Genomic DNA, 57,671 nt, shown 5'->3' with positions numbered 1-57,671 from the left:
ATGATCCGTACCGGAAGATCGGCTTCCTCATCTCCCTGGCCATGATCTGCGGCGCGGCGCTGGTGGACCTGGCGCTGCTCGCGGTGCAGGCGGTGGACCGCATCCGGGGCCGCGCGCAGGCCCCGGCGGACACCGAGCCCGCGTGGAAGAAGGTCAACGTGCCCCGGCTCATCGCCTGGGTGGTGGGCTGGGGCGCGGCCGTCGTCGTCGTGGCCACGCAGGTGCTGCACCAGCCCGCGGGCTTCATCATCTTCGGGCTCGCGCTGTCGCTGCTGTTCGTGCTCATCAACGGCATCGCCTACGGCATCAGCGACAACAACCCCATCTCCAGCGCCTTCGTGATGTCGGTGCTGCTGATGTCGCTGTTGGGCTTGAAGGATCCGCTGGTGGGGCTGATGGCGTCCTCCATCCTGCTCATCTCCACGTCGGTGGGCTGCGACATGCAGCAGGACCGCTCCACCGGGTGGCGCCTGGGCACCAACCGCGTGGTGCAGTTCCGCTACCAGGTGCTGGGCATCTTCATGGGCGCGGTGCTGTGCGTGGTGCTGGCGCGCGTGTTCATGGGCGCCTACCCGGTGCTGTCCGTGAACCAGCTGGACCACCCGGACGTGAAGGTGGGCCAGTGGGGCTCCGCGATGACGTACAAGTTCGTGGGCGCCATCCGCGACCTGGGCACGCTGTCCGCGCACAAGGTGACGGCGCTGCTCGTGGGCCTGTCCATCGGCTTCACGCTGGAGGTCATCCGCAAGGTCGTCCGCCGGCATCCGGCGTACCTGCGCTACGTGCAGGGTTCGCGCACGGGGTTCGGCGTGGGCTGGGTGATGGACTCGCTGGTGCTGGCCAGCCCCTACGCGACCGCGTTCGGCGGCTTCATCGCGCTGCCCGCCACCATCTGGTTCGGCCTGGGCGGCATCCTCACGTCCGCCTTCAACACCGTCTCCAAGCGTTACCGGAGGGAGCCCGCGCCCGGGGAGGCGGTGCTGCCAGAGGACATGAGCACCATGTCCCTGGTGGGCGGCGGCCTCATCGCGGGCGAGTCGCTCTTCTACCTCTTCGTGGGCCTCGCCGGCCTGCTGGCCCTGCTGGGCTGAAGCACCGCGCTCCGGAGCACGGCTTGACTTTCCGTGCATCCGGGAGCACTTCTTGTCCCGTGAACCTCGTCATCAACACCACCGCGACCACGACCACCACCGCTTCGGCGGGCGTGGGTTCTGTGCGCGTGTCGGTGGCCTGACGAGCGCACGGTTTCCCGCCCCGCCGAGTTCCGGCCGGGGCGACCGTGCAACCTCACACGCCCCGTGTCCGGCCCCGGCAGCTTCAACCCGACCGACACACGGAGACGACAATGCTCGACGAACACGACCACCGCGCGCTGGGCCAGCGCCTGGACCTCTTCCACCTGCAGGAGGAGGCCCCGGGCATGGTGTTCTGGCACCCGCGCGGACTGATGCTGTACCGGCTGCTGGAGGACCATGTCCGCCAGCGCATGAGCGAAGAGGGCTACCGCGAAGTCCGTACGCCGCAGCTGTGCTCCCAGCCGCTGTGGGAGCAGAGCGGCCACTGGGAGAACTTCCGCGAGAACATGTTCTGCATGCCGGAAGGCGACCGGCACCTGGCCCTCAAGCCGGTGAGCTGCCCTGGCCACATCCAGCTCGTGCAGCGCATGGCGCCCAGCCACCGCGACCTGCCCCTGCGCCTGGGGGAGTTCGGGCTGGTGCACCGCAGCGAGCCCAGCGGCGCGCTGCACGGGCTGTTCCGCCTGCGCCAGTTCACGCAGGACGACGGCCACATCTTCTGCGCGGCGGAGCAGGTGGAGGCGGAAGTGGTCCGCTTCGTGCGCTCGCTCAAGGCGTTCTACGCGGGCTTCGGCTTCGACGACGTGCAGGTGGCCTTCTCCAGCCGTCCGGCGATGCGTGCCGGCAGTGACGCGCTGTGGGACCAGGCGGAGGCGTGGCTCCAGTCCGCGGCGAAGCAGGCGGGCCTCCAGTACGAGGACCAGCCCGGCCAGGGCGCCTTCTACGGGCCCAAGCTGGAGTTCGTGCTGAAGGACCGGCTGGGCCGTGCGTGGCAGTGCGGCACGATCCAGCTGGACCTGGTGCTGCCGGAGCGCTTCGACCTGCACTACGTCGGCGCGTCCGGAGAGCGCCTGCGCCCGGTGATGCTTCACCGCGCGCTGTTCGGCAGCCTGGAGCGCTTCATCGGCATGCTGCTGGAGCACCACGGGGGCGCGCTACCGGCGTGGCTCGCGCCCGAACAGGTGGTGGTGGCCTCCGTGGGCGCGGGGGCCTCCGCGTACGCGGAGGCGCTGGCGGCACGGCTGAGGCTGGCCGGCTGCCGCGCGCGGGCGGACGTTCGGGACGAGTCGCTGTCCAAGAAGGTCCTGGGCTCGCACGAGGACGGAGTGCCGTTCCTCGCGGTGGTGGGTGGCCGCGAGGTGGAGTCGAAGGGCGTGCGCCTGCGCCAGCGCGACGGCTCCCAGCGCGACCTGCCCTGGGATGACGCCGTGGCGTGGCTGTCCGCCGCGTGCCAGCCAGCCGTCGCGGGCTGAAAAAGGGGGCCGGGGTGCGGGCAGCCTTCTCGCATCCCGGCCTCGCGGTGGAGCCCGGCCATGAACCGTCAGGGGGCCGGGAACCAGCGCTCGAGCGCGGGGCGCAGCCCGCCTTCGCGCCCGGCCCACGCGATGCAGCCATCGGGGCGGACCAGCATCGAGCGCGCCCCGGGAGCGTTCACCACTCGAAGCCGTGACGTCCACGCGGCGCCTTGCTCGGATGCCGCGCCGTCGCCATCGACGAGCAGCCCGCGGCCATCGCGCATCAGCGAGTACAGGCGCGTGCCCTCCCCATCGACCGTCAGCTCGGCGTCGGCGATGAAGTGCCCGACGAGCGGATCATCATCACCGAGGTCGTAGCGCGTCGTGACGCCACTGATCATCTCGCCGAAGTGGCGATTGACGTCGGCGTAGGTGGTCAGCAGCTCGGCCACGATCTGACGCATCGCGGTCGTCTGGGGGTCGGGGCGCATGAGCGCGAGCTGGGCACGGGTGTTGTCGAGCACGCGTGCCGCCACCGGGTGGCGCTCGGAAGTGTAAGTAGCGAGAAGGCTGTCAGGAGCGCGCCCCTGCACCGTGGCGGCCAGCTTCCAGCCGAGGTTGACCGCGTCGAGCAGGCCGAGGTTCAGCCCCTGTCCGCCGAAGGGCGAGTGGACGTGGGCGGCATCGCCAGCCAGCAGCACACGCCCCCGCTGGTAGCTCGACGCCTGCCGCGCGTGGTCGCTGAAGCGCGTCGCCGAGTGCAGGGCCGTGATGCGCACGTCCGCCCCGCTGACGCGCCGCAGGCTCTGCTCGACCTCGGTGGCCGTCACGGGGGCCTCGCGATCGGCCGGCGGTCCGTCAAACTCCAACACGGCCACGCGTCCGGGTATCGGGCCATAGGACATCATCCCTCCACCCGTGCGCCGCCAGCCGAGTGGGAGGAGCCGCTCGGGGTGATCGATCTCGACGAGGGCCTGGTGGCCGGTGAGGGTCGGAGCCGTGCCGGGGAAGTCGAAACCGGCCTGCTTGCGCACCGTGCTCCGGCCGCCGTCGCAGCCCACCAGGAACGCCGCCTCGAGCGACCGCGGACCGCCGGGGCCCCGTGCCTCGACCGATACACGCTCGCCGGTGTCCTCGAACGATTCGACGGTATGCCCACGCCACACCTCGACCCCGAGCGCACGCACGTGCTCGCCCAGGATGCGCTCGAGCGCGGCCTGCGGGACCGCGCGCGACCTCCGGCCGGGCTCGCGTTGCAGGGTCTGGTCGATCAGGGACAGCCCGGCGAAGTGGCCACCACCACGACGAGCCCCACCTGCCTGTGGGCTGTCCTGCGTCCCCAATGACCTCGCCATCGCCTTCATCACCTCGAACGCGGCGGTCTCCTCCGCGTTGAGCGCCGGGCCCAGTCCCCGCCGCTCGAGCGCCTCGCTGGCCACCGCCCCGATGCCACCTGCCTTGAGGACTGAATCAGGCTCGCTGCGCCGCTCGAGCACCACCACCCGCACCCCACCGAGTGCCAGCTCGCTCGCCAGCAGCAGGCCCGTGGGCCCCGCCCCTACCACCACCACATCGACTCCGCGCTGTTCCATGCCGGTGAACCTGTCACAATTTTATACCGAGTACAAATTAAGACCCAGCATATGATTCTCACATGCCCGAGACCGACCGCCAGCGCGAAGGACGACAGCGTGCGCCGAGCGCCAAACCCGACGGACTGCGCGAACGCAAGAAGCGAGAGACGCGCCAGCTCATCTCGAACATCGCCACGAAGCTCTTCACCGAGCGCGGCTTCGAGCACGTCACCGTCGACGACGTGGCCGCCGCGGCGAACGTTTCGAAGATGACGGTGTTCAACTACTTCCCCCGCAAGGAGGACCTCTTCTTCGACCGGAGCGACGATGTGCAGCAGCTCTTGCGCGACGCACTGGACAGCCGGGGTCGCCGCTCACCGGTGGCGGCGCTGCGGGCGCTGGCGCACGAGCTGGTCGAGCAACGCCACGGATTCGTGAAGATGACCCCTGGCATCGCGGGCTTCTGGAAGGTCGTGGCCGACAGCCCCGCGCTCCGGGCCCGGACGCGCGAGATATCCGAGGAGTTGGAGCGGGATCTGGGCCGGATGCTCGCCGCCAGCGCCGGCGCCCCGGAAGGCGACCCGATCGCGCGGCTGGTCGCCGCGCTGCTGGTGGGTGCCTGGCGCGTGGCCTTCCGTGATGCCCTGCACCGCCAGCGGTCGGCCCGTGCCGCCATCTCCCCCGAGGTGTTCCTGGAGCTGCTTGACCACGGCTTCACCGCCGCCAGCGCCGCGGCCCGCGGCAGCCCCTACGCGTGAGCGCGCCGGCGGCTCAGGAATAGAGGCTCAGGTGTTCCAGCGGCTCGCCGGGCCGCAGCAGCGTGAGGGGCTCGGAGGAGACATCGTCCAGGCGGAGGAGGCCCACCGCGTGGTGGTCCGCGTCCACGACCACCAGCCGGTTCAGGTGATGCTCCTCCATCAAGCGCTCACCGGCCTCCAGCGGTTCATCCTCCGAGCAGGTGACGAGTGGCGCCGTCATCGCCTCCCGCACGGTGGTGACGTCGGGGTCGTGTCCGTGGACGGTGGAGCACAGGGAGAGCTCCGAGTCGGTGAGCAGGCCCACCAGCTGGCCGTGCTCCATGACGGGCAGCGCCCCCAGGCTGGAGGTGTTCAGCCGCTCGGCGGCGGAGCGCAGGCAGTCATCCGCGTCGATGGTCTTCACGTCCCTGTGCATCAGTTCCGAAATCCGCATCGGCCTGCCTCCTCGTGGCGCGCACCGCGTCCTGGAGAAGTACAACTGGCGCACCGGCCTCCAAGCCCCGCGCCGCAAGGCCCGCCGTGCCGGGAGCAGCAGGGCCGGGGTGTCAGCCCCCTGACTGCCTCCCTGGTATAGGGTGCGACGCAAAGGCCGGCGGTGCATCCAAGGCCGTGCTCCGGGCTCCAGGCCCGAAACGTGGAGGAGGACCCATGGCGGACAAGCTCAATCTTTCCAACGAAGAGTGGCGCAAGCGTCTCACCCCCGAGGAGTTCCAGGTGCTGCGTCAGCACGGCACCGAGTACCCGGGGTCGGGCTGTTTCCTCGGCACCAAGACGCCGGGCACCTACGTGTGCGCGGGCTGCAACAACCCGCTGTTCAAGGCCGGGACGAAGTTCGAGTCCGGCACCGGCTGGCCGTCCTTCACCCAGACGCTGTCGGAGGACTCCGTGACGGAGATCCGCGACGTGTCGCACGGGATGATCCGCACCGAGGTCCGCTGCGCGCGCTGCGATGGCCACCTGGGCCACGTGTTCCCGGACGGCCCACCGCCCACGGGGCTGCGCTACTGCATGAACTCCGTGGCGATGAAGCACGTCCCCGAAGGCAGCCCCATCGAGCTGGTCCGGGCCTGAGCAGGTCGTCAGGAGTCCGCTGCCCCAGCCAGCGCGGAAGCGAGGCTCGGGTGGAGGCTGCCGAGGTCCATCATCAGGTGGTGGTGGGCCCTGCAGGATCCAGAGGCGCGCGGCTCACCGGTTTGGTGGTGGGTGGAGTCGGGTCCTGCGAGTGGTGGAGCGGCCCGCCCTCCGAGCCCCCTGCCCCACAGGGGTGTCCACGGGAGGGTGGAGACTCACGCCGGAGGTCCCCTTCCGGAGACGAAGCGTCCCGACCTGTTCGATGGTCGAACAGGTCGCCCAAGGCAGTGCCCGTCACCGCCCCGCCAGTGCACTCCCCACCGGGCTCACTGGGGTTGAGCCCCAGAGTGGCTTGAGACAGCAGCGCCGCGCTGTCGGGCTCTACGGGGAGGAGCTGCGCATGAGGAACGGGTGCAACCCCGAGTGCCTCGGCGGCTGGAGCGAGGCCGTCTGGGCCACACTCCTCAACGAAGGGCCGTGCTTCCAACGCATCGTCCTGCCCGGTGGCGGACGTGGAGTCGCCGAGGAGGCCCTCCTGGGCGCACGGGGCCTCGAGAGACGCATGCTCCTGGGGAGCGGGTGCGAAGTCGTCCAGCATGCGCGCATCGCATGCCTTCAGCAGCGCCGGCAGTTGGAGCTGGAGCGCCTGCGTGTCGCGCTCGCTCAGGGCATTCATGGCGCAGGTGGCCCACTGGCGCAGCGACTCGCCGCCCATGAAGGACAGCAGCCGGACCGCGTTGCCCCGTAAAGCCCGCTGTAGCGACTGAATGAGGAGCAGGTGCCCTGGACGCTCCGCCACCCGGGCCGCAAGCCGCAGCAACTCGAATTCCAACTGCGCGCAGCGCGCTCCAGGGTGCCATTTCGCCGCGTCCCACAGCCTGAAGCAGGCGTCCTCCAGCAGGCGCAGGTCCACCGAGGAGGCCCTCTCGCAGCAGTCGGCCAGCAACTCCACCAGCACCTGCCGCTTGAGGCAAAAGAAGCCCTCCAAAAGCCGCCGGCACTCCTCGGAGCGCTCGTCATGCAGCGCCAGGCCCAGGTTCTCCAGCGTCAGTGATTCATCCAACGACACCGCGCGCGTCTTGCGCCCTGAGCGCTGCACCACCAGGCCCCGCGCAGCCAGCCGCCGCAGCGCCTCGCGCACCGTGCCCCGGCTCACCCCGTAATTGCGCGCCAGCACCTTTTCCGAGCCCAACTGCCCGCTCCTGGGCAGCCTCCCCCGCCAAATATCCCGCTCGAGCTGCTCCTCCACGTACGCCACGAGCCCTACCCGCACCATCCCCGTCCCCCTTCTCGCCCAAGCCTTCGCCACCAAACCACGGGGGTCTGACATGGGCGCGCAGGCCACCTGACCTCCTCGCTCGCCAAGGCAGTACGGCCCCGGACCCCGGACCGCGCAAACCTGTCCGACTGTCGGACAGGTTTGGAGCCAGTCGCCCCCGGCAGCGCGCCTCTATCCGTGGGCCCGTATTGGCCTCGTCCGCTCAAGCACCGGCGCGGCCCATCCCTGCGCTCCGCGCGGCGCGTGTCCTCGCGGAGCACTTCGGATCGCAGGATTGGGTGACGGACGCCTGCGGCCGGCCAACTGAGTCTCTCGAGGAAGGACGAGCCTCCCCTCCTCTGCGAGGATGGAAGCCATGCGACGACCTCCGGCTGGACTCCGAGTGCTGCTCACCGCGCTCTTGCTGGGTGGTGCTTCCCAGGGGGCTCCGCCCCCGAAGGCCGCACTGCCCACGTCGACCCGGGTGCTGACCTGGCTCTATCAGGACCGGCTGGCCCCACCCTGGGAAGACCTGACGTGGGCTGGTGCGCACGCGATGAGCGCCACCATCCAAGGGGCCACGGGCAGCCACGCCATCTCCGTGACGCTGGGGCCGTGGGAGGCGCTGTACTTCGGCCACCCGGGCTTCGATGTGTCACCGGATGACACGCTGGTGCTGAAGGTGAACGGCGGGAAGGACGGCGCGAACGCGCCGGTACGTGCGCGCGTCGTCATCGGTTCCGAGCAGCCCGTGGGCGTGCCCCTGGGCACCACCTGCGAGGGCGGCGCCATCCCGGCCCGGAAGTGGACGACCTGCCGCGTGCCGCTGGCGAAGCTGCTGCCCGAAGGCCGCACGCGCATCACCGGCCTGTGGCTCCAGGAGGACAGCGGCAAGACGCTCCCACCCCTCTTCTTCGACGACATCGGCATCGAGCAGGGCCCCAGGCCGGTGAGCCTCACGCTGGAGACATCCGCGGTCTTCCTGGCTCCTGGCGCTACGCACACCTTCCGCGCCACCGTGACGAACAGCGCGGACACGGAGGTGACCTGGAGCGTGGAGCCCGGCAACGAGCGGGGCACCGTCAGCCCCACCGGCGTCTACACCGCGCCCCGCAAGCCGGGCACGTACAGGGTGATGGCCCGGAGCAAGGCGGAGCCGACCCGACTTGCCGTGGCCAGCGTGGTGGTGGGCGCATCCCCGGCCGTGAAGGGCACTCCGGGACAGGGCGGCAAGTGGGTGTCGGGCTACTACACGGGCTGGAACGCGGACGACTATCCGCCGGAGAAGGTGGACTTCAGCGCGCTCACGCACATCCTCGTGGGCCGAGTCACGCCGAAAGCGGACGGCACGCTGAGCACGAAGTTCGACAACGACCGGGGGCCGGAGATCGCCCGCACGCTGTCGAAGCGCGCGCACGCCGCGGGCCGCAAGGCGCTCATCATGGTGGGCGGCTCCGGTGAGCACGACGGCTGGGTGGGCGCGGCGTCCGACGTGAACCGCGCGAAGTTCGTCCGCTCGCTGCTCAAGGCGATGGACGACTTCGGCTACGACGGGTTGGACCTGGACTGGGAGCCCGTGGAGAAGGAGGACCGGCCCAAGCTGCTGGCCCTGGTGAAGGCCCTTCGCGAGGCGCGTCCGAAGATGCTCCTCACCTTCCCCCTCCATTGGATCAACACCAACTTCCCCACCGACGCAGACCCCTGGTTCGCGGAGCTGGCGACGCACTTCGACCAGATGAACCTGATGTCCTACGAGATGATTGGCGCGTGGGACGGCTGGAAGTCCTGGCACACGTCCGCGCTCAAGGGCGAGCAGGGGCTGCACCCCACGTCCATCGCGTCCAGCCTGGACCTGTGGGTGAAGGCGGGCATCCCCAAGGCGAAGCTGGGCATCGGCATCCCCTTCTACGGCCTCGCGTGGCGCCACATCACCGGCCCCTACCAACCCTTCACGAACTGGTCCGACTACGTGGGCGGGGACAACTCGTTCACCTACAAGAAGATCCTCCGCTACTCGAAGCAGGGGACGTACCAGTGGGATGAGAAGGCCCAGGCCAGCTACGTGACGTTCGCCAAGGACAAGCGGGTGGAGGATGGCTCGGTGACGTGGATCTCCTACGACAGCCCGCAGGCCATTGCCGCCAAGGGCGCCTTCGTGAAGCAGGAGGGCTACGGCGGCACCATCATCTGGACGCTCAACCAGGGCTGCACCGACGCGGAGACTGGCGCCAACCCGCTGCTGGACGCGGTGAAGGCGGCCTTCCTCCCGTAGCGGCGAGGAGGAAGGCCTTGTCTCCGCGAACGCGCGTCAGCCCAGGGTGACGCGGGCGTTGCGGAACATGCGCATCCAGGGGCCTTCCTCGCCCCACTCCGCCGGGTGCCAGGAGTGCTGCACGGTGCGGTGCACGCGCTCCGGGTGCGGCATGGTGATGGTGAAGCGCCCGTCCTTCGTGGTGAGCCCCGCGATGCCGTGCGGCGAGCCGTTGGGGTTGGCCGGGTACTTCGCCGCCACCTGGCCCCGGTTGTCCACCCAGCGCGTCGTCACCAGCCCGGAGGTGTTGAAGCGCGCGGCGGCCTCCGCGTTGGCGAACTCAGCCCGCCCCTCGCCGTGCGACACGACGATGAGCATCCGGCTGCCCTCCATGCCCTTGTAGAAGAGCGACGGCGACGGGGCGATCTCCACCGTGCCCAGGCGGGCCTCGAACTGCTCGGAGGCGTTGCGCACGAAGCGCGGCCACGCATCCGCGCCGGGGATGAGCTCGCGCAGCTGCGCGAACATCTGGCACCCGTTGCACGCGCCCAGGCCGAAGCTGTCCGGCCGCCCGAAGAACTCGGAGAAGGCGTCGCGCGTGCGCGGGTTGAAGAGGATGGATTTGGCCCAACCGCCGCCCGCGCCCAGCACGTCGCCGTAGCTGAAGCCGCCGCAGGCCATCACGCCGTGGAAGTCCTTCAGCGACACGCGGCCCGACAGCAGGTCGCTCATGTGCACGTCCACCGCGGTGAAGCCCGCGCGGGTGAACGCCGCCGCCATCTCCTGCTGGCTGTTGACGCCCTGCTCGCGCAGCACCGCCACGCGAGGCCGGGCCCCCTTGGCGATGTACGGCGCCGCCACGTCCACCTTCGGGTCGAAGGTGAGCACCGGCGACAGGCCCGGGTCTTGCGCGTCGCACTTCGCGGCGTACTCCTCCTCCGCGCAGGTGGGGTTGTCGCGCAGCTTCTGGATTTCGTAGCTCACGCGCGACCAGGTGCGCTTGAGAGCCACCGTGTCCTCCGCGAGCAACTCCTTGCCCCCGTGCCGCACGCGCACCACCTGCGCGGACGTGGGCCGCCCCAGTTCGTGGACGTGCGCGCCCAGGCCGTGACGGGAGAGGACTTCACGCACGCGCGCCACGTCGGACGCGCGCACCTGCACCACCGCGCCCAGCTCCTCGTTGAAGAGGGCCGCCACGGCGTCGCCGCCCAGCGGGGCCACGTCCACGTCCAGGCCGCAGTGGCCCGCGAAGGCCATCTCCGCGAGCGTGGCCCAGAGGCCGCCGTCGGAGCGGTCGTGGTACGCGAGCAGCATGCCCGCCGCGTGGAGTTCCTGCACCGCGCCGAAGAAGCCCTTCAGCGCCGCCGCGTCGTCCGCGTCCGGGCACTCCGGGCCCACCTGCTGGTGCACCTGCGCCAGCACGGACGCGCCCAGCCGCTGCCGGCCCTTCGCCACGTCCAGGAGCAGCAGGCGCGTGTCCCCCGCCACGTCCACCGGCTGCGGCGTCAGCGTCACGCGCGCGTCCAGCACCGGCGCGAACGCGGTGATGATGAGCGACAGGGGCGCCGTCACCGCCTTCTTCTGGCCGTCCTCCTGCCACTGCGTGCGCATGGACATGGAGTCCTTGCCCACCGGGATGGCGATTCCCAGCGCGGGGCACAGCTCCATGCCCACCGCGTGCACCGCCGCGTAGAGGTTCGCGTCCTCGCCGGGGCTGCCCGCCGCCGCCATCCAGTTCGCGGACAGCTTCACGTCCGACAGCTTCTGGATGCGCGCCGCCGCCAGGTTGGTGAGCGCCTCGCCCACCGCCATGCGCGCGGAGGCCGCCGCGTCCACCAGCGCCACCGGCGTGCGCTCGCCCAGCGCCATGGCCTCGCCCGTGTCGGACATCAGCGAGGACAGCGTCACCGCGCAGTCCGCCACCGGCACCTGCCACGGGCCCACCATCTGGTCGCGCGCGGTGTGGCCGCCCACGGAGCGGTCGCCAATGGTGATGAGGAACGACTTGTCCGCCACCGTCGGGTGCGACAGCACCGCGTGCGCCACGGCCTTCAAGTCACCCGGGATGCTCAGCGGCGCATGCTCCAGGGGGCGCGACACGCCCTCGCGGTGCATGCGCGGCGCCTTGCCGAAGAGGACGTCCATGGGCAGCGCGATGGGCGTGTCCCCCAGCTCGCGGTCCGAGAGCGTGAGCACCTGCTCCGCGGTGGCCTCGCCCAGCACGGAGAAGGGGGCGCGCTCGCGCTCGCACAGCGCGGCGAAGCGGGCCAGGTCCTCCGGCGCCACGCCCAGCACGTAGCGCTCCTGCGCCTCGTTGCACCAGATTTCCACCGGCGACATGCCCGGCTCGTCGTTGGGCACTTCGCGCAGCTCCAGGCGTCCGCCCAGTTCGTTGTCGTGCGCCAGCTCCGGCAGCGCGTTGGACAGGCCTCCCGCACCCACGTCGTGGATGGAGCGCACGGGGTTCTTGTCGCCCAGCATCCAGCACTGGTCGATGACCTCCTGGCAGCGGCGCTCCATCTCCGCGTTGTCACGCTGCACGGAGGCGAAGTCGAGGTCCGCCGCGCTCGCGCCCTGCGCCATGGACGACGCCGCGCCGCCGCCCAGGCCGATGAGCATCGCCGGGCCGCCCAGCACGATGAGCTTGTCGCCCGCGCGCAGCGGGGCCTTCTTCACGTGGTCCGCGCGGATGTTGCCCAGGCCGCCCGCCAGCATGATGGGCTTGTGGTAGCCGCGCACCTCCACGCCCTCCGGCGTGGGCACGTGCTGCTCGAAGCTGCGGAAGTAGCCGGTGAGGTTGGGCCGGCCAAACTCGTTGTTGAACGCCGCGCCGCCCAGCGGCCCGTCCACCATGATGTCCAGCGCGGACACGATGCGGTCCGGCTTGCCGTAGGGCACCTCCCACGGCCGCGCGAAGTCCGGCAGGCGCAGGTGGCTGACGGAGAAGCCCGTGAGCCCCGCCTTGGGCTTCGCGCCGCGCCCGGTGGCGCCCTCGTCGCGGATTTCACCGCCCGCGCCCGTGGCCGCGCCCGGGTACGGCGAGATGGCCGTGGGATGGTTGTGCGTCTCCACCTTCATCATGATGTGGGCCGGCTCGCGCACCGTGCCCCACTCGCGCGCTTCGCCCTGGGGGAAGAAGCGCTCCACCTCGAAGCCCTCGATGACGGCGGCGTTGTCCTTGTACGCGGACAGCACGCCGCCCGGGCTCTGGGCGAAGGTGTTCTTGATGGCCTGGAACAGCGAGCGCTCGCGCGGCTTGCCATCCACCGTCCACGACGCGTTGAAGATTTTATGGCGGCAGTGCTCGCTGTTCGCCTGCGCGAACATCATCAACTCCACGTCGGTGGGGTTGCGCCCGAGCTCCGTGAAGCGCTCCACCAGGTAGTCGATTTCGTCCTCCGCCAGCGCCAGGCCCAGCTCGCCGTTGGCCTTCGCCAGCGCCGCGCGGCCTCCGCCCAGCACGTCCACGCGCGTGAGCGGCCGGGGCGCATCCGTGCGGAAGAGGACCTCCGCGTCCTCCAGCCGGGGCAGCACCGCCTGCGTCATGCGGTCGTGGAGCACCGCCTGCACGCCCTCCGCATCGTTCGCGTCCAGCGGCCGGCCGCCGGGGCCGGTGAGGAAGAACGCGATGCCGCGCTCCATGCGGCGCACCTGCGTGAGGCCGCAGTGGTGCGCGATGTCCGTCGCCTTGGAGGCCCACGGCGACACCGTGCCCGGACGCGGCACCACCAGCAGCAGCGTGCCGGTGCGCTCGCGCTTCGCCGTGTGGGGGCCGTACTCCAAGAGGCGCCCCAGCCGCTCCGCCTCGTCCTGCGTCAGCGGCGCCGACGTGTCCGCGAGGTGCACGAACTCCGAGTAGAGGGTGGCCACCGTCGGCACCCGCTCCCGGCAACGGACGAGCAGCTTGGCGAGCCTGAATTCGGAGAGGGCCGGAGCCCCGCGCAGCGTGAGCATGAAGGTCCTTGCGAACGGGTGACGGGAGGTAACAGCGGGGCCGTCCTTATCACCGCGCCCCGCGTCACAACGGCCGGACTTCGTGGCCGGACGCCCGCACAGCACCCAGGTGGGTGAACCGCCGCCGACGTGTGCCCTCCTCCGTCCTCGGCCTCCCTCCCAACACTCCCAGTCTTCCGAGAATTCACCTGACAGTCAGTGCTCCATGATTTGCTTGCGAGGCTTCACAGACTCGTTTCGTTGCACTTGGGGGCATGTCCATGACGCGCAAGACCCGCTGGCTCCTCGCCGGCCTGACGTTCACGCTGTCCGCCTGTGGCGCGGGAGGTCCCGAAGCCGAGGCGCCTTCGTCTCCGGCCGGGGCCCGGCTGGGCGACCTGCAGGCGGCGCTGGGCGCGCTGCCCGGCGCGGAGGTGCTGGGGGTGCACGCGGATGGCGTCCCCCAGTTCATCCAGGGCTCGCTGGGCACGGCGGGCCGGCCCATCCCGGGCGCCAGCGCCTGGCAGGCGCACGCGCTCCTGGAGCCCACCCTGCTGCGCGTGCTGCCCGCCTTCCGGCTGACGGCGAAGGACGTGGTGCCCCAGCGCATCCAGCGGGACGAGTTGGGCCACACGCACGTGCGCTACGCGCAGACCAAGGGCGGCCTGCCGGTGGTGAACGAGGAGCTGATCATCCACCTGGACGCGCGGGGACAGGTGTACGCGGTGAACGGCACCGCGCGCGACGGCGAGCCCCTGCCGGCCCCCGCCCGCATCAGCCCGGAGGCCGCGCGCGAGGCGGTGCTCGCGTCGGCTCCTGGCGGCACGGTGGAGACACTCCGTGAGGTGTTCGTCCGCCCGGTGCAAGAGGCGGCCCTGGTCCGCGCCTTCGAGGTGGTGGTGTCCGGCCACGACACGGACGGCATGCCGCTGCGCGACCGCGTCTACGTGAGCGCGGCGGATGGACAGGAGGTGCTGCGCACGCCGGAGATCCACGCCGCGCGCAACCGCAAGGTCTGTTCGGTGGGCGGCGCCACCAACGGCTGGTGCCGGCTGGAGGGTCAGCTGCCCACGGGCGACACGGGCATCGACAAGACGTACGACAACCTGGGCCTCTTCTACGACTGCCTCCAGCAGAACTTCGGGCTCGATTCGTACAACGGCGCGGGCGCCCAGCTGTCCGCGCGGGTGCACTACGGCACCAGCTACGCGAACGCGTACTTCGACGGCTCGACGCTGGTGTGCGGCGACGGCACCCTGCCCCAGTTCGGACCGCCATGCGGGGACCCGGACATCGTCGTGCATGAGTACACGCACGCGGTCACGGAGTATTCGTCCAACCTCATCTACAGCGGCGAGTCTGGCGCGCTCAACGAGTCCCTGTCGGATGTCTTCGCCGCCACCTGCACCAGCTGGGCGTCAGGCACCTGGAGCACCGCGGCCGCCACCTGGCAGATTGGTGAAACGGCCTGGACCCCCAGCACGCCCGGGGACGCCCTGCGCTATATGAACGACCCCGCGCTGGACGGTGGCTCGCTCGACTACTACCCGCAATACACGGCCGGCACGGACGTGCACTATGGCTCCGGCATCCCCAACCTGGCCTTCAAGCTGCTGTCCACCGGCGGCCTGCACCCGCGCGGCAAGTCGACGGTGAACGTGCCGGCCATCGGCGTGCAAGCCGCTGCCCGGATCTTCCACTACGCCAACCAGAACCTCTTCACCGCCAACACCACCCTCGCGGCGGCCAAGACGGCGACGCGGGTGGCGGCGCAGAGCCTGGGCTACAGCACCGCCATCCAGGACGCGGTGGACGCGGCGTGGCTGGCGGTGGGCGTGGGCGCCGTGACGCCGCCGCCCACGTGCACCCTGCTGCCCAACAACACCACGGTGTCCCTGCTCTCCGGCGCGGCCGCTTCGCAGCAGTACTTCTGCTTCGACGTGCCCGCGAACACGGCCTCCACGGTGTCCATCTCCAGCGGCACCGGGGACGTGGACCTCTACACGCGCTTCGGCGGAGCGCCCACGACCAGCGTCTACAACTGCCGTCCCTACCTGGGAGGCAACAACGAGACGTGCAACCTGGCGGCGCAAACCACCGCCGGCCGCCAGTGGATCATGCTCAAGGGCTACAGCGCCTACAGCGGCGTGAGCCTGTCCGTGCACTACTGACGCACCCGGCTGCCTGCCCTCCGCCGCGCGTACCCGCGGTGAGGGTGCGCGCCAGGGGGCTGGCCTCCTTCCGGGCCCTGGGCGAAGAATGCGCGCCCGGGGCCGGTTGGGGCTTCCGGTAAGGGCAGAGGGCCATGAGGGACGAGCGCGTCATCTTCAGCAGCAGCGTGGACAGCCTGTACCGCAAGGTGCTGGCCCCCTCCCTGACGCCCGAGCTGGTGGACCGGCTGCGCGCGCGCGGGCTGAACCTGCACGCCCCGCTGCTCGCCGCGTACCCGCTGGCCGTCTGGGTGGACTGCCTGGAGGACACGGCCCGCACGCTCCACCCGGACCGGCCGGTGGAGGACGGCCGGCGCATGCTGGGCCGGCGGATGGTGGAGGGCTACGCGCAGACGCTGGTGGGCGGCGCCGTCCTCACGCTGGCCCGCGTGGTGGGGCCCATGCGCTCGCTCGAACGGATGCAGCACAACTTCCGCAGCGGCAACAACTACACGGAGACGCGGCTCACCGTCCTGGGCCCGTCACAGGCGGACCTGTGGTTCAACGAACCGCAGGCGCTGGAGGGCTTCGTGGAGGGCGTGCTGGAAGAAGGGATGTTGCGCGTGGGAGTCCAGAAGCTCACCCTGCACCGCACCCGCCACTCGCCCGAGTCCGCCACCTACCACCTGGAGTGGGCGGACCGCGCCTCCTGACACCGCCCCCATGTCTTCCATCCTTTCGACGCTGCCCACGCTCTACCAGGACCTCCTCCCGGCCTTCTTCCGGAAGGAGGCGCCCACGGAAGAGAAGGCCACCTGCTCCAACTGCGCCATGAGCCGCGCCTCCGCGCAGGCCACGGTGGACTCGGTGGACGGGGTGGACCACCTGTTCCGGCCGGACACCAAGTGCTGCACGTACCAGCCGCGCCTGCCCAACTACCTCGTCGGCGCGCTGCTGTCGGATGACTCGCCCCAGATGGCGGAGGGGCGCCGGCGCGTCGAAGCGAAGATCGACAGCCGCATCGGCGTGAGCCCGCAGTGGGTGAAGCCGCCAGCGAAGTTCAACCACCTGTACAAGAACGCGCACCACTTCTTCGGCCGGGCGTCGTCGCTGCGCTGCCCGTACTACGCGCTGGAGTCCGGAGGCTGCACCATCTGGGCGTACCGCGAGTCGGTCTGCTCCACGTTCTTCTGCAAGTACGTCGCGGGCCGGGACGGGCAGCGGTTCTGGATGTCGCTCAAGACGTACCTGACGCTGGCGGAGTACCAGCTGTCGCGGCACGCGCTGCTCCAGCTCATGCCGGAGTTCTTCCTGGACGGGCGCGACAAGGCGGAGGTGGCCACCGCCCCGCTGTCCGTGGAGGACCTGGACGACGCGGCGCCCCCGGCGAAGGCGTACGCCGCGCTCTGGAAGGGGTACGCCGGGATGGAGAAGGACTTCTACCGCGCCTGCTACGACGCCGTGCGCGCCGTGTCCCGGGACGGACTGGAGCGGATGCTGGGCCTGGACGGCATCATCGAAGAGAAGGTGCTGGAGAAGCTGCACACCCAGGCCACCGCGCCCACGCTGCCGCGCGTGCTGCGCTTCAACCCGGACGCGACGGTGAAGTGGCTGCAGGACGGCAGCGTCGCGCTGGGCTCCTACAGCGAATACGACGCGGTGGCGCTGCCCGGCGAGGCGTACGCGCTGCTGGTGGAGTTCACCGGCCAGAAGCCCGTGGAGGCCGTCCGCCAGCACCTGCGCGACCACAAGCAGGCGGACCTGGATCCGGACATTCTCCTGGAGCTGCACCGGCACCGCATCCTCATCGAGCCGTGAGCCCCGAGGCTCGGCGCCGCTCGGCGCCGGGCTCGGCGCCGGGCTCGGCGCGCGGCGTCAGGGCTGGCCCGCGAAGGCGCCCACGTCGCGCAGCCAGCGGGCGACCTTCTGGGTGCGCTCCCACGCGGGCTCGGCGGCGACCAGGTGCTCCGCCAGCCACGCGCTGAAGGCCGGGTCGCCCGCGCGCAGCCACGCGGCGGACTCGGCCAGTTCCCCGGCGGCGGCCTCCCACGCGCGGCGCATGGCGCTGGCCACGGCCATCAGCTCCGCGATGCAGCGGGTGAAGACCTCCATGCCCACCGTGACTTCGTTGGCGCTGTCGCCGCAGGACAGGGCCAGCGCGCGCAGGTGGCCCAGGTCCTTGAGCAGCCCCTGCTCCAGCGCCGCGGCGGTGCCCAGCCGGGCCTGGGCGGCGCGCTGCAGCAGCTCCACGTCCTCGCAGAGCTGGCGCCAGGCCGCGTCGTCCCCCGCGGGGAAGCCGCCCCGGCGGCGCAGCCGCACGCTCACGGCCTGCCACAGGTTGCAGAAGACGAGCACCTCCTCCACGCCGCGGCGCACGTGCGGCGGGATGTGGTCCAGGAAGTCCACCACGCACGCGCGGGCCTCGCGGATGAAGGCGTCGCCCCGGGGCGTGGCCTCCACCACGCCGCGCGCCAGCTGGAGCACGCGCCACGCCCACTGCAGGGCGCGCTCGGAGGTGGTGAAGAGCACCTCCACGCCGGTGCCCAGGGCGCCCGCGGCGTAGCTGGTGTCGGCGGTCGTCGGGGACGGAATGGACGGCGGCGCGGCGTCCTCGGCGCGCACGCCGGGCATGCGGGCGGACGGTGCCGCCGCGTCCTCGCTGTCGCTGACGGCCCCGGGCCCGCGCGGCCCCGGCACCGTGTGCTCACGCCCCATGCGCTTCTTCGCCCTCGTTCGCCGGTGGAAGAACCGTCCTTCCGAATATCGCACGGCTCCTGCCGCCTCCAGACCTGGATGCAGGGACGTGCGATGCGTCACAGGGCGCCCATCCCCAAAGTCAGGATGGGCCCCTCGTGATGTCCGGCACTGCGCATCCGATACGCTCAGTGCAGGTTCGGATTGTGCTTCAACCGGCTGAGCCGGTCATGCGTCTGCTTCTGGGCCGGCAGGAGCTGCTGACGCGCGAAGCTGCGCGCCTCGCCGTGAAGCTTGCCCACGTCGCGGTTGTAGTCCGCCAGGCCGTGGTCCTCGCCCTGCTCCAGCGCGTCGATGGCGATCTTCTCACCCAGCAGGTCCGCCCCGCCCTGGACCACCTTGGCGAAGACGCCCCAGACGCCGGAGCTCTCTGACGGGCTGCCGCCCAGTTTTTCGATGCGCTCCTTGAGGGCGTCCACGCGGGCCTCGTGATCATGGAGGCAGGCGTCCACTTCCGTGCGGGCGATGTCGCTCTTGATGTGCTTGCTCGCCTGCCGGTAGGTCTCCACGGCGGACAGCTCACCGCGCAGGAAGGAGTTCAGCGTCTCGATGTCGGTGTTGGCCATGACGTCATCTCCTTGGTTCCGGGATTCCGGTGAATGGAATCGACTGGCGCAAAGGTGGTGTGCCTCATTGCCCCGGCAACGGGCGCTGGCCTCCCCGTCCCCACGGCAGGCATCCAGGAAGGCGCCACCGGAACGCCAGCCATGGCAGACTCGCCCGCGGCATGTGGAACTGGGTTCACCAGCTCGCGGAGTGGGCACGGGCGGAGACGCCGTTCGCCGTCGTGACGGTGACGGAGTGCAAGGGCAGCACGCCCGCGTCCCCTGGCGCGAAGCTGCTGGTGCGCGCGGACGGCTCCTTCCACGGCACCATTGGTGGCGGCCATCTGGAGCAGCTGGTCCTCCAGGACGCACGCGCGTGTCTGGCCAGGGGCGAGGCGCGCACGTTCCGCTATCCGCTGGGCGCGAAGCTGGGCCAGTGCTGTGGAGGGGTCGTGGACGTCTTCGTCGAGCCCGTCAATCACGGGCCCCAGCTGTACCTCTTCGGCGCCGGCCACGTGGGACAGGCCCTGTGCCGCATCCTCGATGGCACCCCCTTCCGCGTGCACCTGGTGGACGAGCGCGCCGAGTGGGTCCAGTCCCCCCAGGTGCCCGCGGGCGTGGTCCGCCACGAGGAGCCCTGGGACGACTTCGCGTCGCGCGCGGTCTGGGATGAAGCGCGCACCTACGTGGCGGTGATGACGCACCGCCACGACGTGGATCAGGACATCATCGCCTTCGCCATCCAGCAGCCGGCCCGCTACATCGGCCTCATCGGCAGCGACACCAAGTGGGCCCGCTTCCGGCAGCGGCTGGAGGCGAAGGGCATGCCCGCCCGGCAGGTGGCCCGCGTCCAGTGCCCCATGGGGCTGCCCATCGGTGGAAAGTCGCCGCAGGAGGTGGCCGTGAGCATCGCGGCCGGGCTGCTCCAGCTCCACCATGGGATGGCCCCGGGGATGGCTCAGGAAGCAGGCGCTCAGCCGCCGCCCGCGCCCCTGCTATCCTCCGGAGAATGAGCACCCCCTTCGATTTCCGGCTCAACGGACAGACCGTCCAGGTCGACGACGCGTCGCCCAACACCCCCCTGCTCGACTACCTGCGCGCGCGCGGGCTGACGGGCACGAAGCAGGGCTGCGCCGAGGGCGACTGCGGCGCGTGCACCGTGGCGATGGTGGACCGGGACGTGAGCGGCCAGAAGACCCTGCGCGCGTTCAACAGCTGCATCGCGCTCTTGCCCATGGTGGCCGGACGCGAGCTCGTCACCGTGGAGGGCGTGGGCAGCCGCGCCGCGCCGCACCCCGTGCAGCAGGCGATGGTGAAGCACTACGGCTCGCAGTGCGGCTTCTGCACGCCGGGCTTCGTCGTGTCCATGGTGGAGGCGTACTGTCGCAAGGACGCGGGCTCGCCGGAGGCCGTGGCGGATCAGCTCTGCGGCAACATCTGCCGCTGTACGGGCTACCGCCCCATCCGCGACGCGATGATGGACGCGCTCGCCACCCGCGACGCGAAGGGTGCCGGCCCGGGACTTCCTGGCGTCTCGCTGGAGGGTCCGCCCTCCCCCACGCCGCCCCTGCGCTACGAGGCGCGCGACGGGCTGTTCCTGCGCCCCACCACCTGGGAGGACCTGCTCGCGCTGCGCGCCCTGCACCCGGAGGCGATGCTCGTGGCGGGCGCCACCGAGCTGGGCGTGGACATCACCAAGAAGTCCCGCCGCTATCCGTTCCTCATCTCCACGGAGGGCGTGGAGTCCCTGCGCGCCATCCGCCGCGAGGAGGACGGCTGGTACGTGGGCGGCGCCGCGTCGCTGGTGGACGTGGAGGACGCGCTGGGCCACGAGGTGCCGGAGCTGGCGAAGATGCTCAACGTCTTCGCCTCGCGGCAGATCCGCCACCGCGCCACGCTCGCGGGCAACCTGGTGACGGCCTCGCCCATCGGGGACACGGCGCCGGTGCTGCTCGCGCTGGACGCAAGGCTGGTGCTCGCGTCCGTGCGCGGCGAGCGGACCCTGGCGCTGTCTGACTTCTTCCTCGCCTACCGCAAGACGGCGCTCCAGCCGGACGAGGTCGTCCGCTGCGTCGTCATCCCCCACGCCCCGGAGAAGGACAGCGGGCTCACGCGCCACTCGGACAGCTTCAAGGTGTCCAAGCGCCGCGAGCTGGACATCAGCATCGTCGCGGCGGGCTTCTGCATCGAGACGGACGCGCTGGGACTCGTGCGCACCGCGCGGCTGGGCTACGGCGGCGTGGCCGCCACTCCGTCGCGCGCGAAGCAGACGGAAGCCCTGCTCCTGGGCCACCCGTGGAACGCGGAGGCCGTGGCCCGCGTGCGCGCCACGTTGGAGCGCGAGTTCACGCCCCTCACCGACCTGCGCGGCAGCGCGGACTACCGGCGTGGGCTGGTGGTGTCGCTCCTGGAGAAGTTCGCGTCCGGCGAGCGCAGCCCCGTGCTGGACGGACGCCCCCGCTTCGCCGTGGGCGCGCCTTCCGACACGGCGGACGCGGGCCGCGAGCTTCGCCATGAGAGCGCGCTGGGCCACGTGACGGGCAGCGCGCAGTACGTGGACGACCTCGCGCAGCGCCGCCCCATGTTGACGGTGTGGCCGGTGCTGTCGCCGCACGCGCACGCGCGCATCCTCCGCCGCGACGCCAGCGCCGCGCTGAAGGTGCCCGGCGTGGTGAAGGTGCTGCTCGCGGAGGACATCCCGGGCATGAACGACACGGGCCCCATCCGCCACGACGAGCCGCTGCTCGCGAAGGACGAGGTCCTCTTCCACGCGCAGGTGGTGGCGCTCGTCGTGGGCGAGACGCCCGAGGCCTGCCGCGAGGGCGCCCGCCAGGTGGCGGTGGACTACGAGCCCCTGCCCGCGGTGCTCACCCTGGACCAGGCCCTCCAGCAGGGCAGCTTCCACACCGAACCGCACGTCATCCGCCGGGGCGACGTGGACAGCGCGCTCGCCTCCAGCCCGAACCGGCTTGCCGGGACGCTGACGATGGGCGGCCAGGAACACTTCTACCTGGAGACGCACGCGGCCTTCGCGGAGGTGGGCGAGGACGGCGACGTCACGGTGACGTCCTCCACCCAGCACCCGTCGGAGGTGCAGGCCATCATCTCGCACGTGCTGCACATGCCCCGCAGCCGCGTGGTGGTGAAGGCGCCGCGCATGGGTGGCGGCTTCGGCGGCAAGGAGACGCAGGGCAACGCGCCCGCCGCGCTGGTGGCGCTGGCGGCGGTGCACACGGGCCGGCCGGTGAAGTGGATGCTGGACCGGGACGTGGACATGGTCGTCACCGGCAAGCGCCACCCGTTCCACGCGGACTGGGAGGTGGGCTTCGACGCCACGGGGCGGCTGCTCGCGCTCAAGGCGGACCTCACGTCCAACGGCGGCTGGTCCCTGGACCTGTCCGAGTCCATCACCGACCGCGCCCTCTTCCACCTGGACAACGGCTACTACGTGCCGTCGGTGCGGTACACGGGCCGCGTGGCGAAGACGCACCTGGTCTCCAACACCGCCTTCCGCGGCTTCGGCGGGCCGCAGGGCATGCTGGTCATGGAGGATATCCTGGCCCGCATCGCGAGCGCCCTGGGCCTGGCGCCGGAGGCCGTGCGCCAGCGCAACCTCTACGACGGCGTGGGCGACACCAACACCACGCACTACGGCCAGGAGCTGGAGGACAACCGGCTGCCGAAGCTGTGGAACGACCTGCTGGAGTCGTCCGACTTCGCGAAGCGCCGCGCGCAGGTGGATGCCTTCAACGCGTCCAGCCCCCGCATCAAGCGCGGGCTCGCCATCACGCCCATGAAGTTCGGCATCTCCTTCACCGCCACCTTCCTCAACCAGGCAGGCGCCCTGGTGCACGTGTACCGCGACGGCTCCGTGCTGCTGTCGCACGGCGGCACGGAGATGGGCCAGGGGCTGCACACCAAGATTCAGGGCGTGGCCATGCGCGAGCTGGGCCTGCCCGCGGACCTGGTACGCGTGGCGCAGACGGCCACGGACAAGGTGCCCAACACGTCCGCGACGGCGGCCTCCAGCGGCTCGGACCTCAACGGCGCGGCGGTGCGCGAGGCATGCATCCAGGTGCGCGAGCGGCTGGCCCCGGTGGCCGCGCGCATGCTGGTGCAGTTGCACGGGCAGGCGGTGTCGCCGGACGCGCTGGTGTTCGAGGACGGGCGCATCGCGGCGGCATCGCGCCCGGACCAGGGGCTGTCCTTCGCGGCCGTGGTGGAGGAGGCCTACCGCGACCGCGTGGGCCTGTCCGTCACGGGCTACTACCGCACGCCGGGCATCGGCTACGACCGGGCGCTGGGCCGGGGCAAGCCGTTCCTCTACTTCGCGTACGGCGCTGCGGTGAGCGAGGTGGAGGTGGACGGCGACACGGGCATGAAGCGCGTGCTGCGCTCGGACCTGCTGGAGGACGTGGGCGACTCGCTCAACCCCGGCGTGGACCGGGGCCAGGTGGAGGGCGGCTTCGTGCAGGGGCTGGGGTGGCTCACCGGCGAGGAGCTGAAGTGGGACGCGAACGGGCGGCTGCTCACGCACTCCGCCAGCACCTACGCGGTGCCCGCGTTCAGCGACGCGCCCATCGACCTGCGCGTGTCATTCCTGGAGCGGGCCGAACAGCCGGGCACCATCCACGGCAGCAAGGCCGTGGGCGAGCCGCCGCTGATGCTGGCCCTGTCCGTGCGGGAGGCGCTGCGCGACGCGGTGGCTGCCTTCGGAGCGCCGGGCGGCGACGTGGAGCTGCCCTCGCCCGCCACGCACGAGGCTCTCTTCCTCTCCATCCAGCAGCGCAAGGCGCGGCGCGCGGGACTTCCGGTTCCGGACGAAGCGCGAGAGGTGGCGTGAGGCGGGAAACGGGTGCGGCAACATGCCACGGCATGTCGGCGCGGCCGGTGCGTTAGACGGGGGGCATCTTCCAAGGATGATTCCCATGCGCACCCTGCTCCGCTCCCGCCTCCTCCTTCCGCTGGCCCTCGTGGGCGCGCTCGGCTGTGGGGACGACGAACCCCAGACGCCCGAGTCGCTGACGGTGAACCTCCCCGTCGTCGCCCGCGTGGGCAGCGAGTCCTTCGCCTGCGGGCAGACGTACACGAACGTCGGGACGACGAAGACGACCTACGAGCCCATGGACTTCCGCGTGTACGTACACGACGTGCGGCTGGTGACGCGTGGGGGCCAGGAGGTGCCCGTCACGCTGACCGAGGACGGCACGTGGCAACACTCGGGCGTGGTGTTGCTGGACTTCGCGAACAAGGACGGCCTGTGCACGCAGGGCACGGAGGGCATGAACGCGTCCATCAAAGGCACGGTGCCCGCGGGTGACTACACGGGCCTGCGCTTCACGCTGGGCGTGCCGGAGAACCTGAACCACGGCGACCCCACGACGCTCGGCGCGCCGATGGGGGACATGGGCCTGCACTGGAGCTGGCAGAGCGGCTTCCTCTTCACGCGCATCGAGGGCCGCACGCAGGGCCTCCCCCAGCACGTCATGCACCTGGGCAGCACGGCCTGCGCGCCGCCGCCCGAGGGCCAGACGCAGGGCACCGCCGGGTGCGCGAACAACAACCGTCCGGAGATGACCCTGGACGGCTTCGACGTCACGAAGAACAAGGTGGTGATGGACCTGGGCGCGCTCTTCGCGGGCTCCAACCTGGACGTGAACACCGCCAACACGGCCGCGGGCTGCATGTCGTCGCCCACGGACGCGGACTGCGGGCCCTTCTTCGAACGCCTGGGGCTGGCCTTTGGCAGCCAGGCCGCGAACCCCGCCGCGCAGTCCTTCATCCGCGCTGAGTAGGAGCACCGCCGCCGTGGCACGACGACAAGGGAAGACGTGGAGGTTCCTGGCGACGGCGGCACTGCTGACCGTGGGCTGCTCGGATCCCGGCACGCCCGGGGAGGAGCCCGCCCCGTACGACTGGAAGCTGCCCGCGGGCTTTCCCAAGCCCCGTGTGCCCGAGGACAACCCGATGTCGGAGGCGAAGGTCCAGTTGGGCCGGAGCCTCTTCTACGACAAGCGCCTGTCGCTGAACGGCACGCAGTCCTGCGGCTCCTGCCACGAGCAGGCCCGGGCCTTCACGGACGGGCGAGTGCACGCGGTGGGCAGCACGGGACAGGCGCACCGCCGCAACGGCCAGGGGCTGGCGAACGTGGCGTACGCGACCAGCCTCACCTGGGCCAACTCCGCGCTCACCACGCTGGAGGCCCAGGCGTTGGTGCCGATCTTCGGCCGCGATCCGGTGGAGCTGGGGTTCGCGGATCAACAGGAGGTGTTGCTGGAGCGGCTGCGGGCGGATGCGGCCCTGGCGGCCCGTTTCGCGGAGGCGTTCCCGAACGAGGCCACGCCGGTGTCGCTGGCCACGCTGACGCGGGCCCTGGCGGCGTTCGAGCGGTCCCTGCTGTCGGGCACGTCCGCGTATGACCGCTATCTGTACGGCAAGGAGGCGACCGCGCTGAGTCCCGCGGCGAAGCGGGGGCTCCAGCTGTTCCTGTCCGAGCGCCTGGAGTGCGACCACTGCCACTCCGGCTTCAACTTCCAGGACGCGACCGTGCACGAGTCGACGCCGGAGCCGGTGCTGCCGTACCACAACACGGGGCTCTACAACGAAGACGGCCAGGGTGCGTATCCCGACGAGGATACAGGCCTGCTCGAAATCACGGGCCGTCCGGAGGACATGGGGCGCTTCCGCGCGCCGTCCCTGCGCAACGTGGCCGTCACCGGGCCGTACATGCACGACGGCAGCGTGACGACGCTCTCCGACGTGCTGGACCACTACGCGGCGGGAGGCCGAGCGAGAGCGGCGAACGGCGGACAGCCCAGTCCCCTGCAGAGCGCCTTCGTGCGCGGCTTCGAGCTGACGCCCGAAGAGAAGGCAGACGTCCTCGCGTTCCTGGAGTCGCTCACGGACACCGCGTTCTTGCACGACCCACGCTTCGCGGATCCCGCCACGGCTCCATGAGGGGTCGCGCCCGCGCCGTCCATGGGCAGACGCCGGGACCGTTCAACACCTCTCATTCACTGACACGGCACACACCTCCGCCTGACATTGATTGCCAATCCATCAATGACCAACCTCTCCGTCTCCTTCACAGGAGAGGTGCCATGCGCCGTCTGTTCTTGGGAGTCGCCGCCGTCGCCGCGATGTCGCTGTCATCCGCCGCCTGGGCCGGAGAGCCCCGGCCCGCCCCCGCACAGGGCATCCAAAGCCTTGGCGCGGGCGATGCGGTCCCGGCCTGCTACGTGGACACGCCCGCCTGGGATTACCTTTCGGCAGGCTCCTGTATGGCCCTGGGCACCGACGGGTGGAGGTACGTCACCTTCGGGGTCCTGGGCATTGATCAATCCGGTGGCCGGTATGTCATCCAGTTCCTGGATGGCACCTGCTCCTCGCCTGGGTATTCCTCCGATGAGGGCTACACATGCCTGCAAACCGTCTACCTCAACCAGATGGTGACCCAGCGGATGCAGGTCTACGACACCTGGACGGGACAGTGGTCGGGCATCCTCACCGCGTACGCCAGTTACGAGTATTTCTTCTAACCTGCGCGGCAGCAGGTGCGCCCATAGCGCGTGGATGCACATTGGGGGATCGTCATCGGCTGTGATCCAGCCATGGCGATTCCTCGTGCTGCGGTGGGCGGTGCTGGCCTGCATGGCCCTGTTCATCGCGGGCTGTGCGTCGTCGCCGTCCCATGGGGGTGCCTGGGCCTACGGGACCCCGGCGGCACGGTCCGCATGGCGCCCTTGGGCTGGAGCCTCGCGGAAAACCCCCACTGAGCCCTCTGAGGACAGGGAATGGGCCTGTGGCGGTCGAGCCCTGCCGCCGGGCTGGCCCGACGACCTGGACCGCAGCGAGCAACGCCTCGCGCCCTTCCTGGCCTGTGCCTCACCAGCGGCCTTCGTGGCCATGCAGCGAGGGGTGGACATGCCCCGGCTGGTGGAATCCCTCGAGGATTGGGATGCCGTCCGGCTGGGAGCGCTGGGCCCGCTGGATGCGAAGTCCTCCGGCATCCTTCAACGCAAGCGCGCCGCATTCCTCGTCACCGCGGTCGAGCAGTACGGCCCTCCCCGCGCCGAGGTGTTCGCCCTCTTCATCCTCCACGCCACCTTCGATGACGAGCTGCGAGAGCTGCTTCAACGCCTGGCTCGCGACAAGCAGCTCGAGGAGACGCTGGGCGGAATGCCGGCGGTGCGCGAGGAGCTGCTGCGCCGGGGCGTGAAGGTCGCGACATATCCAGAGCGGGAGGAGCAGGCCGGTGACGTCCTGCGGGGGCTGGGCCGAGCGGGACGGGACGCACTCTCCAGCACCGACGTGAGCGCGGGCGCCCGCTACGTGGACTTCACCCGGAAGCGGGCACAGTTGCCTCCGCCGTACCAGGAGGCGCTCGACGCGGTGGAGCGGGCCCTGATGGCAGGGCACTACTCACCGGGCAACATGGTGCTGGGGGGCTTCGACCACCTGACGTTCGGCGTCCCGATGGGCTTCTTCCACCTGCTCGCGGGAACAGCGCAGGGCGCGTCGTCCCTGGCGAAGGGCCGGTACGAACAGGCCACGCGAGAGCTGGCCCCCGCCGCGCTCATGGTGGCGCTGTACGCGGGAGGCAAGGGCGTCCGGGCGCTGCGCGAGAGGCAGCCCACCTTCGACCTGGAAGCGCTCAAGGCGGCGGTGGAGCGCCTTGAAGATGAGTTCGGCGTGAACGCCACGCGGGAGCTGCTGCGCCAGCTCCGGGCGAGCCGGGAAGGAGCCCTGCTCGCGGCCGAATGGGGAGAAGCAGGAGCGCTCGCGCTGCACGAGGCGCGGGGCAACGCGGCGAAGGCCCAGGCCCTGCTGGCGGAGGCAAGCCGCGAACGTCCGGGTGCCGCACAGAAAGGCACCGGCAGAAGTGGAGACGCCGCGGCGCTGTCGAAGGACTTCGCGGGAGTGCCACCAGAGGTCCTGGAGGCACGGCTCGCCCAGGTGGAATGGGAGGCCACGGGTCCACGCCTGTCCCGCGATGTGTCCTTCCTGAAGGAACATCCCCCGGAGCGGGACGCGCCGCCGGGAGCCGAGGGGCATCCGCTCTGGGCCGAGTACGTGAATTATCGCGAGGCCCGGCTCGCGGAGCTGGAGCAGGGCACGCCCGCGAAGGGGCCTCTGAAATGGGAAGGTTACCTGGACCTGCGCGGGCAGTTCATCCGGGGCCTGATGTTCGAACGGGCCATGGTTGCCCGGCTCCGGGCGGATGCGGCGCTGCCCCGTGCGCAGCGTCAGTGGCTCCGGGACTTTGATCAGCCTCGGATTGAAACGCACGTGGGCATGACGAAGGCGGACCTGCGCTTCGCGGACGTGCTGGTCATCGAAACGAAGCCGTCGTCCGGACAACCGCCCCGCATGGAAACCATCAGCTTCAAGAGCCGCGATCTGAGTCAGCTCAAGCAGGACGCACTCACAGCCCAAATGAATGCGGACGCGCGCGCGGCTCTTCGGTATTACGGCGAAACCGTGAACGTCCGTCGACCGGGACTCGAAGGAGTGGTGCGAATCCAGAGAGTCCGATTGGTGTACGAGAGCGGCGCCCTGAAGCCCAGGGATGGGAATGTCCTAAAGTCAGTGCTGAGTGCCCTCGAGGAGAGCGTCGAAGGCGTAGAGGTCCAGTTCCAATGAAGAATGACAACCTCCTCCTTACCTTCAGAGGGAGCGCCAATACTGTCGCGGATTACATGCAGGAGTTGACGCCCTTCTTCGAGGCGCTGGAGGCAGGCGCGGATGCTTGGATGCCTGACATCACCGCCAAGGGGAAGCGTCGTCGTCGGTACACGCGCGCGGCGGTCGTGAAGGGACTGGTTGAGTCACGCGAGGAGCGCACCACCTCCATCGGGCTCTATCGGACCACGGAGCCTGAACTGGACATGTCACTCCGGCTCTGGTTTCCGCCTCGACCTGCATCGTTGGACATCTGGCTCAATGTGAAGTCGCTCGACCTTTTCACGAACGAGGCTCGCTGCCGGGCGTTCGTGGAGATGGTCCGCGCCTGGGCCATCCGGTACCCGGTTTTGTCGCACGCCTCGGCCCACAGCATGGCGGATGACGACCTGGCGGGAGCCCCGTATTTCGGAAGAGAAGAACGGATCGAGCAAGAGGACGGGTTCGATCAGATCTACGCGCTGTCTTGGCTCAACATCTTCGGCCCCAAGTTGGTGGAGGAAGTCGGCCGCGAGCGCATGCGCTCCACGCCCGCCCACCGCGTCGAAGAGCTCCCCGACGGCTCCATCCTCCTCGTCACCTGGCCCACCGCCGCGGACTTCGCCAGCGAAGCGGCTCGCGCCGCGCAGGCTCGCGCGTGGGTCCACCTCCGGCCCGACCTGGACTTCGACACCGAGCTGGCCACCCTCCGCGAACGAAGCGCCCTCCTCGCGCCCGTCGAACCCCGCTTCGCACCGGACGTCGCCGCGCTGCTCTCACACCTGGCCGACGACACCTCCCTGAGCAAACGTCAGCAGCGCATCGCCGAACTCAACACCTACGTCCCTCCTGAACCTGAGGAATGGCTCCCGCTGGACGCAGCCCTCCCCCCGGACGTGGCCGACCCGAAAGCCGCCCTCGAACAGTACGCATACCTCGCGGAACGCCTCGTGGCGCTGCTCCACACACCGGTGCCGTCCGTCTTCAAGCGGTCCCCCGAATCACTGACGGACGTCGACCACCACTTCTGGCGGCAGACCTTCCCGGACACCTTCGAGCGGCACAACATCGATGCCGTCGCCGTCCCCGCCGTCGGTGCCTACCTGGGAGAAGTGCTGGTCCGGCACCTGGGCGGACAATGGCTTCCCCGCAAGCAATGGATGGAGGCCCAGGTCCGCGTCGGTGACCGCGTCTGGCTGCCCTTCGCCCGCGCACACCGCTACATGAAGTCCACCCAGTCCCTGCTGGACCACTCCCTCACCCAGCTCTACCGCGTCGCGGAACGTCACCGCTCCCGCTGAAGCCCCCCGCTACTGGGACGGCGGCTTGAGCTCGTCCGGCAAGCGCTCCAGCGGCGGACGCTCCAGCGCCCCCGGCCGCTCCACGACAGAGGACGAGCCCGCGTCCTCCACGATGGTGCCCGCGTCGCTCTGCCCCGAGGGCGTCGGCGTGACGGGCTTGTCCGAACAGCCGGCGAGGACGCCGACGCACAACACGAAGAGCCACTGGCGCATGGTCGCTGTCTCCCGTACCGCGCTAGTACTTCACCCAGATGACCGTGCCCGGGTGGATCTGCGTGAGCGCGGTGACCCCCGGCTCCTTCTCGATGAGCGCCTGCGTGACGGGGTTGAAGCTGTACGCCTGCGAGCCAGACCACACGATGAGCGCGTCCTTGAACACGGTCAGGTCATGCACGTGCTCCCCCACCGTGTACTGGTTCCAGCCCGGCAGCCGCGAGGGCAGCAGGGAGAGCGACGGAGCCGGATTCTCCACGGGCCCCGTGCCCGCGTCCCCGTCATGGCTGTGCTCGCCCCCGTCCGTGCCCGTCCACTCCACCACCGTCTCCACACCGGCCTGCGTGCTGCACGTCTGCGTCGTGGGGAAGAACACCGTGGTGAACGGCTTCGCGGGCAGCTTCATCCGCAGCCCCAGGTGGAAGAAGTGCGTGTCCGCCGCCTTCACGTTGCCCGTGGGCCGGGTCCACGTCACCGCCGTCACGTTGCCGGAGGCGTCCTTCTCCACCTCCGCCGTGCCAAACACGGAGTCCACCGGACGCACGTTCGTCACGCCCTCCGGAATCTGGACCCGCATCTTGGAGGTGTCCTTGCCATCACAGCCGTGGCTCACCGTGAAGTCCGCCTCGAAGGTCGCACCGGCCTGGGGAGGCGTGGCCCCCGCCACCGCCGCGTGCGCGAAGGCGGAGGAGGACAGCAGCGAACCCGCGACAATGCACAGCGGCCCCAGGGGAAGCTTCATCGGATGACTCCAGGAAGAATGGAGCATCCCGGATAGCAGCCTCCCCGGAAGCGGCCGCTGCGGTCATTTGTCGCAGCTCACGGCAGCGCGATGCGCCCCGGAGCGTTCTGGGTGCCCTGCTCGGTGTGGCAGCTGTTGCAGTCCCCGTTGTTCTGCGGCGTGACCATCGTCCGCGACGTGCCATCCGGCCCCACCAGCCGCGCCCGGTACGGCAGCGGGAAGGACGGCTGGAGCGTCGTGGACAGGAAGTTGCCCGCGGAGTTCGGCACCAGCGTGAGCCGCACCTGTCCCTCCGCATCCAGGATCTCCACCTTCACCTTCGACGGCTCCGCCAGCCGGGCATCACATCCATCCGCCTCGTGGAGCGTCGGGAACACGGTGCCCATGAAGAAGTACGCCAGCGAAGGCGCCTGCCGCAGGTGACAGTTCCGGCAGGCGTATCCAGGCGCCATGGAGGCACCGGTGCCGCCGCTCGCCTCGGTCCAGACACTCCCGCTCGCGCACGTCGTCGGCGCGGGCCCCGGATCCACGCCCGCGTCCATGCCTGCGTCCACAGTCACCGCCATCTCCGGCTCCACGGAACAGCCCAGCGCTCCACACAGCAGCAGCGCCGTCCCCATCCACCGCGCGACGTCATGAACAGGCCTCGGCATGCCACCCACGCTCCCGCGCGGCCTCTACCACGCACCTCGCGGCTCCCCCGTGCGGCAAAAGCGCGCAGGGCCGTGTCGGACCTGCCCCGTATCCTCCGGAAACCCTCTCAGGACATATCCAAGGAATCCCATTTTCACTGACAATTCACAGACGCAAGCAATAGGCGTGCGACTTCGCCGTAGTGGGGAGGCCCGCCGAAGCCGGACCCATACACTCCGCGTGTTCCCGTCGCATGATCCGATGTGTCACGTTTACACGGACACCCCGCGCAGTTTCCGGCGAACAGGGGAGGTCCCCGGGTTTCCGACCTTGGGGGTCGTTTGAATGTTCCTCCGTTCGCGCGATGAAGTGACTGGCGGCCCAGACGCTCTCCGAATTCCGTCACCATGAAATTCGCACCCTGCCCCGCTCCTGATTCACGAGCCCCCCGCCGTGACCGAATTCCGGTGTGGCTCCAATGTGGGTGGGGGGGATTGCTCGCGCGCGCGCCAGACGATACATGCGCGAGACATCGCCCCTTCACGGCGGGTGCTGCTTGCGACTGACCCTTTGAAACCCTGTCTTGCCGGGCGACAGCTTCCCCCCGGCCCCTGAACCCGCGTCTCCGTGCTTCCCGTGCACGGAAACACCCCCGCCTCCCAGGAGTCGCGTTCATGCCCACTGGAACCACGCCCGGTTCTTTCCCGGCCCCCGGCTTTGCGTTTTCCACTCTGGTTGAATTGCTGCGTGTCCGCGCGAGCACCCAGGGTGACCGTCGCGGATTTACGTTCCTGCTGGACGGGGAAACGGACGAAGCGCACCTGACGTACGCGGAGCTGGACCAGAAGGCCCGCGCCATCGCGGCGGCGCTCCAGGCGCGCGGCGCCCAGGGCCAGCGGGCGCTGCTGCTGTATCCGCCCGGGCTGGACTACATCGCCGGGTTCTTCGGCTGTCTGTACGCGGGCGTCATCGCGGTGCCCATCTATCCGCCGGACCCCATGCGCCTGGCGCGCACGCTGCCTCGCCTGCTCGCCATCAGCCAGGACGCGCAGGCCACCGTCGCCCTCACCACCGACTTCATCTACGGCATGGGGGAGATGCTCTTCGAGCAGGCGCCGGAGCTGCGGGAGCTGCACTGGATCGCCACGGACACGCTGGACGCGGAGGTCGCCGAAGGCTGGAAGGACCCCGGCGTGGCCACGGACACGCGGGTGTTCCTCCAGTACACGTCCGGCTCCACGTCGTCGCCCAAGGGCGTGGTGCTGACGCACGGCAACCTGCTGCACAACTCGAAGCTGATCCACGAGTGCTTCGGGCACTCCACCCAGAGCCAGGGCGTCATCTGGCTGCCGCCGTACCACGACATGGGCCTCATCGGCGGCATCATCCAGCCGCTCTTCGGCGGCTTCCCGGTGACGCTGTTCTCGCCGGTGGACTTCCTCAAGCGCCCCATGCGCTGGCTGGAGGCCATCTCGCGCTACAAGGCCACCACGAGCGGCGGGCCCAACTTCGCGTTCGACCTGTGCGTGCGCAAGTCCACGCCGGAGGAGCGCGCGAAGCTGGACCTGAGCCAGTGGGACCTGGCCTTCAACGGCGCGGAGCCCATCATGCCGGACACGCTCCGGCGCTTCGCGGAGGCGTTCGGTCCGCAGGGCTTCCGCTCGGAGGCCATCTACCCCTGCTACGGCCTCGCGGAGGGCACGCTCATCGCCTCCGGCGGTGACAAGCGCGAGCTGCCGGTGCAGCGCACCGTGGACGGGGGCGCGCTGAAGGACAACCGCGTGGTGGCGAAGGAGGCGGCGAGCCCCGGCGCCCAGACGCTGGTGGGCTCCGGCCGCAACCTCACGGATCAGCGGCTGGTCATCGCGCATCCGGAGACGGGCGCGCCCCTGCCGCCGGGACAGGTGGGCGAGATCCGCGTCGCGGGGCCCAGCATCGCGCAGGGCTACTGGGGCCGCGACGAGCAGACGCGGACCACGTTCCAGCAGCCGCTCGCCGGGACGGGTGACGCGACGCCGTACCTGCGCACGGGCGACCTGGGCTTCCTCGCGGACGGCGAGCTGTTCGTGACGGGCCGCCTGAAGGACCTGATCATCATCCGCGGGCGCAACCACTATCCGCAGGACATCGAGCGCACGGTGGAGTCCGCCCACCCCGCCATCCGCCCCGGCTGCACGGCGGCGTTCTCCATCGAGCAGGACGACGAGGAGCGCCTCATCGTCGTGACCGAGGTGGACCGCCGCGCGGTGGAGCGCGACGGCGTGGACCTGGACGCGCTGGCGCAGGGCATCCGGCAGGCCGTCGCGGCCGGGCACGACCTGCAGGCCCAGGGCGTGGTGCTGCTGGGGCCGGGCGCCATCCCGAAGACGTCCAGCGGCAAGATCCAACGCTTCGCCACCCGCGCGGAGTACGTCGCGGACACGCTGGAGGCGCTGCACAAGAGCGTCATCGCCGCCGCTCCGGTCCAGGCGCCCGAGGCCGCGAAGGCTCCGGCCGCTTCCCCTGAAGCCGCCGCGCCCGCGCCCGTGGGCCCGGACACCAGCATGCTGCAGAAGATGCTGGCGGTGGTGCAGGACCCCACCGCGCGCCGGGCCATGGTGGCGGTGTTCCTCCAGGAGCAGGCCGCGCAGGTGCTGCGGCTGCCCACCGCGCAGGTGGACACGAACAAGCCCCTGCATGCCTACGGCGTGGACTCGCTGATGGCGGTGGACTTCAAGAGCGCCGTGGACGCGGGGCTGGGCATCGACCTGCCCCTGTCCGACGTGCTCCAGGGCGTGTCGCTGTCGAAGCTGGCGGAGGTCGTGGTGACGCTGATGTCGGCGCCCCCGTCCCAGCAGTCGTCCAGCGCGGTGGCCGCCTCGTCCGCCACGGGTGACGCGCCCCTGTCCGGGGGCCAGCAGGCGCTGTGGTTCATGCACCAGCTCGCGCCGGACAGCGCGGCCTACCACGTGCCCGTCGCCGTTCGCGTGCGCGCGGGGCTGGACGCCCACGCGCTGAAGGGCGCCTTCGAGGCGCTGGTGGCCCGCCACCCCGCCCTGCGCACCACGTTCGTCATGGCGGCCACCGGCCCCGTGCAGCGCGTGCACGCGGAGCTGCCGCTGGACTTCACCACCACGGACGCGAAGGGCTGGAGCGACGAACAGGTCGCGGAAGCCCTGTCCGCCGAGGCCCGCCGCCCGTTCGACCTGGAGAAGGGGCCGCTGTTGCGCGTGCGGCTGGTGTCGCGGTCCGCGGAGGACCACGCGCTGCTCATCGCGATGCACCACATCGTCACCGACTTCTGGTCGCTGGCGGTGATGGCGGAGGAGCTGGACGCGCTCTACCCGGCGCTGCGGTTGGGCAAGCGGCCCTCGCTGGCGCAGCCCGCGCGCACGTACGCGGACTACGCGCGCTGGCAGGCGGAGATGCTCACGGGCGCTCGCGGCCAGGCGCTGGAGAAGTACTGGCGGGAGCAGCTGTCCGGCACGCTGCCGGTGCTGGACCTGCCCACGGACCACCCGCGTCCCCCGGCGCAGACCTTCAACGGCCGCGTCCACACCACCCGGCTGGACGCGAACGTCGCGAGCGCGGTGAAGACGCTGGCGCGCGAACACGGCGCCACGCCGAACATGGTGCTCCAGACGGCGTTCCAGGTGCTCCTGCACCGCTACACCGGCCAGCAGGACTTCACGCTGGGCGTGGTGAGCGCGGGCCGCGGACGCGCGGAGCTGGCGGGCATCACGGGCTACTTCGTCAACCCGCTGGTGGTGCGCACGCGGCCCTCCCCCACCCTGTCCTTCACGGACTACCTGGCCCAGACGCGCCAGACGATGCTGGGCGCGCTGGAGCACCAGGACTACCCCTTCAGCGCGCTGGTGGACCGGCTGCAGCCGGTGCGTGACCAGAGCCGCTCGCCGCTGTTCCAGGTGATGTTCGTCTACCAGCGCGCCTCCAAGCTGGATGAGCGCGGCCTCACGCCCTTCGCCCTGGACATCCCGGGCGCGAAGTCCACCGTGGCGGGCCTGCCCATCGAGTCGCTGCTGCTGTCGCACGGTGGCGCGCAGTTCGACCTCACCCTCACCATGGGCGAGGCGGACGGCGAGCTGGTGGCCTCCTTCGAGTACAACACCGACCTCTTCGAGGCGGGCACCATCGAGCGCATGGCCGGGCACCTGGCCACGCTCCTGTCCGGCATCGCCGCGCAGCCGGGCCGCGCGCTCGCGGGGCTGCCGCTGCTCACGCTGGCCGAACAGCAGCAGCTGCTGGAGACGTGGAAGGGTCCGCGCGTGCCGCTCACGCAGGCGGACATGCTGCCCTCGCTCTTCGCGGCGCAGGTGGCGCGCACGCCGGACAACGTCGCGGTCCTCTTCAAGGACGCGCAGCTCACCTACCGCGAGCTGGACGCGCGCGCGGGACAGCTGGCCGCGTGGCTGCGCGGCGCGGGCGTGAAGCCGGGCGACATCGTGGGCATCTGCCTGGAGCGCTCGGTGGAGACGCTGGTGTCCGTGCTGGCCGTGATGGCCGCGGGCGCGGCGTACGTGCCCATCGACCCGGCCTACCCGTCCGAGCGCGTGGCCTTCATCCTGGGCGACACGCAGGCGCCGGTGGTCATCACCCAGTCCTGGCTCCAGCGCACGCTGCCCACTGGCACGTCCGCGCGCACGCTGTTCGTGGACCAGCCGCTGGACGGCGCGCTGTCCACCGCTCCCGCCGCGACCGTGGCGGCCGGGGACCTGGCGTGCCTCGTCTACACCTCCGGCTCCACCGGCCAGCCCAAGGGCGTGATGCTGGAGCACGGCGGCCTGGCGAACCTGGTGCGCTCGTTCGTGGAGTCCTACGCGCCTGGCGCGACGGACCGGATGCTGCCGCTCACGTCGGTGGCCTCCGCCAGCTTCGTGGGCGAAATCCTCCCGCTGCTGTGCACGGGCGGCGCGCTGGTGCTGCCCACCGAGGATGAGATCCTCGACCAGGAGAAGCTGTACCAGCTCATCACCCGCCACACCGTCACCATCGTGAGCACGGTGCCCGCGGTCATCGCCGGGCTCAACGCGCGCCTGGAGCAGCTGCCGCCGCTCAAGCTGGTGCTGTCCGGCGGCGAGGCGCTGGTGGCCAGCGACGTGGAGAAGCTGCTCGCCACGGTGCCGGTGGTGAACGGCTACGGCCTCACGGAGACGACCGTGTGCTCCACCTACCACCGCATGGCGGTGGAGGACCTGCAGGGCCACGCGTGGGTGCCCATTGGCCGGCCCGTCATCAACACGGACGTGTACGTGCTGGACGCGGAGAAGAACCTCCTGCCCGTGGGCGTCGCCGGTGAGCTGTACGTGGGCGGCCTGGGCGTGGCGCGCGGGTACTGGAAGCGGCCGGAGCTGACCTCCGAGCGCTTCATCGCCGACCCGTTCCATGCCGGTGAGCGCCTGTATCGCACGGGTGACCGCGCGCGCTGGCTGCCGGACGGCGTGCTCACGTTCCTGTCCCGCGCGGATGATCAGGTGAAGATCCGCGGCTTCCGCATCGAGCTGGGTGAGGTGGAGGCCGCCGTGCGCCGCCACCCCGCCGTGAAGGAAGCGTTCCTGATGGCGCGCGAGGACTCGCCCGGGGACAAGCGGCTGGTGGCGTACGTGGTGCTGGGCGAGCCCGCGCCCACGCACTCCGACCTGAACACCTTCCTCGCGGAAGCGCTGCCGCCGTACATGCTGCCGTCCGCGTACGTGCCGCTGTCCACGCTGCCCCTGTCGCCCAACGGCAAGGTGGACGCGAAGGCGCTGCCCGCGCCGGAAGGGGCGCGCCTGGCTTCCGGCGTCGCCTACGCCCAGCCGCAGAGCGCGGTGGAGCGCAGCGTGGCGGCCATCTGGCAGTCGGTGCTCAAGGTGGAGCGCGTCGGCCTCAACGACAACTTCTTCGAGCTGGGTGGCAACTCGCTGCTCATCGCGCAGGCCCACCGGCGGCTGCGTGAAGAGCTGGGCGCGGAGCTCGCACTGGTGGACATGTTCAAGTTCACCACGGTGAGCGCGCTCGCCCAGCACCTGTCGAACAAGGGCGAGGACGCGGGCGCGGCCTCCCAGAAGATCAAGGACGAGGCGGAGCGCCGCCGGGCCGCCCAGGCGCGGCGTCAGCAGACGCGCGGCCGTGGCAAGTAACGAACGACTTTCAGTCACACCCAGGTTTCGAAGGACGGCTCCATGAGCACTGACACCCCCGAAGTGGATGGCATCGCGGTCATCGGTCTGGGCGGACGCCTTCCGGGCGCGAAGACCATCGCCGAGTTCTGGAAGAACCTCACCGGCGGCGTGGAGAGCATCACCTTCTTCACCGACGAGGAGCTCATCGCGGAGGGCGCGGACCCCGCCATGGTGCGCGCGCCCAACTACGTGAAGGCCCGCGGCACGCTGGGCGACACGGATCAGTTCGACGCGGCCTTCTTCGGGATGAACCCCCGCGAGGCCGCGCTGATGGACCCGCAGCACCGCGTCTTCCTGGAGTGCGCGTGGGAGGCGATGGAGGCCGCCGGCTACAGCCCGGAGCGCCAGCCCGGCCGCGTGGGCGTGTTCGGCGGCATGAGCATGAACACGTACCTGCTCTCCAACCTGTACTCGCACCTGGCGCACGTCGCGTCGGTGGAGAGCCTCCAGGCGTCCATCGGCAACGACAAGGACAGCCTCACCACGGAGGTGGCGTACCGGATGGACCTGAAGGGCCCGGCCGTCACGGTCCAGTCCTCGTCCTCCACGTCGCTCACGTGCATCCACTACGCCTGCCAGAGCCTCCTGTCGTTCGAGTGCGACATGGCGCTGGCCGGTGGCGTGTCCATCCACTTCCCGGAGAAGGCGGGCTACCTGTACCACGAGGGTGGCACCACGGCGCCGGACGGCCACTGCCACACCTTCGACGCGGAGGCCGAGGGCTTCGTCGCGGGCCACGGCGCGGCGGTGGTCGCGCTCAAGCGCCTGTCGGACGCGCTCAAGGACGGCGACACCGTCTACGCGGTGGTGCGCGGCTCGGCGGTGAACAACGACGGTTCGCAGAAGGTCAGCTACATGGCCCCGGCCGTCGCGGGCCAGGCGGAGGTCATCGCGCTGGCGCAGGCGGTGGCGGGCGTGGATCCGGACTCCATCGGCTACGTGGAGGCGCACGGCACGGCGACCAAGGTCGGTGATCCGATTGAGGTCGCGGCGCTCACCCAGGCCTTCCGCCAGGGCACGGACAAGAAGAACTTCTGCGCGCTGGGGTCGGTGAAGAGCAACATCGGCCACCTGGACTCGGCGGCGGGCGCGGTGGGCTTCATCAAGGCGGCCCTCACGCTGCACCACAAGGTCATTCCCCCCAGCCTCAACTTCAAGACGCCCAACCCGGCGTGCGACTTCCCCAACAGTCCGTTCTACGTGAACACGGAGCTGCGCGACTTCCCCAAGGGTGCGACGCCGCGCCGCGCGGGCGTCACGTCGCTGGGCATGGGCGGCACCAACGCGCACGCCATCCTGGAAGAGGCGCCGGAGCTGCCCGCCACCGACAAGGCCCGCCTGCCCGCGCAGGTGGTGCTGCTGTCGGCGCGGACGGAGAACTCGCTGGAGGTCGCCACGGACCGGCTGGCCGCGCACCTGCGCGAGAACCCGAACGTGGACCTGGCGGACGTGGCGTACACGCTCCAACTGGGACGCAAGCGCTTCGGCAAGCGTCGCGCGGTGGTGGCGCGCACCACGGCGGAGCTGGCCTCCGCGCTGGCGGAGCGCACGCCGGGCCGCGTGTTCAGCGGCACCGCGGAGAACAGCGGCCGTCCGGTGATGTTCATGTTCTCCGGGCAGGGCTCGCAGTACGTGGATATGGGCCGCGAGCTGTACGAGACGGAGAAGGCCTTCCGCGCCCAGGTGGACACCTGCGCGGAGAAGCTCAAGCCGCACCTGGGCCTGGACCTGCGCACGGTGCTGTACCCGACCGCGGAGTCGCGCGAGCTTTCGTCGGAGCGCCTCAAGCAGACGGGCCTCACCCAGCCCGCGCTGTTTGTCATCGAGTACGCGCTGGCGAAGCTGTGGGAGTCGTGGGGCGTGACGCCGCACGCGATGGTGGGCCACAGCATCGGTGAGTACGTGGCCGCGTGCCTCGCGGGCGTGTTCACCCTGGACGACGCGCTGGCGCTGGTGGCCGCGCGCGGCCGGCTGATGCAGTCGCTGCCCGCGGGCTCCATGCTCGCGGTGTCGCTGCCGGAAGAGCACGTCACTCCCATGCTGCCGGAAGGCCTGTCCGTGGCGGCGGTGAACAGCCCGGCCACGTGCGTGGTCGCCGGCCCCACCCCGCTGGTGGACGCGTTCGTGGAGACGCTGAAGCTCCAGGGGCTGGCCAGCTCGCGGCTGCACACGTCTCACGCGTTCCACTCCGCGATGATGGATCCCATCCTGGACGCCTTCCGCGAGGCGGTGCGCAAGGTGACCCGGAAGGCGCCGACGAAGCCCTACCTGTCCAACGTCACCGGCACCTGGGTGACGCCCGAGCAGGCCACGAGCCCCGACTACTGGGCCAAGCACCTGCGCGGCGCGGTGCGCTTCGCGGACGGCGTGACGGAGCTCCTGAAGGAGTCCGACGCCATCCTGCTGGAGGTCGGCCCGGGCAATACGCTCGTCACCCTGGCGCGGCAGCACCCGGACAAGGGCGCGAAGCACGCGCTGATCAACTCGCTGCGCCACCCGAAGGAGCAGGTCGCGGACCTGGACCACGTGCTGGCCACGCTGGGCCGGCTGTGGCTGGAGGGCGTGGAGGCGGACTGGGACGCGTTCCGGGCCGGTGAGAAGCGCCGCCGCATCGCGCTGCCCACGTCCCCCTTCGAGCGTCAGCGCCACTGGGTGGACCCGCGCAAGGAGACCGCCGCCGACGGCGAGCGCTCCGAGTGGGCCTCCGCGGATCAGAAGCAGCCCGTGGCCCGCTGGTTCTACCTGCCGTCGTGGCAGCGCGCGCTGCCGTCGCCGCAGGGCGCCTGGAGCGAGAAGAAGGCCACCTGGTGGCTGCTGCTCCCGGACGACTCCACCGAAGGCCTGGGCGCGCGGCTCGCGCTCAAGCTGGGCGAGGCCGGCCAGGACGTGGTGCGCATCACCCCGGCCGCCGTCACCGCGAAGCACGACGAGCACCACTGGTCGCTCGCGCTGGGCGGCGAGGCCACGGTGCTGGAGTCCCTCACCGCGCAGGGCCGCGCCCCGGACCACGTGCTGCACCTGGGCACGCTGGGCCTGGGTGACGCGCACGGCGAGGCGGACTTCGAGTCCGCGCTGGGCAAGGGCTTCCTGGGGCTCCTGTCCCTGGCGCAGGCCCTGGGCCGTCAGCCCGGCACGCGTCCCGTGTCGCTGGTCGCGGTGACGAACCGCATGCAGGCGCTGGGCGACGAGGCGCCGAACCCGGAGCTGGCCACGGTGCTGGGCCCGGTGCGCGTCATTCCGCAGGAGTACGGCCACCTGTCCGCGAAGGCCGTGGACGTGCGCCTGCCGCCCTCCGGCAGCTGGCAGGAGACGGCGCTGGTGGAGTCGCTGCTGTCCGAGGCCGCGACGCCGTCCAAGCTGGAGACCGTCATCGCGTACCGGGGCGGGGCCCGCTGGGTCCAGCACTTCGAGCACGTGCCGGCGGACGCACCTCGCGCCGCCCAGCTGCCGCTGCGCGACGGCGGCGTGTACCTGATCATCGGCGGCTTCGGCACGCTGGGCTTCTCCCACGCGAAGTCGCTGGCGAAGCGCACGAAGGCGAAGCTGGTGCTCGCGGGCCGCACGGCGCTGCCGGCACGCGCTCAGTGGGACGCGCACCTGTCGGCCCATGGCGAGGACGACGCCGTCTCCCGCCGCATCCGTCAGGTGCGGGAGCTGGAGGCGCTGGGCGCCCAGGTGCACGTGACTTCCGTGGACGCGGGCAACAAGGTCCAGGTGAAGGCGGCGGTGGACGAGGCGCTGACGCACTTCGGGACGCTGCACGGCGTGGTGTTCGCGGCGGGTGACGTGGGACAGGCGCTCTTCCGCGCCATCCCGGACACCCGGCCCGAGGACGTGCGCGACACCTTCCACGGCCGCGTGCGCGGGCTGTACGCGCTGGAGGAGGCGGTGCGCGGACGCGCGCTGGACTTCTGCGTGCTGTCGTCGTCGCTGGCGGCGGTGCTGGGCGGCCTGGGGCTCGCGTCGTACTCGGCGGCCACGTCCTTCATGGACGCGTTCGCCACCAAGCAGGCGCAAACGTCGCCGGTGCCGTGGATGAGCGTGGGCTGGGACGCGTGGCAGTACGAGTCCCGCGCGGGTGGCGCGCAGAGCCCGTTCGGCGCGCTGGCCATCACGTCCGCGGAGGGCGAGGACGCCTTCGAGCAGCTCTTCCAGCTGGGCGCCGTGTCCCACGTGGCCGTGTCCACGAGCAACCTGCGCGCCCGCGCGCGCAAGTGGGCGCAGCCAGCCGCCGCGCAGGACAAGGCGGAGGCGAAGCAGGAGGCGGGGTCGTCCCTGGGCACCACGCCCCGGCCCACGCTCCAGAACGCCTACGTGCCGCCGCGCGACGCGCTGGAGGAGAGAATCGCCCAGCTGTGGCAGACGACGCTGGGCATCGACCAGGTCGGCGTGCACGACAACTTCTTCGAGCTGGGTGGCAACTCGCTCGTCGGCGTGAAGCTGATTGCCCGCGTGCGCGAGCAGTTCGGCGTCGCGCTGCCGGCCGTCACCCTCTACGAAGGCCCCACCGTGGGGGCGTTGGCCAAGCTGCTCAAGGCCGCCAGTGGCACCGAGGACACGGAAGCCGCGCCCGAGGAGACCCAGGCGCTCAGCCGCGGGGAGCGCCGCCGTGCGCGCCTCGCGAACCGCCGGGGCGACAGCGCCTCCGACGAGGAGTAGCCGTCCCCTCCCCCACCTTTCGCCGCCCGAGCACACCCCATGTCCGCTGAATCGAATATCGACGCGCAGGCCATCGCCATCGTCGGCATGGCCGGACGTTTCCCCGGCGCCCCCGACCTGGCCTCCTTCTGGAAGAACCTGCGCGACGGCGTGGAGTCCATCCAGCCCGTGCCCGACGCGGAGCTGGAGAAGCTGGGCGTGGACCCCGTCCTGCGCAAGGACCCGCGCCACGTGAAGGCCAGCGCCGCGCTCGCCGGCATGGAGCTGTTCGACGCGGGCTTCTTCGGCTTCACGCCCCGCGAGGCGGAGCTGATGGACCCGCAGCACCGCGTCTTCCTGGAGTGCGCGTGGGAGGCGATGGAGAAGGCGGGCCACACGCCGGAGGGCTTCGACGGCTCCATTGGCGTGTTCGCGGGAGCGGCCACCAACACGTACCTGGTGTTCCACCTGGTCCCCAACTTCGACCAGTTGAGCGGCATGGACCAGGTGCAGATCGACGTGAACAACGGCGGCGACTTCCTGGCCACCCGCGTCGCGTACAAGCTCAACCTGCGCGGCCCCAGCTACTCCATCACCAGCGCGTGCTCCACGTCGCTCGTGGCCACGCACGCGGCCTGCCAGAGCCTCTTGAATGAAGAGTGCGACCTGGCGCTCGCGGGCGGCGTGTCCGTGCACGTGAAGCACCCGGAGGGCTACCCCTTCGTGCCCGGCGGCATCGTGTCCCCGGACGGCCACTGCCGCGCGTTCGATGCGAAGGCGGAGGGCACGGTGTTCGGCAGCGGCGTGGGCGTGGTGGTGCTCAAGCGGCTGGCGGACGCCATCGAGGACGGCGACCACATCCACGCCATCATCAAGGGCAGCGCCATCAACAACGACGGCGCGCAAAAGGTGGGCTTCACCGCCCCCAGCGTGGATGGCCAGGCCACCGTCATCACCGAGGCCCTGGGCGCCGCGGGCGTGGCCCCGGAGACCATTGGCTACGTGGAAGCGCACGGCACCGGCACGAAGATGGGGGACCCCATCGAGGTGCGCGCGCTCAACAAGGCGTTCAAGTTCCGCTCGGCGACGGCCAAGGCGAGTCCTCCGAAGATTCCGGTGGGCTCGCTCAAGAGCAACATCGGGCACCTGGCCAACGCGGCCGGCGTGTCCAGCCTCATCAAGGCGGTGCTGACGCTGGAGCACCGGCAGATTCCGCCCAGCCTCCACGTGTCGGAGGTGAACCCGGAGATTCCGTTCGCGGGCGGCCCGTTCTTCGTCAACACGAAGCTCGCGGACTGGGAGGCGAACCCCAAGCACCCGCGCCGCGCGGGAGTGAGCTCCTTCGGCGTGGGCGGCACCAACGCGCACATCGTGCTGGAGGAGGCCCCGGCCCTTCCGGCGTCCGGTGCGTCCCGGCCCGCGCAGCTGCTGGTGCTGTCCGCGAAGAGCGACGCGGCGCTGGACGCGGCGACGAAGAACCTGGCCGCGCACCTGAAGGCGCACCCCGCGCAGGCGCTGGCGGACGTGGCCTTCACGCTCCAGACGGGCCGTCAGGCCATGGCGAAGCGGCGCGCGCTGGTGTGCCGCGACCGCGACGACGCGCTCGCCGCGCTGGACGTGGAGGGCAGCCCCCGCCAGTGGACGCAGACGCCGGACGTGCACGAGCGGCCGGTGGCCTTCCTGTTCCCCGGCCAGGGCTCGCAGTACGTGGGCATGGCGCGCGACCTGTACGCGTCCGAGCCGACCTTCAAGCGGCACCTGGATGCGTGCGCGGACAAGCTGACGCCGCACCTGGGCCTGGACCTGCGCACGGTCCTCTTCCCTGAAGCCGCCAAGGCGGAGGCCGCGACGCAGGCGCTGACGCGCACGGAGCTGACGCAGCCCGCGCTCTTCGCCGTGGAGTACGCGCTGGCGAAGCTGTGGATGGCCTGGGGCGTGAAGCCCTCCGCGATGCTGGGTCACAGCATTGGCGAGTACGTGGCCGCGTGCCTCGCGGGCGTGTTCAGCCTGGACGACGCGCTGGCGCTGGTGGCCGCGCGCGGCAAGCTGATGCAGTCCCTGCCCGCGGGCTCCATGCTGTCCGCGAAGCTGGAGGAGTCCGCGCTCAAGCCGCTGCTCCCGTCGAACGTCAGCGTGGCGGCGGTGAACGCGCCGGGCTTCACCGTGGTCGCGGGCCCCACCGACGCGGTGGACGCGCTCCAGGCGAAGCTGGAGGCGCAGGGCGTGGAGGTGTCGCGGCTGCACACGTCGCACGCGTTCCACTCGGCGATGATGGACCCCATCCTCGCGCCCTTCACCGCGCGCGTGCGGCAGGTGAAGCTCAACGCGCCCACCCTGCCCTTCCTGTCCAACGTGACGGGCACCTGGATTGAAGCCGCGCAGGCGACGGACCCGGGCTACTGGGCCACGCACCTGCGCCAGGCCGTGCGCTTCTCCGCGGGCCTCCAGGAGCTGTCGCGCAAGTGGCCGCAGGCGGCCCTGCTGGAAGTGGGCCCGGGCACGGTGCTCAACACGCTGGCGAAGCAGCAGCCGGGCGCGGAAGGACGCGTGCTCGTGTCCTCCACGCGTCACCCTCGCGAGCAGACGGCGGACCTCCAGGTGCTGCTGGGCGCGCTGGGCCGGCTGTGGCTGGGCGGCGTGACGGTGGACTGGAAGGGCTTCGCGGCGAACGAGCAGCGCCGCCGCGTGCCGCTGCCCACCTACCCCTTCCAGCGCGAGCGCTACTGGATCGACGCGAAGCCGCTGGGCGGGGGTGCCCGCGCGGATGCGCCCGCGTCGCTGGCGAAGCGCGCGGACGTGGCGGACTGGTTCTACGCGCCGTCGTGGAAGCTGTCTCCGCTGCCCAAGGCGAAGGACGCGGCGGGCGCGGGCTGGCTCGTGTTCGCGGACGACACCGGCGTGGCGGAGGCCCTGACGCCGAAGCTGGGAGGCGACGTCTTCCGCGTCGTCCCCGGCGCGCGCTTCGAGCAGCGTCCGGATGGCACGTTCACGGTGGACCCCAAGCGCCGCGAAGACTTCTGCGCGGTGCTGGAGGCGCTGAAGAAGCAGGGCCGCGCGTTCGAGAACGTGGTGCACCTGTGGAGCCTGTCGCGCGAGCCTGCTTCCCAGGAGAAGTCGCTGGACCTGGGCTTCCACAGCCAGCTGTTCCTCGCGCGGGCCCTGGGCGACACGGGCCACCTGGAGCCGCTCACCTGGTCCGTGGTGACCAGCCGCTCCGCCCGCGTGGAGCAGGCGGACGCGCAGCTGCCGGAGCAGGCCCTGCTGGTGGGCCCCACGCGCGTGCTGCCGCAGGAGTACCCGAACCTCGCCTGCCGCTTCGTGGACGTGGTGCCCGGCGACGCGGGCGCGGTGGCGGACCGGCTGGCCGCGGAGCTGCGCGCGGAAGCGCGTGACGCGGTGGTGGCCCTGCGTGGCCGCCAGCGCTGGGTGCAGACCTTCGAGCCCGTGCGCCTGGAGGCGGCCGGCGCGGAGGTGCTGCGCGACGGCGGCGCGTACCTCATCACCGACGGCCTCACCGGCATCGGCCATGCGCTGGCGTCCGAGCTGGCCACGGTGCACCACGCGAAGCTGACCCTGGTGGAGACGGCGGACTTCCCCAGCCGCGGCCAGTGGACGGCGTGGGTGGAGAAGCACGGCGTGCAGGACGCGGTGTCCCTGCGCATCCAGCGCGCGCTGGCCCTGGAGCGCACGGGCGTGGAGATGCTGGTGCTGCCCGCGGCCCTCACCGACGTGGAGTCCATGCGCGGCGTGGTGGAAGCGGCGGTGGCGCGCTTCGGCCGCATCGACGGCGTCATCCACGCGGCGGGCGGCATGCAGGGCTCCACGCTGGGCACCATCGCGGAGACCGGCCCGGAGGAGTGCGCCTGGCACTTCCGCCCGCAGGTGCACGGCGTGCGGGTGCTGGAAGAGGTGCTGCCCAAGGAAGGCCCCGCGTTCTGCCTGCTCGTGTCGTCGCTGTCGTCCGTGCTGGGCGGCCTGGGCCAGGTGGCGCAGGCCTCCGCCAGCGCCTTCATGGACGCCTTCGCGGAAGCCCGCGCGGAAGGCTTCGCCTACCCGTGGCTGAGCGTGGACTGGGACGCGTGGCAGTTCGCGGACGCGCAGGCCATGGCGGAGCTGTCCCCCACGCTGGCCCAGTTCGCCATCCAACCCGCTGAAGGCCTGGAGGCGCTGCGCCGCGCGCTGTCGCACGGCGAGGGCGGCCGGCTGGCCATCTCCACCGGCAACCTGGCCGCGCGCCAGCGCCAGGGCCCGCGCACCCCGAAGACGGAGAAGGGCAAGAAGGACGCGGCGAAGGGCAAGCACGCCCGTCCCTCCATCCTCACGCCCTACGCCGCGCCGCGCACGGAGCTGGAGAAGACCGTCGCGGGCGTCTGGGAGCAGGTGCTGGGCATCGACGGCATCGGCATCCACGACAACTTCTTCGAGCTGGGTGGCCACTCGCTGCTGGCCACGCAGCTGCGCAACCACATCCACGCGGTGCTGAAGGTGGACCTGTCCCTGCGCGGCCTCTTCGAGACGCCCACCGTGGCGGGCGTCGCCGGGCGCGTGGAGCAGGAGCTGGGCAAGCGCGCGGCCTCCACGGAGAAGCCCATCGCGGAGCGCCTGCGCACCGCGTTCCCCACCGAGCGCCCCGCCCTGCTCACCGAGTACCTGCGCCACCACATCTCGGAAGGGCTGCGCATCCCGCTGGACAAGCTGCCCGCGGACGGCAGCCTCAAGGGCTACGACCTGCACGCGCTGGGCGCGGAGCTGGAGTACGACCTGCGGCAGGACTTCAAGTTCCAGCTCTACCCGCACGAGGTGCAGGCGCACCCGTCCATCCCGGAGCTGTCCAAGTACCTGCTCGTGGAGATGGACCGCCTGCAGGATCCGCAGCGCTTCGCGGAGAACAAGCCGCTGTCCGCGTACCCGCTGAAGCCCTACCGCGCCCAGACGTCCGGCCAGCAGCGCACCAACACGGCGAAGAAGAACCCGCCCATGGTGTTCGTGCACTCCAGTCCGCGCGCGGGCTCCACGCTGTTCCGCGTGATGCTCGCGGGGCACCCCCGGCTGTTCTGCCCGCCGGAAGTGAACCTGCTCTTCTTCGAGGGCATGCGCGAGTGGCGCGAGAACATCGGCTTCGGCAGCGAGATGGAGTGGACCACGGGCGGCCTGCAGTGGGCGCTCATGGAGCTGGAGAAGCTGGACTCGCCCGCCGGCGCCGCGCTGGTGGACCGGCTGGTCGCGGAGGACGTGTCCGCGCAGGACGTCTACCGCCGCCTCCAGGAGAAGTCCTCGCCCCGGCTGCTCGTGGACAAGACGCCCACGTACGCCATGGACGTGGAGACGCTGGAGCGCGCCGAGCGGATGTTCGAGGGCAACAAGTACATCTACCTCTACCGCCACCCGCTCCCGGTGATGGAGTCCATCCTCCGGATGCGCTTCGACCGCCTCTTCGCCGCCGGCCTCTTCGGCGACGCGGACGTGGACCCCTACGTGGTGGCGGAGACGGTGTGGGCGCTGTCCAACCGGAACCTGCTCAACTTCTTCGACGGCATCGGCCGTGAGCGCTGCCACTGGGTCCGCTACGAGGACCTGGTCGCGGACCCGACGAAGGTGATGACCGGCGTGGCCCGGTTCCTGGACCTCGAGTTCGACGAGCGCATGGTCCAGCCGTACGACGGCAAGAAGGACCGCATGATGGGCGGCCTGGGGGACCCGAACATCCTCCAGCACCAGGGCATCGAGAAGAAGATGGGCGAGTCCTGGAAGCGCATCAAGTGGCCCCGCGCGTTCGACGCCTCCACGCATGCGGTGATTGAGCGGCTGGGTTATTCCGTGGAGGGCGCCACGCCCGCCCAGGCACCCGTGGCCGTGCAGGTGGCCACGCCCACCGCGAAGCAGAAGGTGTCCGCGGCGGAAGCGGAGAAGCTGCTGGAGAACATGGACCAGCTTTCGGATGAACAGGTGGCGGAGCTGCTCGCGGTGCTGGAAGACGCGGGTGGCGGTGATGCCGATGGCGGTAGCAGCAGCGAGGACGCGGCCTGAACATGACGCCCGAAGAGAAGCGAGCACGCCTGGCGCAGCTCCTGAAGGACAAGTCGCGCCCTGCCGCCAAGCAGGCGCCCCTGTCCTTCGCGCAGGAGCGGATGTGGTTCCTGGACAAGTGGAGCCCCGGCAGCGCGGCGTTCCACATGCCCACCGCGGTGCGCCTGACGGGCGCCGTGGACACGGACGCGCTGCGCCGCGCCCTGGCCCTGCTGGTGGAGCGGCACGACACGCTGCGCACCACCTTCCAGGAGCGTGAAGGCGGGGCCGTGCAGATCATCGCCTCCACGGGGGAAGTGCCGCTGGAGGTGATGGACCTCCAGGGGCTGCCGGTGTCCGAGCGCGAGGCCGAGGCGCAGCGGCGCGTGGTGATGCTCGCGCAGCAGCCCTTCAGCCTGGAGCAGGGGCCGCTGCTCCGCGCGGTGCTGATGCTGCTGGGCAACGGCGAGCAGGTGCTGCTGGTGGATCAGCACCACATCGTCTCCGACGGCTGGTCCATGGGCGTGCTCGTGCACGAGCTGGCCATGCTGTACCGCGCGTGCCTGGAGGGTCAGCCCTCGCCGCTGAAGCCGCTGCCCCTGCAGTACGCGGACTGGGCGGTGTGGCAGAAGGACTGGCTCCAGGGCGCGGAGCTGGAGCGCCAGCTCACCTACTGGAAGAACCGCCTCAACCCGCACGCGCTGCTGGAGCTGCCCGCGGACAAGCCGCGCCCGGCGCTGATGACCTCCAAGGGCGAACGGCAGGTGATGCACCTGTCCCCCGCCCTCACCCAGGCGCTCAAGGCGCTGGGGCAGCGCGAGGGCCGCACGCTCTTCGTGACGCTGCTGTCCGCGTTCAACGTGCTCTTGTCGCGCTACACCGGGCAGGACGACATCGTGGTGGGCACGCCCATCGCGGGCCGTCCGCGCGCGGAGGTGGAAGGGCTCATCGGCCTGTTCGTGAACATGCTGGCGCTGCGCTCGGACCTGTCCGGCAAGCCCACGTTCAAGGAGCTGCTGCGCCGCGTGCACGAGTCCACGCTGGACGCGTACGCGCACCAGGACATCCCCTTCGAGCGGCTGGTGGACGCGCTCAAGCCGGAGAGGCACCTCAGCCACTCGCCCATCTTCCAGGTGATGTTCGTCCTCCAGAACGCGCCCATGCCGGCCCTGGAGGCCCCGGGCGTCCTGATGGAGGCGAAGCCGGTGGACACCGGCACCACGAAGTACGACCTGTCCCTGCTGCTGGTGGACCTGCCGCAGGGCCTGCGCGTCATCGCCGAGTACAGCACCGACCTCTTCGAGCGCTCCACGGCGGAGCGGCTCCTGGGCCACTACCTGACGCTGCTGGAAGGCATCGTCGCCGAGCCGGACCAGTCCCTCTCCCGCCTGCCGCTGCTGCCTTCCGCCGAGCGCCAGCGCGTGCTGAAGGACTGGAACGACACCGCCGTCCCCCACCCGCCGGAGGCGACGCTCACGTCGCTCATCGCCGAGCAGGTGGCGCGCACGCCGGACGCCGTCGCCCTGGAGTTCGAGGGCAGCCGCCTCACCTACCGGGAGCTGGACGCCCGCGCGAACCAGCTGGCGCACGCGCTGCGCAAGCACGGCGTGGGACCGGAGGTCCGCGTGGGCCTGTGCGTGGAGCGGTCGCTGGAGATGGTGGTGGGCCTCTTGGGCACGCTGAAGGCGGGCGGCGCGTACGTGCCGCTCGACCCCGGCTATCCGCAGGAGCGCCTGGGCTGGATGCTGGAGGACGCGCGTCCGCCGGTGCTGCTGGTGCAGGAGCGGCTCCTGGCGCGGCTGCCTGCGTCGGACGCGAAGGTGGTGAAGCTGGACACGGGCTGGGAGGAGATTGCCCGCGAGCCCACCACCGCGCCCGCGCCCACGGCCACGCCGGACTCGCTGGCGTACATCATCTTCACGTCCGGCAGCACGGGCCGCCCCAAGGGCGCGATGAACGCCCACGGCCCGGTGGTGAACCGCCTCTTGTGGATGCAGTCCGCCTACCGGCTCACGCCGCGGGACGTGGTGCTCCAGAAGACGCCGTTCAGCTTCGACGTGTCCGTCTGGGAGTTCTTCTGGCCGCTGATGACCGGCGCGAAGCTGGTGGTCGCGAAGCCCGGCGGGCACCAGGACCCGGGCTACCTCAAGGCGCTGATTGCTTCCGCGTCCGTCACCACGCTGCACTTCGTGCCCTCCATGCTCCAGGCCTTCCTGGACGAGCCGGACGTGGCCGGGTGCACGTCGCTCCAGCGCGTGGTGTGCAGCGGTGAAGCGCTGCCCCTGGAGCTGAAGGAGCTGTGCCTGCGCACGCTGCCCGGCGCGGGGCTGCACAACCTCTACGGCCCCACCGAGGCCGCGGTGGACGTGACGTTCCACGCGTGCAAGGCCAATGACGGCCGCCGCTCCGTGCCCATTGGCCGGCCGGTGGACAACACGCAGATCCGCATCCTGGACGCGGAGTTCCAGCCGGTGCCCCAGGGCGCTGCGGGCGAGCTGTATATCGGCGGTGTGCAGGTGGGGCGCGGCTACCTCGCGCGGCCCTCGCTCACGGCGGAGCGCTTCATCCCGGACCCGTACGCGACGGTGCCGGGCGCGCGCATGTACCGCACGGGCGACGTGGCGCGGTGGCTGCCGGACGGCGAAATCGAGTACCTGGGCCGCGCGGACTTCCAGGTGAAGATCCGCGGCCTGCGCATCGAGCTGGGCGAGATTGAATCCTCGCTGGAGAAGCACCCCACGGTGCGCCAGGCGGTGGTGCTCGCGCGCGAGGACCGGCCGGGCCAGAAGCGGCTGGTGGCCTACGTCACCGGCAAGGACGCGAAGCCGGAGGCCGCGGCGCTGCGCACATACCTGCTGGAGCGCCTGCCCGAGTACATGGTCCCGTCCAACGTCGTGGTGCTGGAGCGCATGCCGCTCAGCCCCAACGGCAAGGCGGACCGCAAGGCGCTGCCCGCGCCGGAGCTGGGTGGGACGGATCCGGCGCGGCCCTTCGTGGCGCCGGGGACGGCCATCGAGCAGCAGCTCGCCCAGGCGTGGAAGGACCTGCTCCACGTGGAAAAGGTGGGCCTGGACGACCCCTTCTTCGAGCTGGGTGGCAATTCGCTGCTTGCCCTCCAGCTCCACCGCCGACTGACGGCGGAGCTGGGCGTGACGCTGGCGCTCACGGACCTCTTCCAGTACCCCACCGTGCGGGCACTGGCGGCGCGGCTGTCGCGCCGGGAGGACACGCCCTCGGAGGACGCGGCGCAGGCAGGCCGCTCCCGTGCCGAGGCGCGACGCACGGTCAACCGCCGCGCGGGGGCCTCGCGCGGTCGGGTGGAAACGGATGGAGACGCGGATGAGTGACGCAGTGGGTGGTGGCGAGGAGCGCATCGCGATCGTCGGCCTGTCGGGCCGCTTCCCGGGTGCGCAGACGCTGGAGGGCTTCTGGGAGATGCTCCGGCGCGGCGGCGACGCGCGCCGCGTGCCCACGGACGCGGAGCTGGACGAAGTGGGCGTTCCCCAGGCCCTGCGCGCACATCCGCAGTGGGTGCGCTCCAGCTACGTGCTGGAGGGCGCGACGGAGTTCGACGCGGGCCTCTTCGGCTACAGCCCGCGCGAGGCGGAGGTGATGGACCCCCAGCAGCGCATCTTCATGGAGTGCGCGTGGGAGTCGCTGGACAACGCCGGCTATGACCCGGGCCGCTTCAAGGGCGCGGTGGCCGTCTACGCGAGCGTGAGCTTGAGCTCGTACCTGCTGCGCGCGCTGATGCGGCAGCCGGACCTGATGGACGCGGCCGGTTCGTTCGGCGTGATGCTGGCCAACGACAAGGACTACGTGGCGACGCGCGTGTCCCACCGGCTGGGCCTGCGCGGCCCCTCCGCGACGGTGCAGACGGCGTGCTCCAGCTCGCTGGTGGCGCTCCACCTGGCGTGCCAGAGCCTGCTGTCCGGCGAGAGCGACATGGCGCTCGCGGGCGGCTCGTCCGTGTCGTTCCCGCAGACGGCGGGCTACCTCTACCAGGAGGGGATGATCTTCTCGCCGGACGGCTACTGCCGCGCGTTCGACGCGAAGGCCAACGGCACCGTGCGCGGCGCGGGCGCGGCCGTGGTGGTGCTCAAGCGGCTGTCGGATGCGCTGAAGGACGGCGACACCATCCACGGCGTGCTGCTGGGCACGGCGGTGAACAACGACGGCGCGGGCAAGGTGGGCTTCACCGCCCCCAGCGTGGAGGGCCAGGCCGCGGTCATCGCGGAGGCGCTCGCCATCTCCGGCGTCACGCCGGACGACATCCAGTACGTGGAGGCCCACGCGACGGGCACCCCGCTGGGCGACCCGATAGAGGTGGCCGCGCTCAACCAGGCCTTCGGCGGCAAGGAGACGGGCCAGAAGCGCGTGGCGCTGGGCTCGCTCAAGGCGGCCATCGGGCACCTGGACGCGGCGGCCGGCATCGCGGGCGTGGTGAAGACGGTGCTCGCCATGGAGCACGGCGAGATTCCCGCGAGCCCCCACTTCCAGCAGGCCAACCCGGTCATCGACTTCGACGGCGGGCCCTTCTTCGTGCCCTCGCAGCCCCGGCCGTGGGCCTCCGCGAACGGGCCGCGCCGCGCGGGCGTGAGCGCCTTCGGCATCGGCGGCACCAACACGCACGTCATCCTGGAGGAGGCGCCGAAGACCGCCGCCCCCGCGCCGTCGCGCCGCGCGTGGCACGTGCTGCCCCTGTCCGGCCGCACGCCCGCGGCCCTGGACGCGGCGACGGAGCGGCTGGCCGCGCACCTGGACGCGAACCCGAACGTGTCCCTGGCGGACGTGGCCTACACGCTCCAGGTGGGCCGCCACGCGCACGAGCACCGCCGCGCGGTGGTGGTGAAGGACGTCGCGGACGCGAAGGCGGCGCTGCGGGATGCGCGGCGGCTCTTGGGCGGATCCGGCCTCAACACGCGCCGTCCGGTGGTGTTCCTCTTCTCCGGCCAGGGTTCGCAGTACGTGGACATGGGCCGGGGCCTCTACGAGCAGGAGCCCGCCTTCCGCACGGAGGTGGACGCCTGCGCGGAGAAGCTCAAGCCGCACCTGGGCCTGGACCTGCGCACGGTGCTCTATCCGCCCGCGGACGGGCGCGAGAAGGCCACCGAGCAGCTCAAGCAGACGTCCCTCACGCAGCCCGCGCTGTTCGTCATCGAGTACGCGCTCGCGAAGCTGTGGGCATCCTGGGGCGTGACGCCGCAGGCGATGGTGGGCCACAGCATCGGTGAGTACGTGGCCGCGTGCCTGTCTGGCGTGTTCACCCTGGACGACGCGCTGGCGCTGGTGGCCACGCGCGGCCGGCTGATGCAGTCCCTGCCCGCGGGCTCCATGCTGTCCGTGCGGCTGACGCCGGAGGCGCTGGCGCCGCTGATGGACGCGCGCATCTCCGTGGCCGCCGTCAACGCGCCGGGCTTCACCGTCGTGGCGGGCCCCACCGACGCGGTGGACGCGCTCCAGGCGAAGCTGGAGGCCCAGAAGGTGGAGGTGTCGCGGCTGCACACGTCGCACGCCTTCCACTCCACGATGATGGACCCCATCGTGGAGGAGTTCCGCCAGGCGGTGGCGAAGGTCGCGCGCAAGGAGCCGAAGGACCTCTACCTGTCCAACGTCACCGGCACCTGGGTGACGCCCGAGGACGCGGTGAGCCCGGCGTACTGGGCCCGCCACCTGCGCGACGCCGTGCGCTTCCAGGACTCGGCGACGCTGCTGTTGAACGACCCCGAGCACGTCTTCCTGGAGGTCGGTCCCGGCAACGCGCTGGCCACGCTGGTGCGCCGCAACGCCCAGGAGGGCACCTTCCCGGCCATCCTCACGACGCTGCCCGCGCCGCGCGACGCCCAGCAGGACGCGCTCACGCACGCCGCGGACGCGTTCGCGAAGCTGTGGCTCGCGGGTGCGAAGTCGACCGCTGGCCGCATCTACAAGGGCGAGGCCCGCCGCCGCATCCCCCTGCCCTCCTACCCCTTCCAGCGCGAGCGCTACGACCTGCTCAAGGGTCCGCCGCCCGCGCTGCCCCGCGCCGCCGTCGCCGCACGGGCTGCCACCGCGCAGGGTGTGGAGGTGACCGTTCCCACGTGGCCGCGCACGCGCGCCTCGCCGCAGGTTCCGTCGCTGGCCGGTCAGCGCTGGCTGGTGCTGGAGGCGGACACGCCGGTGGCCACGCGCGTGACGGAGCGGCTGCGCCAGGCGGGCGCGGACGTGGTGTCGCTCGTCGCGGGCCAGGGCGCGTCGGATCCGGTGACGAAGCGCTTCGCCGTGGACGTGGCCTCACCCGACGCGGTGAGCGAGCACCTGGAGCGGCTGCGCGGTGAGGAGTGGACGCCCGCGCACATCGCGTACCTGTGGCCGTTGGTGAAGGAGCCGCGCGACCTGGAGTCGGGGCTCGCGACGTCGTTCCACGGGCTGCTCGCGGTGGCGAAGGCCCTGGGCCCGGGCGCCGCGAAGACGCCCGTCACGCTGGATGTCGTGACCACCGGCGCCCACGACGTCACGGGCGAGGAGCCGCTGCTTCCCTGGCAGGCCGCCGCCGTGGGCACGAGCCGCGTGCTGCCGCAGGAGTATCCCGGCCTCACCGTGCGCGCCGTCGACGTCACCTGGCCCGCGCCGGATGAAGCCGCGGCAGGCCCGTGGCTGGAGCGGCTGGTGACGGAGCTGGCCACCGGCAAGGACCCGGTGGTCGCGCTGCGTGGCCCGTACCGCCACGTCGAGTCCTTCGAGACCATCGACCTTCCGAGCGCGGCGCCCGCTGGCACCTCGTCCAGCAACGGAGCTCCCGCGCAGGGGATGGCCAACAGCGCCACGTCCGCCGCCGCGCCGGTGCTCGGCACGACAACCCTGGGAGCGCCGCCTTCTGGCGCCACGGGACCGGACGCCTCCCACGGCACCGCGTCCACGACGGGCGCCACTCAAGGCGGCCTCAAGGATGGTGGTGTCTACGTCATCGTCGGCGGCCTGGGCCGCGTGGGACTCGCGCTCGCGGAGCAGCTCACGCAGGCGGTGAAGCCGAAGCTGGTGCTGCTGTCTCGCCGCACGCTCCCCGCTCCTGGTGAATGGGACGCGTGGCGCACGGGCCATGACGCCCAGGACGCGACGGCCAAGGCCATCGAGCGCCTGAGCGCGCTGGAGCGGTCAGGCGCGCAGGTGCTGGCGCTGCGCGCGGACGCGGGCGCACCGGGTCAGCTCGACAAGGCATTGCAGGTCGCGGAGGCGCGGTTCGGCCGCATCGATGGCGTCTTCTACGCCGCGGGCGACGGCGGCATGGCCACCCGCATCGCCGTGGGCGAGGCCACGCCGGAGTCCACCACCCCGCTGCTGGCCGGCCGCTTCGGGGGCCTCACGCAGCTGGCGGAAGCCCTGGCATCGCGGCGTCCGGACTTCGTCGTGGTGCAGTCCTCCCTCACCGTGGTGCTGGGCGGCATGGCGGTCAGCGCGGTGGCGGCGGCGCACGCCGGCATGGACGCGGTGGCGGCCCGTCAGGCCCGTCAGGGTGGCACCCGCTGGTACACCGTGGACTGGGACGTGTGGGGCGTGGGCGAAGGCTTCAAGCCCGACGCCGTCATCTCTCCCGCCGAGGGCTTCCGCATCCTGCGTGCGCTGCTCACCCAGCCCACCGGTGGCCGCTTCCTCGCGACGCTCGGCTCGCTGGAGGCGCGGCGTCAGGTGGCGCGCGACGGCACCTCCGTCTCCCGCGCGAGCGGAAGCGCCAGCGGCAAGCACCCGCGGCCCCCGCTCGCCAACGCCTTCGTCGCTCCGCGCGACGAGACCGAGGAGAAGGTCGCCGCGCTCTGGCAGGACCTGCTGGGCGTGGAGTCGGTGGGAATCACCGACAACTTCTTCGAACTGGGTGGCCACTCGCTCCTGGGCGTGCAGCTGTTGTCGCGCATCCGCGAGGCCTTCCAGGTCGAGTTGTCCATGCGCGCCCTCTTCGAGTCCCCCACCGTGGAGGTGATGACGGTGGCCATCGTGGAGGCGAGCGCCAGCCAGCTCGACCCCGAAGCGCTGGAAGCCATGCTCGCGGAGCTGGAGCAGGGCTGAAATCCCCCTAGGAACGCCGGGCCCGCGCGCACTCCCGTAGTACGGTGCGCGGGCCCTTGACCCTCCTGCCCCCCAGGAGAAAGAGACTTGGAATGAGCCTCGCGCAACGCCTGACCATCACCCAGCCCATGCGGGTCTTCTGGATCACCTGGTTCGGCCAGCTCATCTCGATCCTCGGCTCCGGCCTCACCGCCTTCGGCGTGGGCGCGAAGGTGTTCCTGGACACGCGCTCCACCACGCAGTTCGCGCTGCTGGCCTTCTTCGCGATCGCGCCCATGGTGGTGCTGTCCCCGCTGGCCGGAACGCTCATCGACCGGTGGGACCGCCGCCGCGCCATGCTGCTGGCGGACCTGGGCAACGGCTTCAGCACGCTGATCATCTTCGGCATGGTGCTGGCGAGCAGCCGGGGCCTGTTCGAGCTCAAGCCCTGGCACTTCTACCTGCCCGTGTCGCTGGGCGCGTGCTTCGGCGCCTTCCGCTGGCCGGCCTTCTTCGCCACGGTGACGCTGCTCGTGCCCAAGCAGCACCTGGGCCGCGCCAACGCCATGGCGGAGGTGGCCAGCGGCGCCAGCCAGATCCTCTCCCCCATCATCGCGGGAGCGCTCATCGACAGCGTGGGCCTGGTGGGCGTGCTGTCGGTGGACGTCTGCAGCTTCACCTTCGCCGTCATCACCCTCCTGATGGTCCGCTTCCCGCGTCCCACCACCTCCGCGGAGGGACAGCAGGGCAAGGGGTCGCTGCTCACGGAGATGAAGCAGGGCTGGAGCTTCCTCAGCTCGCGCAAGGGCCTCGTGGGCCTGCTGAGCTTCACCGTCGTGGCCGTGCTGTGCATGGACCTGGTGATGCTGCTCATCACCCCGCTGGTGCTCGCCTTCACGGACATCTCCACGCTGGGCGTCATCGCGTCGGTGGCGGGCGTGGGCGCGCTCCTGGGCGCCGTCGGCATGGGCGTCTGGGGCGGTCCCAAGAACCAGCTGCACGGCATCCTGGGGTTCCAGCTGGTGTCGGGCCTGGTGCTCTTCCTGGCCGCGCCGTCGCCCAGCGTGCCGCTGGTCGCCACCGCCGCCGCGCTCTACCTGTTCTCCATGCCGCCGATGATGGCGGGCAGCCAGTCCATCTGGCAGCGCAAGATTCCGGCGGACCTCCAGGGCCGCACCGCCGCCGTGAAGCGGATGATCGTCCTCTGCATGTCGCCGCTGGCGGCCCTCCTCGCGGGGCCGCTCGCGGACGACATCTTCGAGCCGGCCATGGCCCCGGGTGGCGCGCTCGCCAGCACCATGGGCCGCCTGCTGGGCGTGGGCCCGGGCCGCGGCATCGCCGTCATCTTCATCGTCCTGGGCCTGCTGACGCTCACGAACGTCGCGGTCGCGTGGTCCAACCCGCGCCTGCGCAACCTGGACCGCGAGTTGCCGGACGCCCTGCCTGACGCGGCCCCTGCCCCGGACGCCGCCGC

General features: G+C 71.1%; 30 protein-coding genes (1 of these 30 running past the window's edge). 21 read left to right on the top strand and 9 right to left on the bottom strand.

The window, feature by feature from the left end:
* Nucleotides 1-1,091, top strand: partial view of an OPT/YSL family transporter gene (locus tag D7X32_RS14595; protein ID WP_120603148.1) — the 3' portion only. 757 nt of this gene lie to the left of the window's left edge; only the last 1,091 of its 1,848 coding nucleotides appear in the window; its start codon lies off the left edge, out of view; it ends in the stop codon at nucleotides 1,089-1,091.
* 254 nt (nucleotides 1,092-1,345) lie between these two features.
* Nucleotides 1,346-2,548 carry a threonine--tRNA ligase gene (thrS, locus tag D7X32_RS14590; protein WP_120603147.1) on the top strand — a complete coding sequence of 401 codons (1,203 nt, stop codon included), beginning with the start codon at nucleotides 1,346-1,348 and terminating at the stop codon, nucleotides 2,546-2,548.
* 68 nt (nucleotides 2,549-2,616) lie between these two features.
* On the opposite strand, the gene D7X32_RS14585 is transcribed toward thrS, so the two are convergent.
* Entirely contained in the window at nucleotides 2,617-4,122 is a 1,506-nt protein-coding gene (locus D7X32_RS14585) for an FAD-dependent monooxygenase (RefSeq protein WP_120603146.1), read from the bottom strand.
* A 62-nt stretch (nucleotides 4,123-4,184) separates the two neighbouring features.
* On the opposite strand from D7X32_RS14585, the gene D7X32_RS14580 reads away from it, so the two are divergent.
* Nucleotides 4,185-4,862, top strand: a complete 678-nt coding sequence (locus D7X32_RS14580) for a TetR/AcrR family transcriptional regulator (RefSeq protein ID WP_120603145.1) — start codon at nucleotides 4,185-4,187, stop codon at nucleotides 4,860-4,862.
* Nucleotides 4,863-4,875: 13 nt separating this feature from the next.
* Here D7X32_RS14580 and D7X32_RS14575 read toward each other — a convergent pair whose 3' ends face one another.
* On the bottom strand, nucleotides 4,876-5,295 hold the full coding sequence (locus D7X32_RS14575) for a CBS domain-containing protein (RefSeq protein ID WP_158625680.1): 420 nt from the start codon (nucleotides 5,293-5,295) through the stop codon (nucleotides 4,876-4,878).
* Between the two features lie 215 nt (nucleotides 5,296-5,510).
* Between D7X32_RS14575 and msrB the strand changes: the two genes are divergently transcribed.
* A complete protein-coding gene (msrB, locus tag D7X32_RS14570; protein WP_120581381.1) occupies nucleotides 5,511-5,933 on the top strand; it encodes a peptide-methionine (R)-S-oxide reductase MsrB in 423 nt (140 codons plus the stop codon).
* A 73-nt stretch (nucleotides 5,934-6,006) separates the two neighbouring features.
* Here msrB and D7X32_RS14565 read toward each other — a convergent pair whose 3' ends face one another.
* Nucleotides 6,007-7,209 (bottom strand): FadR/GntR family transcriptional regulator, encoded by a 1,203-nt coding sequence (locus tag D7X32_RS14565; RefSeq protein ID WP_120603143.1) that lies wholly within the window; start codon nucleotides 7,207-7,209, stop codon nucleotides 6,007-6,009.
* Nucleotides 7,210-7,567: 358 nt separating this feature from the next.
* Between D7X32_RS14565 and D7X32_RS14560 the strand changes: the two genes are divergently transcribed.
* A complete protein-coding gene (locus tag D7X32_RS14560; protein WP_120603151.1) occupies nucleotides 7,568-9,463 on the top strand; it encodes a glycoside hydrolase family 18 protein in 1,896 nt (631 codons plus the stop codon).
* Between the two features lie 36 nt (nucleotides 9,464-9,499).
* Here D7X32_RS14560 and purL read toward each other — a convergent pair whose 3' ends face one another.
* The gene (gene purL / locus D7X32_RS14555) at nucleotides 9,500-13,396 is read right to left on the bottom strand and encodes a phosphoribosylformylglycinamidine synthase (RefSeq protein ID WP_120603142.1); all 3,897 of its coding nucleotides are present in this window, start codon (nucleotides 13,394-13,396) and stop codon (nucleotides 9,500-9,502) included.
* Nucleotides 13,397-13,656: 260 nt separating this feature from the next.
* On the opposite strand from purL, the gene D7X32_RS14550 reads away from it, so the two are divergent.
* The 3 genes from D7X32_RS14550 (at nucleotide 13,657) to D7X32_RS14540 (ending at nucleotide 17,343) form a co-directional block, all read left to right on the top strand.
* Nucleotides 13,657-15,546: a M4 family metallopeptidase gene (locus D7X32_RS14550; protein WP_120603150.1), complete on the top strand. Its 1,890-nt coding sequence runs from the start codon at nucleotides 13,657-13,659 to the stop codon at nucleotides 15,544-15,546.
* Nucleotides 15,547-15,680: 134 nt separating this feature from the next.
* A complete protein-coding gene (locus D7X32_RS14545) occupies nucleotides 15,681-16,238 on the top strand; it encodes a DUF2378 family protein (RefSeq protein ID WP_120603141.1) in 558 nt (185 codons plus the stop codon).
* A gap of 10 nt (nucleotides 16,239-16,248) precedes the next feature.
* Nucleotides 16,249-17,343, top strand: coding sequence for a hypothetical protein (locus D7X32_RS14540; protein ID WP_120603140.1), 1,095 nt, complete (start codon nucleotides 16,249-16,251; stop codon nucleotides 17,341-17,343).
* Nucleotides 17,344-17,400: 57 nt separating this feature from the next.
* Here the strand turns inward: D7X32_RS14540 and D7X32_RS14535 are convergent, their stop codons facing one another.
* Nucleotides 17,401-18,240: a hypothetical protein gene (locus tag D7X32_RS14535; RefSeq protein WP_120603139.1), complete on the bottom strand. Its 840-nt coding sequence runs from the start codon at nucleotides 18,238-18,240 to the stop codon at nucleotides 17,401-17,403.
* Between the two features lie 167 nt (nucleotides 18,241-18,407).
* Nucleotides 18,408-18,845, bottom strand: a complete 438-nt coding sequence (locus tag D7X32_RS14530) for a DUF2383 domain-containing protein (protein ID WP_120603138.1) — start codon at nucleotides 18,843-18,845, stop codon at nucleotides 18,408-18,410.
* 161 nt (nucleotides 18,846-19,006) lie between these two features.
* Between D7X32_RS14530 and xdhC the strand changes: the two genes are divergently transcribed.
* The 7 genes from xdhC to D7X32_RS14495 all read left to right on the top strand — a co-directional run bounded on the left by xdhC (nucleotide 19,007) and on the right by D7X32_RS14495 (nucleotide 29,785).
* A complete protein-coding gene (xdhC, locus tag D7X32_RS14525; RefSeq protein ID WP_120603137.1) occupies nucleotides 19,007-19,837 on the top strand; it encodes a xanthine dehydrogenase accessory protein XdhC in 831 nt (276 codons plus the stop codon).
* Nucleotides 19,834-23,667 (top strand): xanthine dehydrogenase molybdopterin binding subunit, encoded by a 3,834-nt coding sequence (gene xdhB, locus D7X32_RS14520; RefSeq protein ID WP_120603136.1) that lies wholly within the window; start codon nucleotides 19,834-19,836, stop codon nucleotides 23,665-23,667. The genes xdhC and xdhB overlap by 4 nt, the downstream gene beginning before the upstream one ends.
* An 85-nt stretch (nucleotides 23,668-23,752) precedes the next feature.
* A complete protein-coding gene (locus D7X32_RS14515; protein ID WP_120603135.1) occupies nucleotides 23,753-24,619 on the top strand; it encodes an MbnP family copper-binding protein in 867 nt (288 codons plus the stop codon).
* Nucleotides 24,620-24,632: 13 nt separating this feature from the next.
* Nucleotides 24,633-25,781, top strand: coding sequence for a methanobactin export MATE transporter MbnM (locus D7X32_RS14510; RefSeq protein WP_120603134.1), 1,149 nt, complete (start codon nucleotides 24,633-24,635; stop codon nucleotides 25,779-25,781).
* 143 nt (nucleotides 25,782-25,924) lie between these two features.
* Nucleotides 25,925-26,362, top strand: coding sequence for a hypothetical protein (locus tag D7X32_RS14505; protein WP_120603133.1), 438 nt, complete (start codon nucleotides 25,925-25,927; stop codon nucleotides 26,360-26,362).
* Between the two features lie 385 nt (nucleotides 26,363-26,747).
* Nucleotides 26,748-28,466, top strand: coding sequence for a hypothetical protein (locus D7X32_RS14500; RefSeq protein WP_120603149.1), 1,719 nt, complete (start codon nucleotides 26,748-26,750; stop codon nucleotides 28,464-28,466).
* On the top strand, nucleotides 28,463-29,785 hold the full coding sequence (locus D7X32_RS14495) for a hypothetical protein (RefSeq protein WP_120603132.1): 1,323 nt from the start codon (nucleotides 28,463-28,465) through the stop codon (nucleotides 29,783-29,785). The genes D7X32_RS14500 and D7X32_RS14495 overlap by 4 nt, the downstream gene beginning before the upstream one ends.
* 9 nt (nucleotides 29,786-29,794) lie before the next feature.
* On the opposite strand, the gene D7X32_RS14490 is transcribed toward D7X32_RS14495, so the two are convergent.
* The 3 genes from D7X32_RS14490 to D7X32_RS14480 form a co-directional block, all read right to left on the bottom strand.
* A complete protein-coding gene (locus D7X32_RS14490) occupies nucleotides 29,795-29,998 on the bottom strand; it encodes a hypothetical protein (protein WP_120603131.1) in 204 nt (67 codons plus the stop codon).
* A 22-nt stretch (nucleotides 29,999-30,020) separates the two neighbouring features.
* Nucleotides 30,021-30,740 carry a YcnI family copper-binding membrane protein gene (locus tag D7X32_RS14485; RefSeq protein WP_120603130.1) on the bottom strand — a complete coding sequence of 240 codons (720 nt, stop codon included), beginning with the start codon at nucleotides 30,738-30,740 and terminating at the stop codon, nucleotides 30,021-30,023.
* A gap of 77 nt (nucleotides 30,741-30,817) precedes the next feature.
* A complete protein-coding gene (locus D7X32_RS14480; RefSeq protein ID WP_147450147.1) occupies nucleotides 30,818-31,393 on the bottom strand; it encodes a hypothetical protein in 576 nt (191 codons plus the stop codon).
* A 720-nt stretch (nucleotides 31,394-32,113) separates the two neighbouring features.
* Here D7X32_RS14480 and D7X32_RS14475 point away from each other — a divergent pair.
* From D7X32_RS14475 to D7X32_RS14450, 6 genes are all read left to right on the top strand, one after another.
* Nucleotides 32,114-37,492, top strand: coding sequence for a non-ribosomal peptide synthetase (locus D7X32_RS14475; protein ID WP_158625679.1), 5,379 nt, complete (start codon nucleotides 32,114-32,116; stop codon nucleotides 37,490-37,492).
* A 42-nt stretch (nucleotides 37,493-37,534) separates the two neighbouring features.
* Entirely contained in the window at nucleotides 37,535-42,193 is a 4,659-nt protein-coding gene (locus tag D7X32_RS14470; protein WP_120603127.1) for a type I polyketide synthase, read from the top strand.
* A gap of 39 nt (nucleotides 42,194-42,232) precedes the next feature.
* Complete coding sequence (locus D7X32_RS14465) at nucleotides 42,233-48,199, top strand: type I polyketide synthase (protein ID WP_120603126.1); 5,967 nt, start codon at nucleotides 42,233-42,235, stop codon at nucleotides 48,197-48,199.
* Nucleotides 48,200-48,201: 2 nt separating this feature from the next.
* Nucleotides 48,202-51,525: a non-ribosomal peptide synthetase gene (locus tag D7X32_RS14460; protein ID WP_120603125.1), complete on the top strand. Its 3,324-nt coding sequence runs from the start codon at nucleotides 48,202-48,204 to the stop codon at nucleotides 51,523-51,525.
* Nucleotides 51,518-56,218 (top strand): type I polyketide synthase, encoded by a 4,701-nt coding sequence (locus tag D7X32_RS14455; RefSeq protein WP_158625678.1) that lies wholly within the window; start codon nucleotides 51,518-51,520, stop codon nucleotides 56,216-56,218. The genes D7X32_RS14460 and D7X32_RS14455 overlap by 8 nt, the downstream gene beginning before the upstream one ends.
* Before the next feature lie 92 nt (nucleotides 56,219-56,310).
* Nucleotides 56,311-57,671, top strand: a 1,361-nt coding sequence (locus D7X32_RS14450; RefSeq protein WP_120603123.1) for an MFS transporter, incomplete at its 3' end; no start/stop codon positions are given.

Source organism: Corallococcus carmarthensis (genome assembly GCF_003611695.1).
GTDB lineage: Bacteria > Myxococcota > Myxococcia > Myxococcales > Myxococcaceae > Corallococcus > Corallococcus carmarthensis.
Note: the sequence above shows the minus strand (reverse complement) of the source record. Positions and strands in the feature narration are given on the sequence as shown.

Coding starts and splice junctions, on each gene's coding strand:
- purL (WP_120603142.1), bottom strand. CDS start 13,396: ATGCTCACGCTGCGCGGGGCTCCGGCCCTCTCCGAATTCAGGCTCGCC.
- D7X32_RS14515 (WP_120603135.1), top strand. CDS start 23,753: ATGCGCACCCTGCTCCGCTCCCGCCTCCTCCTTCCGCTGGCCCTCGTG.
- D7X32_RS14540 (WP_120603140.1), top strand. CDS start 16,249: ATGTCTTCCATCCTTTCGACGCTGCCCACGCTCTACCAGGACCTCCTC.
- D7X32_RS14580 (WP_120603145.1), top strand. CDS start 4,185: ATGCCCGAGACCGACCGCCAGCGCGAAGGACGACAGCGTGCGCCGAGC.
- D7X32_RS14550 (WP_120603150.1), top strand. CDS start 13,657: ATGACGCGCAAGACCCGCTGGCTCCTCGCCGGCCTGACGTTCACGCTG.
- D7X32_RS14455 (WP_158625678.1), top strand. CDS start 51,518: ATGAGTGACGCAGTGGGTGGTGGCGAGGAGCGCATCGCGATCGTCGGC.
- D7X32_RS14465 (WP_120603126.1), top strand. CDS start 42,233: ATGTCCGCTGAATCGAATATCGACGCGCAGGCCATCGCCATCGTCGGC.
- D7X32_RS14495 (WP_120603132.1), top strand. CDS start 28,463: ATGAAGAATGACAACCTCCTCCTTACCTTCAGAGGGAGCGCCAATACT.
- D7X32_RS14535 (WP_120603139.1), bottom strand. CDS start 18,240: ATGGGGCGTGAGCACACGGTGCCGGGGCCGCGCGGGCCCGGGGCCGTC.
- xdhB (WP_120603136.1), top strand. CDS start 19,834: ATGAGCACCCCCTTCGATTTCCGGCTCAACGGACAGACCGTCCAGGTC.
- xdhC (WP_120603137.1), top strand. CDS start 19,007: ATGTGGAACTGGGTTCACCAGCTCGCGGAGTGGGCACGGGCGGAGACG.
- D7X32_RS14505 (WP_120603133.1), top strand. CDS start 25,925: ATGCGCCGTCTGTTCTTGGGAGTCGCCGCCGTCGCCGCGATGTCGCTG.
- D7X32_RS14490 (WP_120603131.1), bottom strand. CDS start 29,998: ATGCGCCAGTGGCTCTTCGTGTTGTGCGTCGGCGTCCTCGCCGGCTGT.
- D7X32_RS14470 (WP_120603127.1), top strand. CDS start 37,535: ATGAGCACTGACACCCCCGAAGTGGATGGCATCGCGGTCATCGGTCTG.
- msrB (WP_120581381.1), top strand. CDS start 5,511: ATGGCGGACAAGCTCAATCTTTCCAACGAAGAGTGGCGCAAGCGTCTC.
- D7X32_RS14565 (WP_120603143.1), bottom strand. CDS start 7,209: ATGGTGCGGGTAGGGCTCGTGGCGTACGTGGAGGAGCAGCTCGAGCGG.
- D7X32_RS14485 (WP_120603130.1), bottom strand. CDS start 30,740: ATGAAGCTTCCCCTGGGGCCGCTGTGCATTGTCGCGGGTTCGCTGCTG.
- D7X32_RS14575 (WP_158625680.1), bottom strand. CDS start 5,295: ATGCGGATTTCGGAACTGATGCACAGGGACGTGAAGACCATCGACGCG.
- thrS (WP_120603147.1), top strand. CDS start 1,346: ATGCTCGACGAACACGACCACCGCGCGCTGGGCCAGCGCCTGGACCTC.
- D7X32_RS14460 (WP_120603125.1), top strand. CDS start 48,202: ATGACGCCCGAAGAGAAGCGAGCACGCCTGGCGCAGCTCCTGAAGGAC.
- D7X32_RS14480 (WP_147450147.1), bottom strand. CDS start 31,393: ATGCCGAGGCCTGTTCATGACGTCGCGCGGTGGATGGGGACGGCGCTG.
- D7X32_RS14500 (WP_120603149.1), top strand. CDS start 26,748: ATGCCCCGGCTGGTGGAATCCCTCGAGGATTGGGATGCCGTCCGGCTG.
- D7X32_RS14585 (WP_120603146.1), bottom strand. CDS start 4,122: ATGGAACAGCGCGGAGTCGATGTGGTGGTGGTAGGGGCGGGGCCCACG.
- D7X32_RS14530 (WP_120603138.1), bottom strand. CDS start 18,845: ATGGCCAACACCGACATCGAGACGCTGAACTCCTTCCTGCGCGGTGAG.
- D7X32_RS14545 (WP_120603141.1), top strand. CDS start 15,681: ATGAGGGACGAGCGCGTCATCTTCAGCAGCAGCGTGGACAGCCTGTAC.
- D7X32_RS14560 (WP_120603151.1), top strand. CDS start 7,568: ATGCGACGACCTCCGGCTGGACTCCGAGTGCTGCTCACCGCGCTCTTG.